The following is a 57,671-nucleotide window of genomic DNA, read 5'->3' as shown; positions in this document are numbered from 1 at the left end:
TGTTCTCGCACCTGTAAACACTTACCCTAAAGGTTTGGTTAAATTAACAAGGTTAGTAAAACGAGTAACGCGACAAGCGACGGCATTCCTTGAAGCCAAAAAATTTCTTTCTTGACGGTCAGACTACCGAAGAGGGCAACGACCACAATGAAGATTAGAAAAATTGCGGTTGTGAGGAGTTGTGAACGGCCACTGAGAACCCATTGGCTGATCAGCAAGCTCACACCGACCATGCCATTATAGATACCTTGATTGGCCAAGGCTTTTTGGGCAGGGACTTGGCGGACGAATTCGAGTGGCATGCCAAAGGCTTTAGACTGGGTCTCCGGGCGTCCCCACATCTCCAGCCCCATAATGGCCAGGTGTTCAAGCGCGACGACGTAGATTAGAAAAGTGAGTATGATATCCATAAGTGATTCCTTCTTTCCAAAGTAAGTTCATGTTAGAATAACAAGTTGTTAGGGGTCACCAATAAAACCAAAAAAGGTTGGGACTTTAAGCTAGTTTTTAGTTTGATGTGTAGAATAGTATTGTAAGCGTTAAGTTAACGGAGAAGAGCGGAAAGAGATCGGATTAATCTGCGGCATATCAGGCTTGATGACTAATTGAATGGAGGAATTATTTATGAGACTCCTAGATTTAAGTGGACAACAATTCGGCAGACTGACGGTTATTCGTCGTGACGGAACTGCGAAGAACGGCAATGCCACCTGGCTGTGTAAATGTAGCTGTGGGCGGTTAGTCACAGTGGATAGTTACCGCCTGCGCCATGGCATCACGGTCAGTTGCGGTTGCTACCGTCGCGACATCAGCAAGGCACGGTTGACTCAGGATCCTCGGACGCGAAAGCAAATTGGGAATGCCACCAACCTGCCACTGGTTAATGGCTCTAACGTTGCGGCCTTAACGAAGATTAGTTCCCGCAACATTTCGGGGGTTATCGGGGTTAGTTTCGACAAACGCTCCGGTAAATGGGCTGCACGCCTATTTTACCACGGTCGTTACGTCTTGAATCAAACTTTTAGTGACTTTGACGATGCAGTCGCTGCTCGGCGGCGGGCAGAACAACAATTAGCAAAGAATAATCAAGTTCAATTGGCAGAAACTGTCGAGGGTTAGTGGCAGTCCCAAGTTGAAACGAAAGTAAGTCATCTTCAACGAGATGGCTTTTTTTGTGCGTTCGATTGGGGGTCGCTTGACGTAGACGACGCGGGCCGATATGCTGGATCAAGAGATTAGATGAGAGAGGCGTGATGAGATGGCGTATCGAGAAGAAGCGGATACTATTGGCACGGTGAAGGTTCCTGCGACGGCATTGTGGGGGCCTCAGACGGAGCGTAGCCGCCATAACTTTATGACGGGGCCACTGATGCCCTTGCCAGTCATTCGGGCTCTCCTGCGGATTAAGCGGGCAGCAGCGGTGGCCAATCGTGACCTGGGCGAGATTCAAGAACAGAAAGCCCAGTTGATTATTCAGGCGGTTGATACCTTATCGGCTTTGGATGATGCCAAACTGCAACAGGACTTCCCGCTCCACGTTTATCAGACGGGGTCGGGCACGCAGACCAATATGAACGTCAATGAGGTTATCGCGCATCAAACGCAACGCCTCGATGTGACCAGCGGGGTCCTGGCGAATGATGATGTCAATCACAGTCAGAGTTCCAACGATACCTTTCCCACGGCGATGACGATTACAGCAGCGGTAGCGGTTCACAACCTGCTAGTGGTAGTGGATCGGTTGATTGCTGAATTTCAAAAGAAGGAAATGGCTTACCAACATGTGGTCAAAGTTGGTCGGACCCATCTCCAAGACGCGACACCGCTGACTTTTGGACAGGAAATTAGTGGGTGGGTTAGCATGTTGACTCATGACCGTGACTATCTGAAGACTTTGGCCCCGACATTACTGGAATTACCGATCGGGGGAACTGCCGTCGGAACGGGATTGAACACTGCTCCGGGCTTTGCGGCCGCGGTGGCGACCCAACTGGCTGCTGATTATGATCTGGCCTTTACCGCCAAAACCAATAAGTTCTTTGGTTTGGCTGCCCACTCTGGTTTGACCGTGGTGCATGGGGCGCTGACCACGCTAGCTAGTGATCTCATGAAGATTGCGAATGATATTCGTTTTCTGGCAAGTGGCCCGCGGGCTGGTTATGGTGAGCTGAATATTCCCGCTAACGAGCCGGGTTCTTCAATCATGCCAGGAAAAGTTAATCCCACGCAGGCAGAGGCTCTGACAATGGCGGCGACCCGGGTGATGGGAAACGACGTCACCATGACCGTCGCGGCGTCACAGGGGAATTTTGAGATGAACGTGTACAAGCCTATTTTGATTGCGACTTTCTTAGAGTCGACGGATGTTCTGGCGGGAACGGTGGCTGGATTTACCACGAAACTCGTTCAGGGACTGACCGTTAATGCCGAACGGATGGCCGAATTGGTGGACCAGTCACTGATGCTAGTTACGGCCTTATCACCGCACATCGGCTACCATGCCAGTGCGGCGATTGCTCAGGAGGCTGAACGATCCGGGAAAACACTACGTGAGGTTGCTTTGCAATCGGGAAAAGTGACGGCTGACCAGTTTACGGCTTGGGTTGACCCATTGAAAATGACCAATGTGGATCGGCAAGATTAATGTAATGAATTGCGGCCTTGAGTGATGGCACCTGTCACTTGGGGCTTTTTAGGTGTGTCGAGGACCAGGCGGTTACGGGGTTAGCATTGCGTATAATTTAGGAAATCGAGAAAACTTTCAATTAAAATGTGACTTTTGGGGGAGTTCGTTCGTTTACTACGCAGAGGGAGGGGAGACATGAGGTTGGACAAATTATGAAGCGTTTCTGGTGGAACTAGCCACGGAACTCCAACGATATCTGGTGATTCGGGGTGCGCTGTCTCTTGATTCTCCGTTGCGATCAAGGACTATCAATCAAGGAGATTTCGGCGCGACTCGGTCGCCGTCCGGAAACAGTGAAGATGCGATTGCGGCGAGTTCCCTCGGTTACAGCGATCCACGGGATCCGGTTCAGCTTAATCAATAAAAAACACTAAAAAACGACGTGAAGTTTTCGGACTTCACGTCGTTTAATGATCTCATTTATAACGACTCAACGGCCCACACGAGGGGTCCAACGCCGCCAGTCGGTGAGGGCATAGGTGGCGCCAGTCGCAACTAATCCGGCCAAGAGGACAATGCCAAGACGGTTCAACACGTGTGACCAGCTAGTTGTGGTGGTTCCGGTGGCTTGTTTAATCGCGGACCAACGTAGTGGAATCGTCGCTGCCCGTGTGATTGCCGTGTGAGAAACCGGAGCTAAACGGTAGGAGTCGGTGGCAATCATTGACCCAGGGGCCACTAACTTGGGCCGCTCAATTGGGAGATTATCATTGACTGGCAGTCGGTCGGCATGACCTATCACCGGTGAAGCCAGAATGAGTAACCCTAAGCAGCCAATTACAGCAACGATACCAGTGCGCCAGAATTTTTTCATAAAATCACCCTCCAGTCAAATCTGGGAACTCTTCTTTACTGGCAACGACCATAACTTACCACCTTTAGTGGGAAGGGGATCGATCGTGATCCTTATTAGTTAGGTGGATAGCCAGACTAGATTGGGGATCAAAAAAGGACGACTGAGCGTGTCAGTCGTCCCATAGGTTAAGAATTAGTTTAAGGTAATGTAGTAGCTAGGAGCCCAGTAGGTTTGGCTGAAGACGCCAATCCCGTCATTTTCGTTTTGGGCGGCGACGTATTGGCCGTTACCCAAGGAAATTCCATCATGGTAAGGCGCACTTTCGGAACCCCAGAACAAGATGGCACCGGCTGGCGCGTTCGCCACATCGTAATGGTGGGTGCCCAGGTTCGTTTGTTGGTAAGTGGTCCGGGCGCTCAGGCCAAAGGCGTATTGAACCAGACCTGAACAGTCGAAGCCAGATAGACTGCTACCACCGTAGACGTAAGGTACGCCACTGTTGGCAACTGATAAGGCTTTGGCCACAGCGCCAGAAGCGTTGCTGGTCGTTGCCGTATTCGTCGCAGTCCCTTGACTGTTCGTGTGGTTGTAGCTCGTGTTTGTAGCCGTTGCGGTCGTCGTTGCGGCCGTTTGGGTCGTTTGCGTGGCTTGAGTTTGTGGCGTTGAGGCCGTCATGTGGGCCGAAGCCGTTTGCGTGCCGGCAAGTAACATGGCCGCTGCCCCTAAAGTACCGATTAAAACTTTTACAGTTGTGGTATTGATAATGCTCACTCCGCTTTTTTTAGAATTTGTCATCGCAATTAACTAACGATAAGGTCAGTATACCCCGTGAATTTTGCGAGGGAGTTGCGTCGAGATGACAAATGAAGACAGTTCGATTACCAATATGACGGCAGCGACAAATTAGTAACGTCCTCACTTATTAGAATGAAAAAAACATGAGCCACCAAACGGCACTCATGCTTTAGGTTGTATTTGGATTATCGGTGAAACAAGTGAACTAGTCGGTGGATAGGTGACTGGAACGCTTTCCCGTGACATGGTCCAAGGACATTTCGTAAACGGCAAAATTGCCTTTTTCAGAGGCGATGTACTCGCGACCGCCCTTTAATAAGCCGGGGGCGTATTTCTCAGAAGTCATCTCCATCGCGTGTTGCATGATCTTGGGATTAGTAACCAAAGTTGCCGTTCCGAAGGCGATCACACTGGTGTAGTACATGGTGTAGGAGGTGGGTTGAACGGAGTGACTGCCAACCACAGATAAGGAAACCTTCTGGTGGTGAGTCAGCAGATCGTTCTTAAGGCCCGTTGTGGCCCCATGAAAGTAGATCTTCTCGCCGTCATAGACATAACTAATCGGGACAGAGTAGGGATAGTCTTCCCCCCATAAAGCCAGAGTCCCATAATCGGCATCCTTTAAAATTTGGGCCGTATCGGCAGCTGAAAGTTGTTGTTTAGCTAAACGCATGTCACGAAACATAGGCGATTCCTCCAAGATCATTAATTGCCAGCGAACGGTCGTACTGAATGGTCGTTGACAACTATTAGTATAACACTTTTGTTGTAATTGCAACATAGATCCTGGCTGATTTCGATGACAAGGCAAGCACCTGTTCGGTAGCCATTGTGGTTTCAGTCAAGGAAAATGGAGAGGTTGCCTAACCCACACTAGCAACAGTGGGGAGGTGAGTCCTTATGTTACAAACTTTTTTTGCGCCACTTGTTGTTGGCATCCTAATAGCTTTATTTACGGACTGGTTAGACCGTAGGCGTCACAGGTAGTTTTAGGTAACTGCTAACCCACCCGTTTATTGTTATACATAGACGACAAATTTACAATTGAAGTGCAACACTAATTGAATAAAAAGACCCATAGCGGGTACAATTACTTAACGACCAAGAAAAGTAAAGGAGTGCTCGCTATGGGCTATCACCATCTTACTATAAAAGAACGAGAAAGTATTCTGGAATTATTGGCAAGAGGTCTATCTATCCGAGGTGTAGCCTTACGGCTACATCGTTCACCAAGCACTATCTCCAGGGAAATTCGCCGAATACCACGGCATTATTCTCCTTCTGAGGCCCAAGAATCTTATCACTCCAGGAGACAGCACAGTCATAAACCAAGACTTCTAGAACAACTCCCAGAAGTATGTGCTCAAGTAATTGAAATGACTCGTGAACATCACTGGTCCCCGCAACAGATCTCTCAACGCCTGAAGTTAGAAAACAAAGTGACGGTTAGTTATAACACGATTTATCGACACATTGAAAACCATAATTTGAATTTACCGTTCTCTTCACATGGAGATACAGGGATTCGACGAGATCTCAGACACAAAGGTCGAAAGCGGCATCACCCCGGAGACCGTAAACATCGAGAACCTAAGGTGGACTATATTCCTATTCAAGAACGACCTAATTTTGTTAACAACCGTACTAGAATTGGTGATTGGGAGATAGACACCATTCTTGGTAACGTCGGCGAGTCTGTTTTAGTGACTGCAGTAGAGCGACTAACTCGATACACTTTGATTCAAAAAGCCAAACGAAAGAATGGTCAATCAGTGAATGAAGCCCTCACAACAATGTTTGATCAAATTCCTAAGGAATTTGTTCTTTCACTTACTCCGGACCATGGAACAGAGTTTTTGAACTTAGCGGAAATCCGTGAAAAACTTGGTGTTACTATCTACTGGCCAGATCCATATGCACCTCAGCAACGAGGCACAAACGAGAATACGAATGGTTTGATTCGAGAATACTTCCCTAAAAATAAAAGTCTGGAACCGCGAACGGACGAGGAAATTAAGAGTTGCCAATGGCAGCTAAACCACCGTCCGAGAAAGGTTCTAGACTATTGTACCCCTGAAGAAGTTTTATTTGATGAAGTGTTGCATTTGGTTTGACAATTCGTCACGTATAAAAAAGGCCCTGACTACTTGCGATAGTCGGGGCCTTTGGTGAGTCCGATGATACAAACTTCTTTTGTACCTTCAGTATAACAGAGAACGGCGCAAAGGGGTGAAGAACGGTCAAATAAAATTGCCGGTCATGCGGAAAGGCAGTTCATACCTGCTATCGGTCTTTTATTCAATCAGTGTTAAAATTCTTTTCTTCAACGTTGTTATTTCTTCGGCGTTTGAAAATCTTTGTTAAGGCCATTATCTTTTGCGTTTCCGTACATCGAATTAATTTGATCAAGATCTGCAAGCTTAAAAGCCACACTCAAAAAATGTTTCTTGCCAACAGTTATTCTTCGCATGTAAACGTAATGATAGGTGTGCTTTTTTACAGGTACCAGGGTAATATCAGTGGCTTTTAACCGATAAATGTTTCTTTTTCCTGTCTTTGAGTTTTTAACCTTCTTATAGGAAACAACTTTTGTGCCATAGGCATCTGATTGAAATCTAGAAGAAATAACATAATGTTTTGTTACTTGTGTATACATGTAGGATTGTCGATAAAATTTACCTTTATGATACTTGTATTCAATTTGATTTACCCAATTACCACGTAAAATTTTTGGAATGGTTACGGCTTTATCTTTAGCATACGCGGATGGCCCTATTAAGGCAGTGCTTGTTCCTGCAAGTAACAGGGCAATGGAGATGACTAATTTAGATTTCACTTTATGTATAATCTCCGTTCTAATTTGATTTTTAATTAAGAAAAAACTGCTAGCCCGAAGGTTAACAGTTCAATTCCAACCACCGCTATTTATTTGATAGCCCACACGGAACACCACTTTATGGGTTTGTGTGAAAGCTCAAAAAATAGAAGCGTTGATTCATTAGGCTCATGGGCGCCTATGGTTCTCTATGAAAAGCTTTATGGAGCCGGCGGGGATCGAACCCGCGTCCTAGCATATTGCCACCTCAACGTCTACACGCATAGGCAGACTATTTAAAATTTCGCTGAGCAACTTGCCGTCTGTCAGGGCCCTCATGCTCAGCTAACCTGATTTTTCTCTTCTAACGTACTTCAGGTGGGAGTCGTTAGCGTAAGCCCGTTAAATTTAGGACCCAGATCTAGACCGCGAGCAAGCCTAGGAGGATCTACGTTAAGCGCCTATTAAGCAGCTAAAGCGTAAGAATTGTTATTATTTTTTGCAGTTATAATAAACTGGACCTTTTAACGTAGATGCCGCTACGGCGCGCAGCTCAGGTTCAACCTATACCAGTCGAATCCAGAACGGCCCCATGACAATACTGTTCTAGTCTACCATAATGTCGGGGAGCTGCAAACAATTTAACTTGTTGGGGGCGAATTTAAGGAAAATTTCCATCTCGCGGTATAGTATAGTAGGTAGTTAAGGAACCACATGGCTAAGGGACTGCCGGTAAAAGTTACAGAATCTTCATTATTCTGTCATGACGCCTTCTGATTCTCCTGTTAATTTCAGGACACTATGGCGCACCAACCTTTTACCGGCCCCGAATTTAGTAGCCCTAACTTTGGAGGTCACAATGAAGTTATTAATGATTGAAGATAACCATTCGGTATCACAGATGATGTCGATGTTTTTTAAAAAGGAACAATGGGATGCGGAGTTTGCCTACGATGGCAATGAAGCCGTGAAGATGTTTGCCGCTTCACCCAACGACTGGGACATGGTCACGTTGGACTTGAACCTTCCCGGACTGGATGGGATGCAGGTCAGTGCGGAGATTCGCAAGTTATCACCAACCGTGCCAATTATCATGCTGACGGCGCGTGATTCGGAGAGCGATCAGGTCTTAGGTCTCGAGATGGGGGCGGATGACTATGTTACCAAGCCCTTCAGTCCGATTACCTTAATCGCGCGGATCAAGGCTTTGCATCGGCGGGCTGAGTTGGGGACTACGACTAAGACGACGGCAACTGAGTCCTTGGATGACACCGAATCCTTTGATGTGGTGACGGAGAACTTTAAGTTGAACACTAAGACCCGTGAAGCCTACCTCAATGGCAAGCAAATTCACGATCTGACACCCAAGGAATTCGACCTGTTGAAGACCTTGGCGCAGAAGCCCCGGCAAGTCTTTTCCCGTGAACAACTCTTACAGTTGGTTTGGGATTACGAGTACTACGGGGATGAACGGACTGTGGATGCCCACATTAAGAAGCTTCGGCAAAAGATTGAAAAGGTTGGCCCTCAAATTATCCAAACTGTTTGGGGGGTAGGTTATAAATTTGATGATAGTGGAGCCGATCAGCGATGAAGTTAATGTATCAACAAATGCTTGGGTTCTTTGCGGCCATCATGATTATTTTAATTATCATGGGAGTTTCATATTCGCAGATGACCCGGCATATGGTCTACAGCAATACCTGGAATTCTCTCGAGAAATATTCCAATAGTCTGATCGAGCAGTCTCTGCGGATTAACTCTGAAGACAGTCGCGACGTGGATTTCGATACCGAGTCCTTGGAAAGTAGCGAACAATTACTGCAAAACCAGGCTGTGAGCACCACCATTTACAGTGCCAGCAACAAGGTGGTTTTCCCGGCAAATGTCTACCAACAAGCCATCAACCAGTCGGATTGGAAGAAGCTCAAACAAAATAAAATCATTCACAAAGTCGTGGACAAACGGGTGCGAACCAAGAACGGGCGCATCAGTCCCGCGATGACCGAAGTCATGAAACCCTACTTCTATAATCATCGACTAGTGGCGGTTGTCGTGATGGGGGCCTTCGTGTCCGACATTAATACCAGTGTCAATCAGATTAACCGCAATCTGATTCGAGCCCTCCTGGTGTCAATCGTCGTGGCGATCGTGGCGAGTTATCTGTTGGCTCGTTACTATACATCACGGATTAATCAGCTTCGAAAGGCGACGAATCAGGTTGCCAAAGGAAACTACGATGTCGAAATGGCCAGTCGTAATCGTGATGAAATTGATGATTTGATTAACGACTTCAACGGCATGACGCAATCGTTAAAAGACTCACAAGAAGAGATTCGGCGACAGGAACAGCGGCGGCGAGAATTCATGGCCAACGCTTCGCATGAAATGCGGACACCGTTGACCACTATCAACGGACTTCTCGAAGGTCTGGCGTACAATGCCATCCCCGAGGAGAGTAAGGAAGAGAGTATTGACCTGATGCGGAGTGAAACCAGTCGGCTAATTCGGTTGGTTAACGAAAACCTGGATTACGAGAAGATTCGGTCCAATCAGATTTCACTCAATCTCCATGAGTTCAATGCTGTCGATGCTCTTCACAATATTGTGGAGCAGTTGAAGCAGAAGGCCGATGACAGCGGGGACCAATTGGAGTTACAGGCACCTCAGGAAATTCCGGTTTACGCCGACTACGATCGTTTTGTGCAGATTATGTTTAACATCACGCAGAATGCCATCCAATTTACCCAGCAGGGGACCATCACCATTTCCGCACAACGGGGCTATGAGGAAACGATTGTGAAGGTTGCCGATACGGGGATGGGGATGTCCGATGAACAGCTCCAGAACATTTGGGAGCGTTACTACAAGGCCGATCCTTCCCGGAAGAATACCAAATACGGGGAGTCTGGGCTGGGACTCTCTATCGTGCACCAGCTAGTTCAGCTGCATCATGGTAAGATTAGTGTGACGAGTAAGGAACACCATGGGACCACGTTTACCGTGATCTTCCCTGACCAACACCAGACAAACTCGCAAAGAGCTAAGACAAATTCGTAAATTGCCCGGTACTCGGGGTGTTCCCGTGATACAATGAGAAGAATCATTAAGGAGGAAACTTTTGAAGCAAGTACAAATTACAGGGAAGTCTGTCCGTAAGTTCGAGGACGGCTATCCAATCGTGTCCGTGACCGATTTAGAAAACAAGAATGATTTTGAAAACGGGGCCTGGGTCCAATTAGAGAACCATGGCCATTTCGTTGCCACCGCATATTTTGCCAAACAACCTCGAGGGATTGGGTACGTCCTGAGCCTACGGGAAAATGAAAGTATCGATGATCGTTTCTTTGCCACCAAGTTCAGAGCTGCTGCGGCTCGGCGTTCAGCAATTACTGGCAGTTCCGCTTACCGTTTATTTAACGGCACCGGTGATGGCCTGGGCGGCTTAGTCGTTGATGTGTATGACGGGACCTACGTCTTCCGCTGGCAGAACACGGCCTTGAAGCAGCAGGCCAAGTTGATTTACGCTGGCTTTGCCCGTGCTATCGGGAAGGACCAGACGATTGTGGCCACCACGCCAGACCAAGAACATGGGCAACTTATCCAGGGTGACCTGGGCAAGCAACCTCTGACGGTGATGGAAAATGGCGTGGCTTATCCTGTCGATCTGTTAGCAGGACGCCAACAACTTGCCTTGGAATTCCGTGACATTCGGGCCTGGGCTAAGGAAAACAGTCAACAACATCGGATCCTGAATCTCTTCAGTGCCGAGACGGGGATTGTGACTGCAGCCATGATCGGTGGCGCCGTTGAAGCCGTCACAGTTGATCCAACGAACCGGGCTACGACAGCCTTACAAGCGCAATTGGCTGCGAACAACCTGGATCAAGCGGCCGTTGAGATGCGGACGATGGATGTTGCCAACTACTTGGACTATGCCATCAAGCATGACCTGAGTTTTGATACCATCTTCATCAATCCACCAGCCTTTATCCGTGGTAAGAAGCGGACCTTCACCTTGGAACAAGATCTGCAAGACTTACTCGAACAGGCTCTCAAGGTGGCCCACACCGGGACGCAAGTCGTCTTGACCACGACCACGCCAATGTATGGCATGAAGCGTCTCAAGGAGACGGTTGGCGATGCCTTGCAAAATTATACCGGTCATGTAAGTGTTTCCAATAATTACCTCTCACCAGTAGATTTCCAAACGAATCAGGCTGACCGTCACAGCGAATCTTTAAAAGGCTTACTGTTGACCGTTAACTAATGAAAGCTCAATGAAAACGATGTAAAATTTCCCGATTGGTAGGATAGACCACTTGCCATTCGGGATTTTTTTAGAGAGTTTGAGTTTACAATTCGAATCGAAACTATTAAACTTACTAATGCTAATTGAGAAGGCTTACAATTATACAGGACTAAGTTGAAACGAGAGTTGAGGTTTACAAAATGAATATCTATATTTTAATGGCTTTAATCCCCGCGGTCTGCTGGGGAAGCATTGGATTAATCAGTGGTCGCCTAGGAGGAACGTCATACCAACAAACGTTAGGGATGACGGTCGGGGCGGTAATCTTTAGTCTTTTTGCCTTGTTCTACTTCCACAGTCACTTAACTGGTATGGCGTTGTTGGTCGGGATCGTTTCAGGTCTCTGCTGGGCTGTTGGTCAATTTGAACAATTTCAGTCCATGAAGTTCATCGGAATTTCACGGACAGTGCCCATCTCTACCGGGTTACAACTGGCCGGGACGGCGTTGGCTGGGGTTGTGCTGTTTGGTGAATGGAATACGACACGGATGATCACCTTAGGGACGATTGCCGTGATCATTCTGATTGCCGGTGCTGTCTTAACGTCATTGCGGGATCCAAATGCCAAGGTGGCGGTTGGTGACAAGCAGATCCAGGCAGGTAAGGGGACCGTCGCCCTCGTGATTTCAACGGTGGGTTACATTCTCTACACGGTTATCGTGAAGTTCTCTGGTCTTAAGGCACAAACGATTCTGTTCCCACAATCACTGGGGATGGTCTTGGGGGCCTTGATCTTCGTGATCTTCTCCCGTCAACAAGTGTGGCACAAGGCCACAGCCAAGAATATCTTGACTGGGATTGTCTGGGGAATCGGGAACTTCTTTATGTTCATGGCGATTCCACGGGTCGGCTTGGCCATCAGTTACTCTCTGGCACAATGTGGGATTGTTATCTCCACGTTCGGGAGTATCTGGTTACTGGGTGAAAAGAAGACGGGTCGCGAAATGGTTTATATCACGATCGGCTCGCTGCTCGTTGTTGCGGGTGGGGTTACCTTAGGAATTATGAAATAGCAATTTAGCGGGATTGACCGGGAACGGCCAGTCCCGTTTTAAATGTTAAATTGGACTAGGCCATTTACATTTTAACAGGATGCGTTATAATTAACTCGTCAATAACAATAAAAGTGAGGTTATCTAAATATGGCACATATCGCCTTTGATCGTTCCAAACTTGAACCATTTGTTCACGACAATGAACTCGGAGAAATGCAAGCGCTTGTGACGGCTGCAGATGCCGAATTACGTCAGGGTACCGGTGCCGGTAGCGACTTCCGCGACTGGTTAACGTTGCCTACGGACTTTGACCGGGATGAATTTGCTCGGATTCAAGCCGCTGCTAAGAAGGTTCAGTCTGACTCCGAAGTCCTCGTTGTCATTGGTATCGGGGGATCTTACCTCGGTGCGAAGATGGCCGTTGATTTCTTAAACGACACCTTCTTCAACTACTTGCCAGCCGACAAACGTCAGGCACCACAAGTCTTCTTTGCCGGGAATTCCATTAGCCCCGACTATGTGCACGACCTGATCAACTTGATCGGCGACCGTGACTTCTCTGTTAACGTTATTTCGAAGTCCGGGACCACGACGGAACCTTCCATCGCCTTCCGCCTCTTCAAGGAAATGTTAGTGAAGAAGTATGGTGAAGATGGTGCCAAGAGCCGGATTTACGCCACGACCGATAAAGCTCGTGGGGCCCTTAAGACCGAGGCCGATGCGGCTGGTTACGAAACTTTCGTCATTCCTGATGGCGTTGGTGGTCGTTACTCCGTCTTGACTGCCGTTGGGTTATTGCCAATTGCCGCTTCTGGCGCTGACATTGACCAGTTGATGAAGGGGGCCGCTGCCGCTCAGAAGGATTACACCAACCCCGATCTGAACGAAAACGAAGCCTACCAATATGCCGCATTGCGGAATATCCTTTACCGGAAGGGTTACACCACCGAATTGCTGGAAAACTATGAACCACGTCTGCAATACTTCGCAGAATGGTGGAAGCAATTAACTGGTGAATCCGAAGGGAAAGACCAGAAGGGGATTTACCCATCCTCAGCTAACTTCAGTACCGACTTACACTCCTTGGGTCAATACATCCAAGAAGGTCAACGTAAGCTGATGGAGACCGTTATTACGGTCGACAAGCCACAACATGACGTGGCCGTACCAACTGCTGAAGATGACCTCGATGGCTTGAAGTACTTGGAAGGCAAGCAAATGAGCTTTGTTAACCAAAAGGCCTACGAAGGGGTTGTGTTAGCCCACACCGATGGTGGCGTGCCTAACATGAGCGTCCACATCCCAGATCAGACCCCATTTACTTTGGGTTACCTGATTTACTTCTTCGAAGTTGCCATTGCTATTTCTGGTTACCTGAACGGGATTAACCCATTCAACCAACCAGGGGTTGAAGCCTACAAGACCAATATGTTTGCCTTGTTAGGTAAGCCCGGCTTCGAAAAACTCAGTAAAGAATTGAACGATCGCCTCTAAAAATAAGGTCGATTTGAGACTCCCAATCCGCTAATGACGGGTTGGGAGTTTTTTGTCGGGAAGAGCTATGGTAAAATTAAACGCGGACCTTGTGGTGCCAGTCTTCATAGATTGGCATTGTCTGGCGGAAATTGACCGTTGATCAGAACGGTCACGGCATTAACTAAAAAATAATTTAATGATTAATATATTTATGAGGCGGAGGAGTTAGTCATCATTTCCATGGGAGAGAACAAACCAGCATCACGAAAGAATTACTTGGTCTATACGGCTATCTTTATGATCCTCACGATTTGCCTGTACGGGATCTTTATCCTGACGGGAAAGTCCTTTATTTGGCAAGGCGACGGACTTGCACAACATTATCCGGTTCTAGAAAAGTTCTATACGTGGCTCCATCAGGGCAGCCTCACGGGCTGGTCATGGGATTTGGGGCTGGGAGCCGATAAACTCACAACCTTCTCGTATTACGTCCTCGGAGACCCGTTTAGCTACCTGATTGCCCTCTGTCCGAAGGGGCATCTGGAGATGGGCTACAACCTGTTAATTCTCCTACGACTCTACGTGAGTGGTCTGGCGTTCATGCTGTTCGCTCAGCACCGGTCGTTCAAACCGGGAAGCCAGCTGTTGGGAACCTTGGCCTACACGTTCACCGGTTACTCGCTATATGTTAGCATTCGTCATCCGTTCTTCCTGTTGCCGATGATTCTCTTTCCACTGTTGGCTTATGGGATCGACCGCATTTATCGGGAGAAATCCTGGGTGCCATTGGCCATCTTCACCGGCTTAGCCTTGATCAGCAACTTCTACTTTGCCTATATCTTAGCGATCGGTAGCCTCGTCTATGCGATCCTGCGCTACCTGTCGGTGAGAAATGATCGTCACCTGAATGGCTGGCGGACGCTGGGTAAGCTAGTGGAAGCCGGTATCGTGGGCTTCCTGTTGGCTGGCATCTTACTGGTACCATCGCTGATTGGGGTATTGCACTCCACGCGCGCTACGGCTCAGTTTGCCAATGGTTACTTTGTTTATCCGTTTAACTACTACTTAAAATTACCCAATGCGATTTTGACCACGGGCAATGCCATGTCCTTTTGGGCTAACGTGGGGATGGCTGGACTGACCTTTCTGGGTTTAATCTATGTCCTCCGCCACTTCCGCCGTTATCTCTGGTTGAATATTGGGATTCTGCTACTAGTTGTGGGGTCACTCCTGCCAGAGATTTCTGGGGTGATGAATGGGCTGACAACACCATCCGAACGCTGGCTCTTACTGGGCTGCCTGGTCTTTAGCCTGGCACTCATGAACTTTGCCGATCGGCTAGGTGAGTTAACCCGGGGCGATCTAACGACGCTGATGTTAGGCGTCGTGGGCTGGCTGGTTGTGATTTGGGCAGCTAATGGCTTTATCTTTAGCAATAGTCGCCATGATCTGGTCACCTATGGCTGGCTCTTGGTCACGCTGGGGGCCCTCTTAGTTGGCCAATTCTACCAGTGGTCGACCCGTCGTCAGTTGAGGGTGCTCCTAGCGATCCTGAGTCTAAATATTATTAATAACGGGTACGGCTACTTCAGTCCTAATTCCGGGAGTGCCAGCGCTGGCCTGACGCCGCGTGGCGTGGCCACTAAATATCAGAAAAACTTCTACGATGGGGCCGAATCATATGTGAAGTCCCGTCCTGGTTTTGGACGCACGGCTACCAGTAACTTTTACTACTTTAGTAATGAGGCGCAGACCAATCTGGGGATGAATCTGGGAACCCACGACATCATGTCGTATTTCTCTATTCAAAACAAAGCAGTAGGGGACTTCAGCCAGGAACTGAGTAACACCCAGTTCAAGATGAACAAACCCATCAACCAGGCAGATAGCCGGACTACTATGAACAACTTACTTGGGGTGCGCTACATTTTCGTGCGGAGTAACCAACGGGGGCAGCAGGCCTTTCCGTATCACTATCAAACGATTGAGACGGCGTCCGGCAAGTCGATGAAATTCAAAGACAAACCGGTCCACCATTTTGGAAATAATTACGATACGATTCTCCTGAAGTCTAAGAATGCTCTGCCATTGGCTTATTTGCAAACGCAACAATTGTCGGCCAAGCAATTTAAACAGCTGAATGGCAGCGACCGCGAACAGGCCTTGACCTATGGGGCGCTGGTGAACGGCTCGGATGTGACTGGGGTGCCAACCACAACGTATCGGAGTAATCAACGAACGCTCAGCTATCAAACGGTCCCGGACACCACTAACTCCCTGAACAGTTTGGCCAAGGTTGCCAGTTTCCGGCAAGCCGGTAATCAGACCGATCCGGCGGCGATTGCGGCCATGCAGGCGACCCTCAATCAAGGAAATCTAGACCGCTTTGTCAGCATTACGACGGATAAGAAACGTTTGACGACCCTGACCAAGCAGAACCATACGAGGATTCAACGCAATGCTAAGAAGAATCAACATCAGTTAACCAAGATGGTCAGTGACAACCAAGGAAATCCAGTTAGTTATGATTTGAAGTTTGACCGACCGGAGCAGACCCATGGGACGGAACTTTATCTCGAACTCGACGGGATAAAGGCGCAGCGATTCACGGTCAAGGACAAGTATCAAAATGCCCGTAATGACAACATCTATAAGAACCAAATGTTTACGGGAATCCAACGGTTGAATAATTTACGGCAGTCTCTCTGGAACATGAGCGATGGGGCATATGTCGTTACGGCCAATACGTTTAGGAATATGAATAGCTTCAGTCAGTTTGGCCAGTCAAACCTGTCAAACTACCAGAAGAAGGATCACGTGTTGCTGAACCTGGGTTATTCCGCCACGAAACGACAGCATGTGCTGTTGACCTTTAGTGGGGTTAAGAGTCTGTCGTTCAAGTCGGCGAAGATCGTTGCCGTGCCATTCGGTAAGTCCTATGACCAACGGATGCATCACTTACGGCAACACGGTCTGCATGGTCTGAAGGTTACAGATAATCGGGTAACAGGAACCGCGCAAGCCACGACGGCCAGTGTCTTAACCACCTCGATTCCTTACACGAAGGGGTGGCACCTGACTGTGGATGGGAAGACGCAACCCACGACACGGGTTAACGTCGGCTTTGTGGGGGCTAAACTCCCAGCCGGTAAGCATCGCGTGACGTTGACTTATCAGACGCCCGGCTTAAAGGTAGGACTCTTGGCCACACTAGTTGGCCTACTGGTCCTGCTAGTTACCGGGGGCTATCGGTTGTGGCGTTGGCGACATTAATCGAGCTAAATAAGTAATCAAAAAGTGTTGTAAAACCAAGACGGTTTTACAGCACTTTTTTGTCGTTATGGGGGCTTTAGAACGGCGAATACGGTGCAAAGTGCACGCTAATTTTATCGGCGATTTTGGGACAAATGAAAAGACCACAAACGTTGATATATCAACGTTTGTGGGCTATAATATCACCCGCACGGGGCTCGAACCCGTAACTCCGCCTTGAGAGGGCGACGTCTTAAACCAGTTTGACCAGCGGGCAATGTCATTTACTAGCAATGTCTAATTTACGCTATTCGCCAAAAAATGTCAATCTTTCTCTGCATAAAATTGCATTGAGCTGGGAATTCATACAGTTTAGCGAACTTTTTCGTGGAAATTTGTTGACACTAATAGCCAAACAAGTTACTATTAAATAGTTGTTTCGACAATGGAAACAGGCTTATTGGGTATTAGCCAAATTGGTAAGGCGGCGGACTCTGAATCCGTAATTTACTGGTTCGAGTCCAGTATACCCAATCATTAACAACTCGGCAGTCGTTAGTGTGACGTGAAAACGTTGCACTGACGGCTTTTTTGTATTTTTAACTAACGGTTTTTTTAATTTGATATCTATTGGCAATCCTGCTACTATTCGGCCAAGATTATTTATGCGCAGACGCAAAGGTATTGATAAAAATCATAAAGGGCGATGACGACCTTGGTTTACAAGATTAGTGCCTTATATAAGAAGTCGTTCTACGTGTCCATTGTCATTTACTTGTTTGAATTTGGGCTCTCACTAGCTTCCTATCCACGGTTAAAGAGTAGGGTCCCCTTGCAACTAAATGTGAGTGGTGTGGTTGCTTTGACCACTGCTAAATATGTTGTTTTGCTTGTGCCGTTAGCATGCCTGTTTGTTGACTTTTTATCGCGACCAGAATTTATCGATACGAGATATGGTGAGGAAAGTCCAGTTGGTAACGAGGTGAAAATAGCATTTTTGCTCGTACAACTGTTATTGACTGTTAATTCTCTGACTTACTTATACCTTGTGCTTACGACTTATCTGAAATAAAGCTACTAGAAATAGTAGTTTTTTTAATGCCAATCAGTTGATTTGCCAGTGGTGGTGCCCCACACAACGGCTAAGTTTTTGAAACGACAGGATTTCAAATAAATGATAGGTCACCTTGTTTAGTCCTCCGTTTGTTCAATATAAGGTTATTCAAATTCGCCAAATAGATCAAAAAATCCATCCACAAGGGATGGATTTGTTTCGTTAAAGTTTAAAGAGGTGTGGTTTACCATAGAACCAGCCTTGCCGGAGGTCAACCCCAATGCGGTTGGCCATATCGTGTTCGGCTTGGTTCTCGACGCCTTCTAAGATCAGGCGTAGCTTATACTGTGACGCGATCTTCTGCCAGAAGGCGAGGGCATTCGGAATTTCAGCCTCTCGTTTTTCCTGGCGAAAGTTTTGCATCGCGAACTTGATTTCGCTGGCGTAGGACAGGATGGGTTCGAGATGGTCATAAGTATTCAGCCCCGTGCCAATGTCATCCAGACTCAGCTGGATACCATGCTCGTCGAAATAGTGAACCTGATCGATGATTTGTTGATGGGAGACCTGCTCATCCGTGACTTCTTCCGTGACCTCTAGGACCAGATTAATGGGATAAATCTGATGCTGGGCATTGATAATTGCCGCGGCAATGGTTGGATCGACGAACTGGCTTTGATTGACATTAAATGAAACAGAGCCAATCTTAAGCATGAGCTTCTTAGCTGTTCGTTGGATCAGATCCGCCTGAACATCAATCGGGATTGAGGCAAAGTCATGGGGGAGGACCCATTTGTCATCAACCTGTTGGCGGATCAGTAATTCATAGCCAATCAATGAGTTATTAGAAACATCTAATTGTGGCTGCAGAAAATAACGATACATGTTTACAATCCTCCTTACAGGCTGTCTGTTACTATCATACTTTATTTTTGATGGTTTAAGTAGGGAAAATAGGTAAAACTTTTCGGGGACTAGCAGTTAACTAGTTACTGAGTAGGTCGTTTATCTTATATAAAGATTTATGGATTTATTAATCATCATGATTTATGATAGAAGAGTGCTGGAATTTTTCAGCCAAATCCAGTGATAGTTGTGGCTATCACTAATTAAGGAGCGCGTTGAGTATGGCTTGGTCACTTTGGCTAGTTCCCCCAATTATTACCAGTATCTTCTTCGTTTTGGGTGTCATTACCCTGTACTGGGCTATTTTCAACTGGACAACGTCGCGGGTGAAAGAATCAAACAAACCGATCGATGTCAAAAAGGTACAAATTGCCGTAGGGACGTTTTGTGCGGTGGTGTCAGTCTTTGCCCTACAACTCCTGGTTCGTAACAGTCACTTGTCATGGACCTTTACGACCTTTCAATTATTACTCTTAATTTTTGTTGCTTACTTCCTGCAACTACGGATTCCATACTGGGTGATTTTCATTGCGTCTGTCGGCTTCATGTTCTTAAACGGCAATGTAAATCAGCCACTCTCATGGGCCTATACGATTCTGTTTGTTCTTTTCTATGTGGTCTCGTACCAACAGAGTATCCATCTGTGGCGTCGACCTTTTTTGCGTTACCTGGGCATCGCTGTGATCTTTGCCGCGGCGCTTTGGGGCATTGTCTGTCTCCGTTTCCACTTGGACTGGCAGACGTATGCCGAGGAGCTGGGAAACTATACGATTCTAGTCGTCCTGATGTATGGCTACTTCCAGATTCAGGATCGCGATCGGCGAATCAAGGAACGGCTTTTCCAATCGGCCAACTGGGATGCGCTGACTCACGTGCAGAACTTCGCCGCCTATGACCGGGCAGTGGGGCATTACTTCCGGCATAGTGCCAAGCACCAGACGAGTCTGGCCATGATTATGTTTGATATTGACCACTTTAAACAAGTGAATGATACCCACGGCCATTTAGCTGGCGATGAGGTTCTAAAACAAGTTGCTGCAAAAGTTACGACGGTGTTAAAGCAGGATGACCCGAAGGCAGTGCTCTACCGGACGGGTGGGGAAGAATTCAACATTCTTCTACCAGACTACGATCTGGCAATGAGCAGCGCTGTGGCTCAACGGGTGTTCGATGCCGTAAAGCACTTGGACATTGCTTATAACGAGGTTAATATCCAGGTGACCGTCTCAGTCGGTGTTTCTGAGCTTCGGGAAGCGGATCATAACCCTTTGGATTTCTACAAACGAGTCGATACCAACCTGTATCGCTCCAAAAAAAAATGGTCGGGAACAGATTACGGTTGAGTAATTAAAATTTTTATCAAACGCGGAGGCTCTCCCGTGAAACTTGTGGGAGAATAGTGTAAACTGGCTCCTAGTTATAATGAATGGAGCGATGATGGTGATTCTTTTATTATTAGGACTTCTTCTATTGTTCCCAATCCTACGTCTGGTTTTTGGCCTGGCGGGGTGGGTCTTAGGATTGGTTGGCACCCTGGTGATTGGACTCGTCATTCTCGTGGCCTTCGCCGCCCTGTTTCGGTTTTTCTTAGTGGCGGTACTGGTCGTTGGTGGTGGCGTTTGGGCCGGACGAGCCTTATTTAATTGAGATAATCAAAAAGCTTCGGCAATGCCGAGGCTTTTTTTCAGGTTACTATTCAAATGAGAGTTCCACGAGGTAGGTCTTTTCCGCAGTAACATAGCCGGTGGTAATCCAGACCTCTTGGTAATCTAATTTGGAACTGGTGGTCCGTTCGAAGAAATCAGCGAGGAGATCGCCGTTCTTGGCTAGGAAGTCGTCGTCCATTCGGCTAACCAATAAGTGGTTGGCTGGAAAGTAGATTTCGGGGTCCGAGACCGTTACGGAATCGGGGACACCAATGGCGACAACGTTACTGTTGACCTGTGGAATAAAGGTCACCTTTTGTGGGTTTCGATGAATATAGGTTAAGACATTATAGATTGAATCTGAATTACTCGCCACGGTTCGATTACTCCCTTCGGTGTCTTCATTGTAACAAATATTTGGGGCTTTACCAGTGTCTAGTTTGTTTCGAAATCCTGTATTGCAAACGGATTTCAGGCGAGTATAATTATCGCATATGTAGTTTACAGAGTTACTCGATTGTCAATTAAAGAAAGAAGGCCAAGATTCAATGATACGACTTGCCCGAAAACATTTGGACTGGTGGGCGGTATTCCTGGCAGTGGCATTCATGGTGGTTCAAGTTATCTGTGATTTGTCATTACCCACGCTGACCTCCGATATTATCGATAAGGGGATTGCCCAAAATGATATCGGTTATATCTGGTCAACCGGTGGACGGATGTTACTGTTAAGCTTCATCGGTGTACTGGGCTCCGCAGGGAACGTTTACTTTGCGGCAACACAGTCGCAGAAGATGGGGCAACGCATCAGATCGTCGATCTTTAAGAAGGTGACGTTCTCCTCAACTGAAGAGTTTGAAACGGTTGGGAATGCGTCCCTGATTACCCGGACCACCAATGACGTGGTTCAGATTCAAAACGTCATGGTGCAAATGCTCCGGATGATGTTAATGGCGCCAATTATGTTGATTGGTGCTGGGGTGCTGGCTTACGTCAAGAGTCCTCGACTCACCATGGTCTTCCTGGTGGCATTGCCTGTATTGGCGGTATTTACCGGCACGATCATGTATTTTGCTGTGCCATTATTCAAGAGTTTACAAAAGAAGATTGATCGAATTAACTTAACCTTTAGAGAAGGGTTAACGGGGGTTCTGGTTATCCGGGCCTTCAACCAAGACCAATTTGAACAGGACCGTTTTGAAGAGGCTAACCAAGACTACACGAAGACTGGGATTAAGGTCTTCATGATTGTTTCACTGATGTTCCCCGTGATTACGCTCATTATTAGTGGGACTAATATTGGGATCGTTTGGTTTGGGGGACAATTGATTGCCAACCAATCCATGGCAGTGGGGAACTTAGTGGCGTTCATGACCTATGCCACGCAGATCCTGATTAGCTTCATGATGGTTTCCATGATCTTCGTCTTCGTGCCCCGGGCGCAGGCCTCTGCTGCACGGATTAACGAGGTCATGGACCTGAAGTCGAAGATTAACGATGCCGATCAACCTGTTAGCCTGAAGGATAGCAAGTCAAGCCTTGAGTTTGACCACGTGAACTTCCGTTATACGGGTGCCGAGGAGCTCGCCTTAAAGGACGTGAACTTCAGTGCTACGGCTGGACAGACGGTTGCCATTATTGGGGGAACGGGATCGGGTAAATCAACACTGGTTAACCTGATTCCCCGGTTGTTTGACCCCGAGAGTGGGCAAATTCGGGTCAATGGGACCGCGTTAACGGCAATTAGCCAACACGATCTGCATGACGTGATTTCTATCACGCAACAGAAGGCGGTGCTGTTCTCTGGTGATATTCGGGAGAATATGACCTACGGGATGGCCGATGCCACGGATGACCAAATTTGGCATGCCTTAGACGTTGCCCAAGCCAGTGACTTCGTCAAGGAAGAAGGGGGCCTCGAGGCCGTCGTCGAACAAGATGGGGCGAACTTCTCTGGTGGTCAACGGCAACGACTCGTCATTGCCCGGACAATCTTGAAGCGTGCCAGTGTCTACATCTTTGATGACTCCTTCTCTGCGTTGGACTTTAAGACGGACTCCCTGTTACGGCAGGAATTACGTAAGGACCAACAGGTTCAAGATGGGGTGACCGTCATTGTGGCCCAACGGGTCTCAACGGTTGCCGATGCCGACCTGATTTTGGTCGTCGACGAAGGTGAAATCGTGGGTCAAGGGACACATGATGAACTGAAAGCAAACAACAAGACTTATCAAGAAATTCTCGAATCACAACTGCGGAAGGGGGATGTTGTCGATGCGTAATGGACGTGGATCGGCCATGAAACAACGGCCACAAAGCTTTTGGAAGACGACGTTCCGCTTATTCCGCTACATGAAACGTTGGCTGGTTGGGATCTTCATTGTCCTGGCCTTTGCCGCGGTAGCGGTTATTCTGCAGATTAAGACCCCTAAGATTTTAGGGAAGGCCACGACTGAGTTATTTAAGGGTGTTCTGAAGGGCCAAGCTGAACTGAAGGCGGGGCTACCAATTCATGGGTTCCCTGTCGACTTTGGTAAGATTGGTCAAATCTTACTGGTTGTTGGGGTTATGTATGGGGTTGCCGCGATCTTCAACGTGATTCAGTCCATTATCATGAACTGGATCGCTCAAAAGGTAGTTTACCAATTGCGGAGTGACTTGAAGCATAAGATGCAACGGTTGCCAATCAGTTACTACGATACCCATAGCAATGGGGATCTGATGTCCCGGATGGCCAACGATATGGATAATATCGGGGGAACTTTGCAACAAACGCTGTCGCAAATGGTGACAAGTATTCTGACCTTCTTCGGGGTCTTATACATGATGCTGACGATTAGTGGCTGGCTGACCTTAGTGGCTTTACTTTCCGTGCCACTGAGTCTGGTTGTTGTCATGATTGTGGCGCCTAAGTCACAACGTTTCTTCGCTGGTCAACAAAAGAACTTAGGGCTACTGAACAATACGGTTGAAGAAACTTACGCTGGCCACACGGTGGTTAAGACGTTCAACCGGGAAAAAGCTACTCAGGAACAATTCGAAGAACACAATAAGAAGTATTATCAATCAGCCTGGAAGGCCCAATTCGTCTCCAGTCTGATCTTCCCATTGATGAACTTCGTCAAGAACCTGGATTACCTGGCTGTCGCCGTGATCGGTGGGATTCAGGTCGCTCATGGTCAAGTGAGTTTAGGGAACGTGCAGGCTTTCCTGCAATACACCAACCAATTCTCACAACCTATCACACAGATGGCCAACCTGACCAACACGATTCAAGCCACGATTGCTTCCGCAGAACGGGTCTTTGCTGTGTTGGATGAGGAAGAAATGACCGAACCGGAAACGACGCCTTTACCAACGGCAACTGCTGCTGGTGACAGTGTGATCGAATTCGATGACGTGGCCTTCCAATACAACGAAGAGAATCCACTGATTGCGGACTTCAATCTGAAGGTCAAGCCGGGTGAGATGGTGGCCATTGTTGGACCGACTGGGGCTGGGAAGACCACGATCATCAACTTGTTGGAACGCTTCTACGATGTCAACTCCGGGCAAATCAAGTACCGGGGTCAGAATACGATGACCGCGCAACGGTCGGACCTCCGTCGTAACTTTGCCATGGTGCTCCAAGATACTTGGCTCTTTACAGGATCGATCTTCGACAACATCAAGTATGGTCGTGAGAATGCCACGGAAGACGACGTTTACGCCGCTGCCAAGGCTGCTCACGCCGATACCTTTATCCGCCAATTACCGGAAGGGTACGACACCATCCTGAATGAGTCTGCAACGAATATCTCACAAGGGCAACGTCAATTGTTGACGATTGCGCGGGCCTTCGTGGCGAACCCAGATGTCTTAATCTTGGATGAAGCGACGAGTTCCGTAGATACGCGGACCGAAATGCTGATTCAACACGCGATGGAACGGCTGTTAGCTGGCCGGACCAGCTTCGTGGTGGCTCACCGACTCTCGACAATTCAAAATGCCGAGAACATTGTGGTCATGAATCATGGACACATCGTTGAAACGGGTAACCATGACAGTCTGCTGGCCGCCAATGGCTTCTACGCCGACCTGTATAACAGTCAATTTACTGGAAATAACTTAGCTTAATTCGTTTAACTAGAATGAGGACCCGTAGCGCTTAGCGTTCGGGTCCTTTTTGGTAAGCATTTGGTAAAATTCTGTCTTCCAGTCGGGGACGCCATTGCATTCGGTGGTGGTCGATGGGTAGAATGGGAGAAAGAAACAGGAGGTGGCAAGATGGGTTATCCACAAACGAAGGCGGCCCTCCAGCGGATCGTCACGGAACACGTGGTGCCGGGGGTCAGTTATGCTTTGATCGATGGCGATCGAGTCGAGACCGGTCAGATGGGAGTGGCCGCGCTGATTCCCCAACGTGAAGCGTTGCGGCCGGGGATGCAATACGACGTGGCTTCCCTAACGAAGGTCGTGGGAACCCTGTCGGTGACCTTGCAACTCCTGGCACAGGGTCGACTTAGCTTAGAGGATCCGATTACCCGTTGGCTACCGGAATGGGGAGATGCGCGGGTCACGGTGCGTCACCTGTTGACGCATACCTCCGGAATTACGGGGTATATCCCCAACCGAAACAAACTACCGGCTGAGGCGTTGAAGACGGGGTTGCTGGGGCTCCACGTGGGGCCCACCTTTAATCGGCAAATGGTTTACGCTGATGTGAATTACATCTTCATGGGATGGATTATCGAACAAATTCTAGGGATGTCCATCCAAGCGGCCGTTACCCAACGGGTGTTGGAACCCTTGGGTATGCGGCACAGTACGTTTACGCCCAATGATCCGTTGCAATGTATTCCCACGGCGGTGGAACCCGGTCGGGGATTGGTCAGAGGAATCGTTCACGATCCCAAGGGCTGGGTCTTGGCCCGTCACTGTGGGTCGGCCGGTCTGTTCAGCACCGTTGATGACCTGGTGCTCTTCTGCCAAGCTTACCTGCATCCCGAGACGGCGGCCAGCGTGTTGCCACCGGTGTTGATTCACGACTTGCTTCGAGACTGGACACCAACTGGTCGGGCTGGCCGATCCCTTGGCTGGGCACTGACCACGGCCGCTTGGCCTCAGCCACATCGGGTGCTGTGGCACTCCGGGTTCACGGGGACTTATCTGGTCTTGGATCCTGTGGCCGATCAGGCGATGGTCTTTCTTTCCAACCGGGTTCATCCCGTTGCTCCGAATGAACCGTACCTCGATCAGCGAAATGCGGTGATTGGAACCTACTTGGCTGAGAAGACGCGTTCATAAAAATGAACATAAAAAATGCCGCTACGAGAAATATTCTCGAGGCGGCATTTTGAATTTAAATTTAGAAGGTTGCGGGAATGGGTAAGGCTTCCTGTTGGCTGAAGTCAGCTGTAGGGAACTTCCGTTTCAAGGCAGCAACCAAGAGGTGCTTAGCGATGTCCCCGTTCCGGGTCAAGATCGGACCGTGGAAGTAGGAGCAGTAAACGTTCTTGTAGATGGCGCCTTCAGTCCCGTCCTCGCCGTTATTACCCTTACCGGAGACCACGTTACCCAAGGGGCGTTCGTTGGTTCCCAGAAAAGTCCGGCCTTGATGGTTTTCGAAACCGTGGTAAGTCTCGCCGGTTTCCTGGTTCTTGATGACGATGTTGCCAATGAACCGGTTGTTGTCCTGGGCCAACGTATAGTGGTCAAGGGCGCCAATGCCAGGTAGCTTTTCACCGTTAGCCCCAATATAGTAGTGGCCTAAGAGTTGAAAGCCCCCACAGATAGCGAGCAACGGACCGTCGGATTCAATGAACTTGGTCAGTTCGGCTTTCTTGGTTTGAATATCTTGGGAAACAATGGTTTGCTCAAAGTCCTGGCCCCCACCAAAGAAGGCGAGGTCATAGTCAGCGGCATGAAACTCTTCTTCCAGGCTGACAACCTTAACGTTTAAGTGGACGTCCATTTGTTTAGCGTAGTAGTTTAACGCCAAAATGTTCCCGACGTCTCCGTAGGTGTTCATTAAGTCTCCGTATAGGTGAGCCACGTTTAATTCGTAGGTCATACGCCCAATCCCTCCTTAATGTAGCCCTTAGCGGCTAAAATCTTACGCATTTGTAGCATGGCCGTGTAGGTGGCCAGCACGTAAACACGTTCGGTTGGCACCTGTTTAATTTGTTCGACGACCTTTTCTAGATCGGGTTCCACGATGTGACGGCTATCCGGAATCCCGGCCACCTTGAAGCGGAAGGTGATGTCTTTGTAGCGTTCGCCACCGGTGATGACGGTTGGAATGTCCAGATTAGCAAGTTGTTCGAAGTCGCCATCCCAGATCCAACTCGTATCGATCCCATCGGCATAGTTGGCGTTGAGCAGGCCGACCAGTGAAAATTGGTGGGTGTCTGTGCCAATCATATGCAGGACTTGGTCCAAGCCCACGGGATTCTTGACCAGAATGATTGTGACCTGTTTGCCATCAACGTCAATGACTTCTTGACGGCCAAAGACCCGTTCGTTCGCGGTAAAGGCCTGCGAAATTTGGTCAGGTGAAACCTCGAGAAACCGGCCCACGGCATAGGCGGCCAGGGCATTGTAGATGTTATAGGTTCCCCCGACACCGATCGTGTAGGAATGGCCGTCCAAGTCAAAGGTTGATGACGTTGGGGTCTGTTCGCCCAATTTAGTCAACCGGTAAGTCAACTCTGGACGATGGAAGCCACAATTGGGGCAAAAGTACTTACCCTGGTTACTGTAGGTTAAGGAATGATAGTGCAGAATGTGTTCGCAGACGGGACATAGGACGCCGTCGGTATTGGGCTTCGCCTTGAAGTCACCATCTGGTTGGTCGTCAAATCCATAGTATTGAATGGGGTTTGGCAGTTCCTTAGAGTTAAAGATTGGGGAATCGCCGTTGGCAATAATGGTGGCCTCAGGGGCTAAAGCCACCCCATCCAAGATTTTTTGATAGGTTGTGTAGATTTCCCCGTAGCGGTCCATCTGATCGCGGAAGATGTTTGTGAAGACGAAGGCCTTAGGCTGAATGTACTTGGTGACCTTGATCACGTTAGCCTCGTCGACTTCTAAGACGGCAATGGGCCGACCGGTCTTGGGACGTTTAGCATTCAGAAAGGTGGTGACAATCCCTTGTTCCATGTTGGAACCGGTCGGGTTCGTCAGGATAGACGGGTACTTCTGACCCAACACGGAGACGGTGAGGGCCGTGGTCAACGTTTTCCCGTTGGTTCCGGTGATGACGATGACGTCGTAGTTGGCCCCCAACGCCTTCAGAATATTAGGGTCGAGCTTTAAGGTAATTTTTCCAGGCAGGGAACTGCCCCCGTGAAGAAAGGTGTGGAGAAACCAGTAAGAGGATCTCCCCGCAAAGGTGGCAAAGCCGCTTCTCAATGACATGAATTGTCGCTCCTTAATTGCACTAATTTTTTAAAATTGCCGTTTCATTAATATTCAAACATTCATTTTAGCATTTTTTCCGGAAATAGGGGAGCAGCGGGCCTGAACTTTGTTAAATCGCAAGGAAAGTTTGCACGGTCTGAGGTCGAATTTTCAGGTGTAATCAGCTATAATAGATAGAAACTGTCAAAAAGGTGGGAGTAACGTGGCACAGCTATTTTTTCGGTACGGTGCAATGAATAGTGGGAAAACGATCGAGATTCTAAAGGTCGCGCATAACTACGAGGAACAACACAAGCGGGTCATCATCATGACCAGTGGCCTGGACACCAGAGATCAGGTCGGTTACATTGCCAGTCGAATTGGGCTGAAGCGAGAAGCCCATCCAATTTTTGAAGAGACCAACTTGTATGACGAGGTCAAGCGCATCGACGAGCACGCCAACTGTGTGTTAATTGATGAGGCGCAGTTCCTCACCAAGGATCACGTGTTGCAATTGGCTCGTGTGGTGGATGAGTTAAAGGTTCCCGTCATGACGTTTGGCTTGAAGAATGACTTTAGAAATGAACTGTTTGAAGGGTCTAAATATCTGTTGTTGTATGCAGATAAGATTGAAGAGATGAAGACCATTTGCTGGTTCTGTGCCAAGAAGGCCATTATGAATCTGCGATTCCACGACAACCAACCGGTTTACGAGGGCGAACAAGTCCAAATCGGGGGGAATGAAGCATACTACCCCGTTTGTCGGCGGCATTATTTCAATCCACCATTAGATCAGATCGGTAAATAACGAAACGAGGTTAAGTAGAGAATGGACGAGATGTTTGAAAAACTGCAAGCCGTAGCCGACCGCTATGACGAGCTGAACGAATTAATTAGTGACCCCGCAATTATTGCGGACACCCAGCGTTTCATGAAGCTTTCGAAAGAAGAAGGCGAATTGCGGGAAACGGTGGACAAGTATCACCAATTTGAAGATGTCACCCAGCAAATCAAGGATGACGAGGACATGTTGTATGAAAAATTAGACGACGACATGGCCACGATGGTTAAGGAAGAATTGAAGGATCTGGAAGCCCAAAAGGAGCAGTTAGAAGAAGACATCAAGCTGTTGCTTTTGCCTAAGGACCCTAACGATGATAAGAATATCATCATGGAAATTCACGGGGCTGCCGGTGGGGATGAAGCCAGCTTATTTGCGGCCGACTTGTTTAGCATGTACTCCAAGTACGCCGAACGCCAAGGTTGGAAGATTGAAGTTGTTGACGAGAACGCCACCGAAGTCGGTGGGTTCAAGGAAATTGTTCTCATGATTACCGGGGACAAGGTTTACTCGAAGCTCAAGTTCGAAAACGGGGCTCACCGGGTTCAACGGGTGCCCGCAACCGAATCAGCCGGTCGGGTGCATACCAGTACCGCAACGGTTGGGGTCATGCCTGAGGAAGAAGAAGTCGACATTGACATCGATCCTAAGGATATTCGGACCGACGTTTACCGGTCTTCTGGTGCCGGTGGTCAACATATTAACAAGACTTCATCTGCCGTGCGGATGACCCACTTACCAACGGGGATCGTCGTGGCCATGCAAGATGAACGGTCACAACAACAAAACCGGGCGAAGGCCATGCAGATTCTGCGGGCCCGAGTCTATGATTACTACAAGCAACAGGAACGTAGCGCCTATGATGCCGAACGAAAGTCCGCAGTGGGAACGGGGGACCGGTCCGAACGGATCAGAACCTACAACTACCCTCAAAACCGGGTGACTGATCACCGCATCGGCTTGACGTTGAATAAGCTGGACCGGATTATGAATGGGGAACTCGATGACATCATTGATGCCTTGATTCTTTCCGATCAAGCCGCTAAATTAGAAGATTTAAAGAACAATGACTAACGCCCACACTTACCTGACGGCATTGCGGTGGGGTGAGGACCAGTTACAGGAAACGACGGCCGATCCGGCTGCCGCACAATACCTGTTGCTGGAGAGTCATGGGTGGTCATTTACCCAGCTGGTTCAGCATTATCGTGAGCCAATGCCGAATGCCGAGTGGGTGACCTATCAGCAGCGAATTTCTCGGATTGTAGCCGGCGAACCTGCCCAATATATCTTGGGTCAGGCGCCGTTCTACGGGCAAGGCTTTCGCGTCACACCAGCCACACTGATTCCCCGTCAAGAAACGGAGGAATTAGTCGCCTGGATCTTAAACGATGTCGTCGCTGTCAGCCAACACGTGTTAGACGTGGGCACTGGAAGCGGCGCCATTGCCGTGACCCTCAAGGCGCAACGCCCCGAGTGGGTAGTGACGGCCACGGATATTTCGGCTGAGGCGGTAGCAGTTGCTCGTGAGAATGCCGCGGCCCAACACGCCGAGGTGATCTTTGCGGTCGGAGATCTATTTACCCCGGTAGCTCGTCAACGTTTTGACGTGATCGTGTCCAATCCGCCCTACATCGATCGGTCGGAGACGGCCGTGATGGATGATAGCGTGAAACGCTTCGAGCCTGACCAGGCTTTATTTGCGGCGGATCACGGTCTGGCGTTTTATCGCCGTTTTGCCACGGAATTAGCCCAACGACTGACGCCGACGGGGCAATTCTTTGCGGAAATTGGCTATCAGCAGGGCGCCGCGGTTCGGGCGATCTTTGAAACGGCACTGCCTACGGCAACTGTGACGATTCGCCAGGATATCAACGGGCAAGACCGAATGGTTCGAGTTCAACTCTAAGTTTAGGGAATGGGAGAGAAGAGACGGAATGGAAACGAAAATTTTTAAACCCAATCAGATTAGCGAAGCGGCTGCTGCCATCAAGGCAGGCCAACTCGTGGCCTTTCCCACCGAGACCGTGTATGGTCTAGGCGCGGATGCCACCAATGAGGCCGCCGTGAAACAGGTGTATTTGGCCAAGGGACGTCCGAGTGACAATCCACTGATTGTCCACGTGACGGGTCAAGCTACTGTAGAACAGTATGCCCAACCCTTGTCAGATAAGGCCCAAGCACTCATCAAGGCTTTTTGGCCAGGTTCACTGACGTTGATCTTCAAGTTACAGCCAGGGGCCTTATCGCCGGCTGTGACTGGTGGATTGCAGACGGCTGCTTTCCGGAATCCGGACAATCAGGTGACGCTAGACCTCATCAAAGAGGCTGGAGTACCCCTGGTAGGGCCATCCGCTAACACTTCTGGTAAACCTAGTCCGACCTTAGCCAAGCACGTTTACCATGATTTAAATGGGAAAATCGCGGGCATCTTGGACGATGGCCCTACTGAAGTGGGAGTCGAATCGACGGTCTTGGATATGTCGACCGACGTGCCAACGATCCTACGGCCAGGCGCCGTGACCGAGGAAGAACTGGAGGCCGTGATTGGCACCGTGCGATCAACCCATCATAAGGTTGGGGCGACCGAGGTTCCTAAGGCGCCGGGGATGAAGTACAAACACTACGCACCTAACGCTCAGGTCTACATTGTCGATCACGTGACGGATTGGGCGGCAGCGCTCAAGTGGGCCGGTCAACAGGATGATGCAATTGGGATCATGGCGCTTGACCACACGTTGAGTGGGTTGACCTTACCTCAGAATGCCGAATTCTTTTCACTGGGCCGCGACTTACCAAGTGCCAGCCACCGGTTGTTTGCCGGATTACGACACTTTGACCTGGAGTCCCCCGTCAAGGGCATTTTAGCGCAGGGCTTCTCCGATGAGGGCTTGGGTGCGGCTTACATGAACCGCCTCAATAAGTCTGCTGGCCAGGTTCATTTTACAAAAGATCAATTATTATAAGTTTGATGAGCAAGGCGGTCCCGCCAGAGCTGAAAGTTTGGTAGAATGAAACCAACTACAGTTCAGGAGGGACCGCCATTGAATTTTAAAGAACAAGATCCAGCTTTATGGGGCGCCATTGCGCATGAGGAACAGCGGCAAGAGGATACCATTGAGTTGATTGCCTCTGAAAATATCGTCAGTCACGCCGTCCGCACGGCACAGGGCTCCGTTCTAACCAACAAATATGCTGAGGGCTATCCTGGCAAACGGTATTACGGGGGAACCCAGTACATTGACGTTGTGGAACAACTGGCGATTGACCGGGCTAAGAAGCTCTTCAACGCCGAATATGCCAACGTGCAACCCCATTCCGGTTCACAGGCCAATCAGGCGGTCTATGCGGCTTTCTTGAAGCCTGGGGACACCATCTTGGGGATGGGCCTGGATGCCGGCGGTCACTTGACCCATGGGGCCAAGGTGAACTTCTCTGGTAAGCTCTACCAAGCCTACAGCTATGGGTTGAATCCGGAGACCGAACTTTTAGACTATGACATGATTCGCGACCTCGCCTTGAAAGTGAAGCCACAATTGATTGTGGCCGGGGCTTCAGCTTATTCACGCACGATTGATTTCCAAGCCTTCAGAGATATCGCCGATGAGGTTGGCGCCTACCTGATGGTGGATATGGCGCATATTGCCGGTTTAGTGGCGGCAGGTCTGCACCCATCGCCAGTGGGAATTGCCGACGTGGTCACCACGACGACGCACAAGACTCTTCGTGGGCCACGAGGGGGCCTTATCCTCTCGCAAGCGGAGAATGCCAAGCGACTGAATTCAGCCGTCTTCCCTGGCACGCAAGGCGGTCCTCTGGAACACGTGATTGCCGGTAAAGCGGCGGCGTTCTTTGAAGACCTCCAGCCAGCGTTTACCGACTATGCGCAGGCAATCATTGACAATGCCCAGGCCATGGCCGATGAATTTAACAAGTTACCAACAGTTCGCGTCGTTTCCGGCGGGACGGACAACCACTTGATGACCTTAGACCTTTCTGCCACTGATTTAAATGGGAAGCAGGCGCAGGAACTGCTGGATAGCGTCATGATTACGACGAATAAAGAAGCTATTCCGAATGAAACACTGAGTCCTTTCAAGACTTCAGGTATTCGGTTAGGGACACCCGCGATTACAACGCGCGGATTTAATCCGGACGAGTGTCGTGAGGTAGCTCAGCTCATCGTGAAGACCATCTTAAACCCTAATGACGAGACGGTGTTAGCTGAGGTCCGGGACCAGGTTAGAACGTTGACGGCGGCTCATCCACTGAGTGCGTTAAATTAATTAACGAAAAAACGTTTTCATTTTAAATTAGTCCGTTGCAATGGCTTAGATAATGGTACAATTGTAAGAAATCACAAAGGAGCGTTTATTCATGGGGAAGTTTCAAGTACTTGACCACCCGTTGATTCAACACAAGTTAACAATTATTCGGAACAAAAACTGCGGCACTCGTAGTTTTCGCGAGGTTGTTAACGAAATCTCGACGCTGATGGCATACGACGTTTCACGCGACATGCCATTACAAGACAAGCAGATCGAGACACCAATGGGCCAGATGACGGCAAAGGAGTTATCTGGTAAGAAAGTTGCCATTGTGCCGATCCTGCGTGCTGGTATCGGAATGGTCGATGGTATCCTAGAATTGATTCCAGCCGCTAAGGTGGGTCACATCGGGATGTACCGTGACGAAAAGACCTTACAACCCCACGAATACTTTGTTAAGTTGCCGTCTGACATTGACCAACGACAGATCTTTATTGTCGACCCAATGTTGGCAACCGGTGGTTCTGCTATCATGGCAATCGATGCCTTGAAGAAGCGGGGCGCTAGCAACATGAAGTTTGTGTGCTTAGTTGCCGCACCAGAAGGTGTTAAAGCCTTACAAGAAGCCCATCCAGACGTTGATATTTACACGGCTGCTTTGGATGATCATATAAATGAAGATGGCTACATTGTTCCGGGATTAGGCGATGCGGGTGACCGCTTGTTTGGGACAAAGTAAACATAATTTTCAAGTCTGACCGAGTCCCCGGTCAGGCTTGTTCTTTTTATGAAAATATGATGAGTAAGCGACCTGATCGGCGGCCTGATGGGCTCCACCTGGAAGCGTTCTCATTGTTTTCACAGCGCTTTTTGCAAAGCTATGAAAGAAAATGATTTTCTTGGTAAAAAGTGGGAAATATGCTTTGTCTTTTACCTATTTTGGTGGTATCATTTTTATTGTGTTTGAGCACGCTTTCTTGCGTTCAAAAATTCGCAACAATGGTCTTAAATGATTACAGGTTGAAAGGACCAGGCGAAAATGTCTTTGAAAAGAGGTGATATTAGGTGGGAAGTGGTACAGTTTCAACCTTTCGAATTTGGAAGTTAACATTTAGTACTGCTAATGTGGTGTCAGGTTTGGTGGTGTTCATCCTGGCATTCGCAGTTATCTTCTTTACGTCTCGACATGTTTCGATGCGGCCTTCAAAAGGCCAGAACTTTCTCGAATGGTTAATTGACTTCACCAATGGTATCTTAAAAGGGTCAATTCCAGCCAAGGAAGTTAGTGGATTTGGACTTTGGGGATTCACGTTATTCCTGTTTCTCTTTCTTTCAAACCAACTTGGTTTATTCTTCAACGTTGCAATCAATGGTTCTGCAATTGTTCGAAGTCCAACATCTGATCCAATTGTAACGTTGACGATGTCAATGATGACAGTTGTTTTGGCTAATTATGCTGGCCTCAAAAAATGGGGAACCAAGGGCTACTTGGCAAGCTTTGTTAAGCCATCGCCAATGTTCTTAGCATCGAACTTGTTTGAACAAGTCTCAAGTTTTCTGACTCTCGGTCTTCGTATTTTCGGGATTATCTTCTCTGGTGAAGTCTTACTGGAAATGGTTTGGTCTCTGGCTGAACTAAAAGGTATTCCGACGTTGATCGCGGCTGTACCAATTGAAATGGCTTGGCAAGGACTCTCAGTCTTCTTGGGCTCCATTCAAGCATATGTTTTCTTAACACTATCTTCAGTATACATTGGTCGACAATTAGAAGGTGAATAGGCAGTAAGCCTGTTCCAAATTCAAGGAGGAAATATTAATTATGGGTGCATTAGCAGCAAGTTTTACTATGATGGCAGCAGCATTAGCAGGGGCATTCGGTGACGCGATCGTTATCGTTAAAACCCTTGAAAGTATGGTTCGTCAACCTGAAATGGCCGGTCAATTCCGTACCACGATGTTCATCGGTGTTGGGTTAGTTGAAGCTATGCCAATCCTGGGCTTCGTTGTCTCACTGTTGTTGATGAACAAGTAATGTTCCAGGTTACTTTGGATTCAGCAAAAGTTGACAATGAAGGAGGTGTCAATAGATGCTCTCACATTTAGTGATTGATGCAACTCTCTACAACGGTGATTCGATCTTTTACGTTGTAACCTTCCTTCTGTTAATGTGGCTCGTCAAAATTTTCGCTTGGGGTCCCATTACGAAGATGATGCAACAACGGTCGGATAAAATTTCCGATGATATTGACCATGCCGAGAAGTCACGGGCCGAAGCTGCTGATTTAGCAGACCAACGTCAGGAAGCCTTAAAAGGTTCCCGCGTTGAAGCCCAACAAATCGTCAGCACGGCGAAGAGTGACGGACAGGAACAACGGGGTCAGATCATTAATAAAGCCGAAGCCGATGCACAGGCCTTGAAGGCCAAAGCCAAGGACGACATTGCCCAAGAACGGGAAGCCGCTTTGGTTGGTGCACGGAACGATGTGGCGGATTTATCTATTGAGATTGCTTCCAAGCTAATTCAGCGTGAATTGAATGCTAGTGATCAAAAAGAATTGATCGATTCTTATATCGAAGGGTTGGGGAAGCCACATGAGTCTTAATCGAACAACTGCAGCGAAGCGTTACGCCAAAGCATTGTTTGAACTCCTGGCCGAAAAGGACCAGTTAGACTCCGGTTACAGTGATCTTCAACAGCTTCGGCGAATCTTCGAAGACAATCCTAGTTTGAGTACGGTACTTTCGAATGCTAGTTTAGAATTGGACAAACGAGAAGCCATGGTTGCTGATTTAAAGCGCGATGCTTCACCTTATATCCAAAATTTAATTCAAATGGTCTTTGACTATGATCGTATGGATATCATGGTCGCCATTATCGAGCAATTTCAAGTTTTATATGATGAAAAGCAACAAATTGTCTATGCAGATGTCACGACTGCGGTTGCGTTGGTTGGAAACCAGGCCGACGTCCTTAGCCAGACATTTGCCAAGCGCGTTGGCGCCAAGAAAGCAATTTTGCGGTGTCAAGTCGACGCTTCTATTCTGGGCGGAGCCATTGTTAAGTCTGCTGGGATTGTCTACGATGGTAGTCTCCAGACCCGCATGAACCAGTTGCGGCAACGACTTTTAGCTTAGATTCTATGGAGAAAGAGGTGAAACTTTCATGAGCATTAAAGCTGAGGAAATCAGTGCTCTAATTAAACAACAATTAGAAAACTATACAGATGAACTCTCAGTTGAAGAGACTGGTACAGTAACTTACGTTGGTGACGGGATTGCCCGTGCCCACGGTTTAGACAACGCCCTTCAGGGTGAATTGTTACTGTTTGATAACGGGGTTTATGGGATGGTCCAAAACCTCGAAGCCAGTGACGTTGGTATCGTTATCTTGGGTGATTTCACTGGAATCACTGAAGGCGACACCGTTAAACGGACTGGCCGAATCATGGAAGTTCCCGTTGGTGATCAATTGATTGGCCGAGTTGTTAACTCATTGGGTCAAGCAATCGACGGTAAAGGGGACATCAAGACCGATAAAACGCGACCAATCGAACATAAAGCACCAGGTGTTATGGAACGGCAAGGGGTTAGTGAACCCCTACAAACCGGGATCAAAGCCATTGATGCCTTGGTTCCAATTGGCCGAGGTCAACGTGAGTTGATTATCGGTGACCGTAAGACTGGTAAGAGTTCCATTGCGATCGATACCATCATTAATCAAAAGGGTCAGAACATGATCTGTATTTATGTGGCAATTGGTCAAAAGGACTCCACTGTGCGGTCACAAGTTTCCACTTTGGAAAAGTTTGGCGCCATGGATTACACCATTGTCGTCAGTGCCGGACCATCTGAACCAGCACCATTACTGTACATCGCACCATATGCCGGTGCAGCCATGGGTGAAGAATTCATGATGAACGGCAAGCATGTGTTAATCGTCTATGATGATTTAACCAAGCAAGCCGATGCTTATCGTGAACTTTCCTTGATTTTACGTCGGCCACCAGGCCGTGAAGCGTACCCTGGGGATATTTTCTATACCCACTCTCGTTTACTCGAACGTGCAGCCAAGTTGAATGATGAATTAGGTGCCGGATCTATGACCGCGTTACCAGTTATCGAAACCAAGGCTGGAGACGTTTCTGCCTACATTCCAACCAACGTTATTTCCATCACCGACGGGCAAATCTTCTTGAATAGTGATTCCTTCTATTCAGGGATTCGGCCAGCCATTGATGCCGGGACTTCAGTTTCTCGGGTTGGTGGGGATGCTCAAATCAAAGCCATGAAGAAAGTTGCCGGGACCTTGCGTTTGGACTTATCCGCATACCGGGAACTGGAATCATTCGCACAATTCGGTTCCGACTTGGATGCCGCTACCAAGGCCCGTTTGGACCGTGGTGCTCGGACCGTGGAAGTCTTAAAGCAAGGCTTGCATGAATCCGTACCCGTTGCCAAGGAAGTTATCATTCTCTACGCCTTGACCCACCGGCACCTTGATAAGCTCGAAGTGAGTGACGTTTTACGTTACCAAAACGAATTGTTTGCGTTTATGGACACGTCTTACAAGGCAATCGAAGATGAAATCACCAAGACTGGTAATTTACCAGAAGGCGATGCATTGGATGACGCACTTGCTGAGTTTGATAAGACTTTCCAACCGACCAAGCATAATGCTGAAGCGGACGACGATGATTCAGCAGAAAACTAGAATTGCTTGAAGGAAGGATGGTGAGAAAAAATGGCTGAATCTATCCATGACGTCCAACATCGGATTTCGTCAACCAAGGCAACCCGACAGATTACTGCCGCGATGCACATGGTGTCGACTGCGAAGTTGAACAAGATTCAGAAGCATACGGCTGGCTATCAAGAGTACGTCTCAAAGATCAAGTCAGTGGTCATGCGCTTATCTCAGTCTCAACTGTTTGATAATTCCTCAAACAAGTTACAGGCAGACCGTCCAGTTAAGAAAACGGCTTATTTAGTCATAACTTCTGACCGCGGTATGGTGGGGAGTTATAACAGTAGTGTCTTGCGCGAAGCCAATGAATTCATTGACAAGCAGACACCCAACCCAGATGACTATATGATTCTGGCTGTTGGGGGTACCGGAGCAGACTTCTACAAGAACCGAGGCATTAACGTGGCTTATGAATATCGTGGTGTTAGTGATGTTCCTGAGTTTAACGAAGTCCGGGAGATTGTAAAGACTGTGACGACCATGTTTGATAACGAAATCTTTGACGAACTTTACGTTTGTTATAACCATTTCGTTAACCGTATTACGTCGTCATTCCGGGGTGAAAAGACATTGCCAGTGGACCGTGAAACACTTGCGGGTGAAGCTGTTAGTGAGACGCCTACGTCCAATCTTGCAAACGATTATGAAACAGAACCTTCAGCGCAGGAGGTCTTGGATTCTATCCTGCCACAATACGCTGAGAGTCTGGTTTATGGTGCTATTTTGGATGCCAAAACTGCTGAACATGCATCAAGTTCTAATGCGATGCAGTCAGCCACTGACAACGCTGACGACCTGATCTCGGATCTGCAATTACATTACAACCGGGCTCGGCAAGCAGCGATTACGACTGAAATCACCGAAATTACTGGTGGTCAAGAAGCCTTAAAGAATTAATGACGGGAGGAATTAACGAATAATGAGTACTGGTAAAGTTGTTCAAGTTATCGGACCAGTTGTCGACGTTGAATTCCCATTAACTGATAAATTACCCGACATCAACACTGCCTTAAACATCAAACGTGATGATGGCACTGTCCTTGTAACCGAAGTTGCCCTTGAACTGGGTGACGGGGTTATGCGGACGATTGCCATGGATGGTACTGATGGTCTTCGCCGGGGCATGGAAGTTGAAAACACTGAGGCTTCCATTTCTGTTCCCGTTGGTGATGACACCTTAGGTCGAGTATTTAACGTTTTGGGTGATCCAATCGATGGTGGTGCCGAATTTGGGCCTGATGCCCAACGGATGCCAATTCACCGTGACGCACCGAAGTATAGCGAATTAAACCCTACGACCGAAATCCTAGAAACTGGGATCAAGGTTATTGACTTACTCGAACCTTACGTTCGTGGTGGGAAGATTGGGTTGTTCGGTGGTGCCGGTGTTGGTAAGACCGTTTTAATTCAAGAATTAATCCATAACATTGCGCAAGGCCATAACGGGATTTCCGTCTTCACCGGTGTTGGTGAACGGACCCGTGAAGGTAACGATATGTATTGGGAAATGAAAGGCTCCGGAGTTCTGAAGCAAACGGCCATGGTTTATGGTCAAATGAACGAACCTCCTGGTGCCCGGATGCGGGTTGCCTTGACTGGTTTAACGATTGCGGAATACTTCCGTGATGTTAAGGGCCAAGACGTTCTGTTGTTTATCGATAATATTTTCCGGTTTACGCAGGCCGGCTCTGAAGTTTCTGCCCTGTTAGGACGGATTCCTTCAGCCGTTGGTTACCAACCAACGTTGGCTACTGAAATGGGTCAGTTGCAAGAACGGATCACGTCAACGAACAATGGGTCGATCACCTCGATCCAAGCCGTTTACGTGCCTGCCGATGATTACACCGACCCTGCTCCTGCCACGACTTTCGCCCATTTGGATGCTACGACTAACTTGGAACGTTCTTTGACGCAACAAGGGATTTACCCAGCCGTGGACCCATTGGCTTCAACGTCAACTGCCTTGGCCCCTGAAATTATCGGTCAAGAACACTATGACGTTGCGACCGAAGTTCAACATGTTTTGCAACGTTACCATGAATTGCAAGATATCATCTCGATCTTAGGGATGGATGAACTTTCTGAAGAAGAAAAAACGATTGTTAACCGTGCACGGCGGATTCAATTCTTCCTGTCACAACCATTTACTGTGGCTTCCCAATTCTCTGGTTTACCAGGGAAGTACGTGAAGTTGGAAGATACCATTGATGGATTCAAGCAGATTCTGGAAGGTAAGTACGACAAGTTGCCAGAAGATGCCTTCCGTAACTGTGGTGGTGTCGAAGACGTCGTGGCTAAGGCCAAGGAAATGAATGACGCCGTCGCCAACAACTAGGGAGGAATTCTAATTGGCTGATAAACCAGTTTTATCCGTTAGCATTGTGACTCCCGATGGTCGGGTCTATGAACAGAAGGGTGACTTTCTGATTGTGACCACGTCCTATGCGCCGATGGGGATCTTGCCAAATCACGTTCCCGTCCTTGCGACGTTGAAAGTTGATGAGGTTCGTTTCAAGCATGACGGCGAACAAGACCGGATTGCCGTTAACGGTGGGTTCATTGAATTCTCCAATAACGTGGCAACGATTGTTGCCGACAGTGCCGAACGCCAGGGTGACATTGATGTCAGCCGGGCGCAGAGCGCTCAGGAACGGGCTAAAAAGGCGATTGAAAAGGCAAAGGCCGAGAAGGATCCCGATAACTTAGCACGGGCTGAAGTGGCATTACGCCGGGCTATTAACCGGATTAACGTTGCCAATCACTAAGCACGATGCAAGACAATAGTCCTGAATAGGACCCAGAAGCAGCTTTCCTTTAGGGGAGAGTTGCTTTTTTGTTGTCGTGAATCTCATGTTTTGGCGTTTTACGCCGCTTAAAGTGACGTTACACATTGGCTGAAATGGGGCAAAACGACGACTTAAAGCCAAGAAAAATTGAATTAATTTCCGAACAATGGTCTGGCTTTCAATGTGAAAACAAGTCGTTCGATTTAGGAAGAGTAATCACCAATTTGGAAATAATTTCACCACGTAAAACCTTTTAGGTCGCCGTTTGGTCGGTCACCGGTCATAAACGGATGAAATGTAATATTACAAACGCCGATTTTACAGGAATTTCGCGGACAACCATGAAAAATTATGATATAGTGGGTGAGAATGTTTAGAAAGGATTGGGCGAATGAAACTCATTGGGTTACAGGGAATATTAACGATTGTTAGCCATTTAATCTTTATTGCCCTTGCATTTTGGGCAATATCTGCGTTACACATTGAACGGTTAATGACGTTTTACCCGCGTCAGTCACGAGTGCTTATCGTGATGCTGGCGGTGGCCATCGGCTTTGGCTGCAGCTCATTCTTCCTAGACTTCATTAACAACGTTCGTAACCTGGGCTATTTACTTTAAAGCAGCAAACGGCTCATAAAATTCTTTGGAGGTATCCCATGGAAAAAATTATCGTTCATGGTGGGAACCGCTTAACTGGTGTGGTTCAAATTGAAGGCGCTAAGAATGCCGTTCTTCCAATTTTGGCGGCGTCAATTCTTGGCCAAGATGGCCTCACCCACTTAGCAAATGTTCCGGTTTTATCTGATGTTTATACGATGAATAAAGTCTTACGCTTCCTGAATCTCCGCGTTTATTTCAACGAAGAAAAACGGGAAGTCACGATTGATGCGACACGCCAAGTTTCTAGTGAAGCGCCTTTTGAATACGTTTCCAAGATGCGTGCCTCAATCGTTGTGATGGGTCCGCTCTTAGCGCGGTTGGGTCATGCTCGGGTTGCCTTACCTGGTGGTTGCGCCATTGGGACGCGGCCAATTGACTTACACTTGAAGGGCTTAGAGGCCCTCGGTGCCCGGATCGAACAACACGATGGCTACATTGAAGCCTTCGCTGATCGGTTAGTCGGGAACCACATTTACTTAGATTTCCCTAGTGTTGGGGCCACTCAGAACATTATGATGGCCGCTTGTTTAGCTCAAGGAACGACTGTGATTGACAACGTCGCTCGCGAACCAGAAATCGTGGATTTGGCCAACGTCTTGAACAAGATGGGGGCTCACGTCCGCGGGGCCGGTACGGAAACGCTCCGGATCGACGGGGTAGAAAAGATGCATGGGACTGAACACAACGTGGTTCAGGACCGGATCGAAGCCGGCACCTTTATGGTCGGCGCTGCCTTGACTCACGGGAATGTCTTGATTAAAGACGGGATCGTTGAACACAACAAGCCACTGATCTCCAAGTTACAAGAGATGGGTGCCACGGTTACGGAAGAACCAGAAGGAATTCGGGTTATCGGTCCAGAAAAGTTACAACCAACGGACGTGAAGACCTTACCGTATCCTGGTTTTCCAACTGACATGCAGCCACAAATGACCATCTTACAGTTGGCCGCTGCCGGAACCAGTACCATGACCGAAACGGTCTTCGAGAACCGCTTCATGCATCTGGAAGAACTTCGGCGCATGAATGCTCAGTACCAAGTGAACGGTCGGACCGTTGTGATGCATGGGCCAACCGACTTTAATGGGGCCGAAGTGGCCGCTACCGACCTGCGGGCCGCTGCGGCACTGGTCTTAGCCGGCTTGGTTGCGGATGGGTACACTCAGGTAACGAATCTGAAATACTTAGATCGCGGTTACTATGACTTCCACAAGAAGTTAACGGCATTGGGCGCACAAGTTGAACGCGTGACGGTTGCCGATAACGACACTGTGGTGTTAAAAAACTCACACGTAAATAACTAGACAACAAGGGGTGGCGTAGGGCCACCTTTTTGTTTGATCGAGAAATCATTTAGAGTTTAATGAGAGTATGTTATAATGATATGTTGAAAATTGGCATTTAAAATCAGGAGGGCACATAAGTATGGCGAAAGATATTGGGATTGATCTGGGGACTGCGAACGTTTTAATTTACGTGGTCGGCAAGGGTATCGTATTAAATGAACCATCCGTCGTCGCAATTGACACGAAGACGGATAAGGTCCTGGCAGTGGGTTCAGAGGCTTACCGCATGGTGGGTCGGACTCCAGGGAATATTCGGGCAATTCGTCCTTTGAAGGACGGGGTCATTTCCGATTTTGACATCACTGAAGCCATGCTCTCCTACTTCATCAATAAGCTTAGCGTTAAGGGGTTCTTGTCCAAACCAAACATTATGATTTGTGCACCAACCAACATCACCGAGATCGAACGGAAGGCCATCATTCAGGCTGCCGAAAAATCCGGTGGCGCCAAGGTTTACTTGGAAGCCGAACCTAAGGTCGCCGCATTAGGTGCTGGGATGGATATCTTCAAGCCTAGTGGTAACATGGTTATCGACATGGGTGGGGGAACCAGTGATATTGCTATCCTGTCCTTAGGAGACATCGTGGCGAGCCGCTCTATTCGGGTCGCTGGTGACCGGATGAATACTGAAATTGTGAACTACATGAAGCATGAACACAACTTGATTATTGGGGAACGGACAGCGGAAACCATTAAGATTAAGATTGGGACTGCCTATCCAGAACCTGACAATGAACAGAAGACCATGGCTGTTCGTGGCCGTGATTCAGTCAGTGGAATGCCAACCGAAACGACGATTACCGCCGCTGAGGTCGAGATTGCGATTCACGATTCCGTGGACCAAATTGTGGCTGCCGCAATGTCAGTTCTGGAAACCATTCCACCTGAGTTGGCGGCGGACATCATTGACCGTGGGATCATGTTGACTGGTGGGGGAGCCTTGTTAGATGGTATCGACAAGCTCTTCTCAGAACGTTTGACGGTTCCCGTTATCATTTCCGAAGACCCCTTGGACAACGTGGCTAAGGGTGCCGGTGTCCTACTGGAACACATGGATACCAAGACGGCAAAACAAAACAACGACTAGCATCCAGGAGGTGGCGTGATGCGTTGGCTATTGACGATGTTCGTACGTGGGTACCAGCGATTCATTTCGCCACTATTCCCACCGACCTGTCGGTATTATCCGACTTGTTCGAATTACATGTTGCAGGCGTTAGCAAAGCATGGGGCGCTTAAGGGCGGCCTCATGGGAGTGGCCCGGATCTTACGGTGCCATCCATTCGTACGGGGTGGGATTGATCCCGTGCCGGACCACTTTAGTCTCCGCCGCAACACGAAAGCGGAAGCAGCATACCGAGCGGCGATGCATCTGGATCAGCTGCCGCCCACTAAATAAAGGAGAGTTGGCATGAGTAAACGAGAAAAAGCAGTGCAAGTGACCATCGATGAACAACAATTACCAGACGGCCAAACGATGTCCGTTCTGAAGATTGGCTCAGAAACGATCGGAACCGTCACACCTGACGACGACCGCTTCTCAGCTCAGTTGAATGATGGGGACGTTTACCGGGTAAAGACAGTCGACGAAGGTGTCGAGTTGTTATTACGCGATTACCATTTACACCGGGGATAATAAATTTTCGTAAAGTTGGCCGGAGTGCGACGTGTTCGTCCACTCCGGCCTTTATAATGAAGACAAATCTTAGTTTGAATTAAGGAGCAATCATAGTGGCAAAGAATGCGACAGAACAGCGGACCGAGACCGAGTCGCGTATCGACTGGGGGATTATCTTCTGTATCCTCATGTTGGCGTTGATCGGACTCGCCTCCATCTATGTAGCGGCGACCCACGATAGCGGGTCGACTAGCATTACTTCTGCGGTGGTTTCCCAATTGGTGTGGTATGTCATTGGGACCGTGGCAATTATTATTATCATGCAGTTTGACTCCGAACAGCTATGGAAGGTGGCGCCTGTGCTCTATGGGTTAGGGATCTTCCTGCTGTTGGCAGTATTGGTCTTTTACAGTCGGACGTACTTCAACAATACTGGTGCCAAGAGTTGGTTTGCGATTGGACCTTTGACCTTCCAACCTTCCGAAGTGATGAAGCCAGCCTTTATTTTAATGCTGGCACGGGTGGTGACGGAGCATAACAATGCCAATCCGGTCCACACGATGCGGACTGACTGGCAACTGATTGGTAAGCTAATCCTTTGGACCTTACCGGTTGCGGCGCTCTTGAAATTACAAAATGACTTTGGGACGATGCTGGTGTTCTTCGCGATCGTTGGTGGGGTGTTGCTGGTTTCTGGGATTACCTGGAAGATTATTGCCCCAGCTTTCTCCATCATTGCGGTGGTTGGGGGCAGTGTCTTGGCACTGGTCACGACAGATGGTGGGCGTAAACTCCTCGAAAAAGTAGGCTTCCAGGCCTACCAATTCTCCCGGGTTGACACTTGGCTCCATCCGTCAGCGGATACCTCTAACCAGGGTTATCAACTCTGGCAGAGTATGAAGGCGATCGGGTCCGGTGGGATCTTTGGGACAGGATTTAACGTCTCTCACGTCTATGTGCCAGTTCGAGAATCCGATATGATTTTCTCCGTTGTTGGGGAAAACTTTGGTTTCATCGGGGGCTGTGTCCTGATTTTCCTGTACTTCCTATTGATCTACCAAATGATTCGGGTGACGTTCGACACCAAGAACGTGTTCTATGCCTACATCTCAACGGGGGTCATCATGATGATTCTCTTCCACGTGTTTGAAAACGTAGGGATGAGCATTGGTCTGTTGCCACTGACTGGGATTCCGTTGCCATTCGTGAGTCAAGGGGGGTCCGCGTTGATCGGGAACCTCATTGGGATTGGTTTAATCATGTCAATGCGGTATCATTATAAGAGTTACATGTTTAGTCGAAACGAGTCTTTCGAATAAAAAGGAGCGGTTAGTATGGCTGAAATGGTGCAGTATTTTTGGACGAAAAAGGTGGCTGATGGTACTCGAATCGGTTTGACCAGTGAGGGCCAATCCGAATTGGGCACGATCAGTTTTGCCAAGTTGCCGGCTGTTGGCGATCACGTCGCTAATGGCGAAAACCTCTTGAGTGTCGAGGCAGATAAAGCCGTTTCCGACATTGCGAGTCCTGTTACCGGGACCGTGACGGCCGTCAACCCCGCCTTGGATGCGGACTTCGACGTCCTGAACGGCACTGACGCGGATGCAGCCTGGTTCGTCGATGTGCAAGAAGCTTAAACTAATTATTAAAGTGACCGACTCTTTGCTGGCAAAGGGCCGGTTTTTTAGTGGTTTCCTAGCCAGTCGGGTATAATAAGGATAGTTGACGTTTAGGGGGGGGCGGTGCGTACCGTCACGCTAGACTGAACAAATGGGGAATGGAGTGAGTCCAAATGAAAGAAAAGAATGTCGTTCACATGAACGGGTATCTCGGACTGCTATTGGTTTTGGCATTGATTATATTTGCCGGCTGGTTGATTGTGATGGCGGGGATGATTGTGACAGGGACGGTCCTGCTGATTGTGGCGATTCTGGCTGCTAGCAGTCTGACTATCATCAGTCCTAACCAATCTAAGGTGCTGACGTTCTTCGGCCAGTATATCGGAACGATCCGCGAGTCGGGGTTGTTCCTGACAATTCCACTGACCAATAAGGCCACGGTATCCCTGCGAGTTCGTAACTTTAACAGTGCGATTCTCAAGGTTAATGACCTGCAAGGGAACCCCGTGGAGATTGCCGCGGTCATTGTCTTCAAGGTTGTGGATACCAGTAAGGCCCTGTTCTCCGTCGAGGACTACGAACAATTCGTGGAAATTCAAACGGAGTCGGCCGTCCGTCACGTGGCCTCCGAGTACGCTTACGATAACTTTGGTGACGGTGAGGCATTGACCTTGCGGAGCAATCCCACCGAGGTCTCGAATCGGTTGACGCAGGAACTTCAGGAACGGCTCGACGTTGCTGGGGTCGAAATTATTGAAACGCGGTTGACGCACCTGGCTTACGCCACAGAAATTGCCTCGGCCATGCTACAACGGCAACAATCTCAAGCCATTCTATCGGCGCGAAAGATTATTGTTGAAGGGGCTGTGTCGATTACGGAGGGTGCCATTAGCAAGCTCGCCGATGAGACGGATTTGAAATTAACGGACAACCAAAAGATTCAATTAATTAATAACATGATGGTTTCAATTATTAACGAACGGGGCTCACAACCGGTGCTCAATACCGGGAAGATTGAGTCTTAGTCGGATGCTCAGGAGGCTTATTTGATGGATGAACAGATTGGGACGCTTCAACAACAGTTGGCGGACCTCAATGCAGAATTGAAGGCGGGACAGGTGTATCAGTCCCTGGGACATCGAATTGGGGAGGTTATGGACGGCATTCACCGACGACGGCGAACGACCGTCGAGCTACCGGACGATTCAGATGGTATTCAGGAACTCCTGGACCAACTCAATGAGCAGCTTGCTCATCAGGAAAAATTAGCTCTGACGCCGGCCAACCTGCTGTTTCTTTTGCGTCACTTGGCTTCACTGGATCCTAAGATTCGCTACAATGGGGTGAATTTCACCTTGTATGACGCCCTCCAACAGGACGCTATCGGCGAACAGGGGATGCGGCGGTTGATCTCGACGCTCAGCAGTGACCAAGTTCTCTTTAATCACGTCCTGGAACCCGCGAACGTCGCTGTCTTTGGACGGGCCAGTTCGGCTTCGCTGCTGGCGGTTGTCTTGCACTTTGTGAATGAACAGTCGACACCGTTAGACTTGGACTGGCATCGGCTTGTGATTCAGGTGGCAACCTATATTAGCGTCGAGACGGACACGCGTGGCTTCGTGAACCAACAGGGCTGGGCCCACGCCTATGCGGCCATGGTGGACCTGTTAGCCGTGTTAGCGGCCAGCGACCAACTGACCCGTGCGGACAAGCTCTTTCTGTTGGTGACTTACATGGAGCGCCTCAAGCGGGTGACAACACCGCTCATCTATGGAGAGAACGACCGGATGGCCGCGTACCTGGTGGAACTTACGAATCGGCACAGTCTGTACGAGACGGCCTTTCTGGACGCACTGAAACAGTGGCGTCAGGAAGTGGCCAAGCGTCGGCGACCCGATAACCTTGCAGGGTGGAATCAATTCTTTAACCGCAAACGCCTGTTGGATGCTTTACGATTGAAGGCGGGGCTCTCGCCGGCTATAAAAAAATATTTAAATTCAACTATCGATTTTTTAGGTTAAAAAATATACGCATTTTTTTAGAGAAATGGTATACTGAAGGCTAACCGAAATCTATACGATAGGATGAGTGACAAACAAGATGGAGAAGAAAACAAAGTTACACGTAGGTCTACTATTCGGTGGAAATTCTTCGGAGCATGACGTTTCCAAGCGTTCGGCCCACAACATTTACGATGCGATGGACAAATCTCATTACGACGTTAGCCTATTCCTGCTGACGCGTAGCGGTTTTGTTCTGAGTGACGCTGCTTCACGGCGCGTATTTGACGGCGAGGACGAGGCAACGGTCGCCGCAGAAGAGCTCACCAAAGTAGATTCTTCCAACCCCTTGGCACCCATTTGGAATTTATCTCAGGCAAAGGACATTGATGTTTTCTTCCCAATTATTCATGGTAACTTGGGTGAAGACGGTACGATCCAAGGGCTTTTCCGTCTCTTGAAAAAGCCTTTCGTGGGGAGTGGCGTCTTAGCATCAGCGACGTCCTTTGATAAGGACTTAACGAAGCAAGTGTTGACCACACACGGTATCCAGAACACCAAGTACGTGGTGATTACGCCGGAAAACCGTAACGAGAACGACTACGAAACGATCAAGGCTAAGTTGGGCGCCAATGTCTTCATCAAGCCCGCTAACCAAGGATCATCCGTGGGGATTCATAAGGCAACGAATGCAACGGAATATGACGAAGGCCTTGCCGACGCCTTCCGTTATGACTTTAAGGTGTTGGTTGAAGAAACCATCGCCGGTCCAGAAGAAGTTGAGATTTCCATTTTGGGTAACGAGAAGCCACAAGCTTCCCGCCTGGGTGCCATTCGGGTCCCAGAATCCGATGTCTTCTATGATTACAACAACAAGTTTGTGGATGCTAGCGGCGTGACCTTTGAAGTGCCAGTCGACTTACCAGCCGACCTGACGACTGAAATCACGACGATGGGTCTGCGGACGTACGCGGCTCTTGGTTTAAAGGGGATGGCGCGGATCGACTACCTGGTTTCTAAGGATGGCGTGCCATACGTTGGTGAAGTCAACACCTTACCAGGATTTACCAACATCAGTCTTTATCCACAATTGTGGCAGGCTTCCGGGATCAGCTATGCTGACCTGATCGACCGACTGATTCAGTTGGCGCTTGATGAATTCGACTATCAAGGCGAATTGGCTTACGACTTTATTCCGTTGGACAACGCTTCAGCGGCATCGACCTACAAGCCTAAATCAAAGTAAGTTTAAACGTCGGTGGGCCACGGTAACGTGACTCACCGATTTTTTTATGGGGAGGATTTTCTGTGCAACGGTATCGACACCAACTAAATCGTGTTTGGCGACTGAGTCTCACGCAACCTCGACTTCTGATGGGGTGGGGTGGCTTAATTAGCCTGTTACTGGGCGTGCGCTGGTTGAGCCAGCGTTCTGGCTGGTCGGTCTCACTAGTCCTGACTATCGCGGGTCTTTGCGTGGTTACGGCAGCGCAACTCACTCAGGTGGCGGTAGCGGTCGCTGGTAAACCGACGACTGGGTCAGAAATCTGGCACCGTGTCTGGCAGCGTAAATGGGCGTGGACACTGGTCCTTTTGATAGCGGTCATTCTGGCCTTGCCATTTGGGTTGTGGGGCCTGGGCAGCCGTTTCTGGGCCCGTCTGGTGCTACCGGCATCCCTGATTAATTTTGTGACGCTGCATCGCCGGCCGGTTCTGATGGTCGTGGGAGGACTCTATTTGCTCCTGGCTGGGATTTTCTGGTTATGGGGGCCACGTTGGTGGTTTCGTCGTGAATCCTTAACTGGTGGGTCGGTACGACAAATTGGTGGTGCCCTCGGGATTTGGGCTGGCCTCACCGTGGCTTGGCTTGCCGGCAGTGAAGGCTTAGTTGCGGTCCTTCACGTGGCGACTGACCGGTTGCTGTTGCTGGTTGCCGTATTTATCGTCCTGTTGGGATTCTGCCTGGTCACCATTCTAGGATTAACGACAGTTGTTTGGGCCTGGTGTGGGCAGCCACGGCAATTATTAGTTAGACTGGAGACCCGTGGTCTGCCTGGGACGTTGGCTTTATCGCTAGTCAGCCTGGTGATGATGGGAATGGTAACATCGCAAACGGTCTTCGCCCAACCGGCCTGGGGGCCAACCACCCTGATCAGTCATCGTGGAGTTGACCACGGCCGTGGCATTCAAAACACGGTCGGGGCCTTACGCCAAGTGACGACCCACCATCCGGACTACGTGGAAATGGATTTGCACGAGACCCACGATCGGCAGTGGGTCGTGTTGCATGACGAGAACCTTAAAACGTTAGCTGGTCGGAATGTGACGCCTCACGATCTGACCCTCCAGCAGTTACAACGACTGACGCTCCATGAAAATGGGCAGCAGGCCCGACTCAGTAGTTGGCCAGCTTACCTGCGGGTGGCGGAAGCCCGACATCAACGGCTGATGGTGGAGATTAAAACCACACCGCACGACTCACCGGGCGCCATTCGACGGTTTGCCGCGACCTATGGTGACCGGTTACAGCGTGATGGGAGTGTGGTTCATTCGCTGGATTACCGGGTCGTGCGGCAGTTACGTCGGTTACAGCCACACTTAAAGGTCGGGGTAATCCTTCCGTTTAATTGGGTTAATCCCCGATCACTTCCTGCGGACTTCTATTCCTTTCAACGGTTGTCCGCGAGTCAGCAGTTCATCGCGGCGGCTCATCAACAGGGGGCACCGGCGTACCTCTGGACACCCGACACGCCAGCAACTATGACACGGATGTGGGCGCTAGGTGCCGACGGCCAGATTACCAATGAGTTATCGCGATTACGTGAGGTGACTCGGCAATCAGCGGCAGCGACGCGGTGGGCAGTCTTGCAAAACTTTGTTTTAAGCTATGCATAGGTTGCTGGATTAGCAGATTAATCGATTATTTACGTACAATAGAAACTAAGGCGGACAAGACGTCCGCCTTTTTGAAATTTTATTATTATAGTTTTTATATAAAAATGAGTGAATGGACTAGACAGATTAGATTTTCTTAATGATATCGCATATTGCTTGTAATTCTCTATAAATCGCCTATTATTGTAACTAACGATAAACAGGCCGAGTCTGGCCAGTCATTACCAGGGGCTGAATATTAACGGCTGCAACAACTTAAGTGTCGGGGAATGGTCGTTAGTCACGTTTTGAGTAATGTTCGGTTTTATCAAGTTGACGGTACCTAACGTTACGACTCGTGAGGGAGAGATGAGATGCGTTTATTAGGGAGTAAAGTTAAACAATATCGGAAGCAGAAGAACTTGTCACAACAGGAATTGGCCGAAGGGATTTGTACCCAAGCGACGGTCAGTTTGATGGAAAAAAAGAATAAAGTACCGAGCATCAAGATTATTTTACAGATTTGCCGGCGGCTCAATATTTCGTTAAATGATGTTTTATCCGGTCTCGGGAGTGGGATGGATGAACAATTCGACGATATTGCCGGGGCGATCCGTCGTGAAGACTATGCGCTCGCGGATGATCTGCTGGGTAAAGTTAATATGACGAATGTTCAGAATGCCTTTGACCGCGAACGTTACCATTACTACCGCGGTTTTGTGGAGCTTGGCGCTCGTAATCGGCCGGACGAAGCAATCTTTCACTTTAACTTGTTGCTTCACCGGGCCTACCGGATGCCGTGGGATTTGTATGCGATTGTCGGTAATGTCGGCATGGCCACAGCTTACCTCAATCGGCAAGAACTCGATAAGGCGCGTTTCTATTTGAACGCGGCGGTCGGGTACCTTGATGATTTCGAATGGCATGATGAGGATAATTTCAAGCGACTCATCTGGGCCCGTTACCAGATTGCTCAGATGTACCTGAAGTTGGAACAGCCACAACTGGTGATTGATAACGTAGAAGCCGCTTTGCGGGCCGTTAAGCACCAGGGGTCACTGTATCTGATCGATGTCTTGTATGAGATGAAGGGGGAGGCTGAGAAGGCCTTGCTGGCGACGACGGCTTCCAAACGAAGCTTGACGATTGCCCGGACTCTCGCCTTGGTAACGCACAACGTTGCCTTGCAGGAACGGTTAACACCTCAGGTTGGCAGCACAATTATTGCCGATTAAATGACTGTATCAAAAAAAGTCGTTGTCCCATAAGGGGCAACGACTTTTACTGATTAATGAGGCTTAGTTTTCTGGATGAGTCTTCTTGGCGGGCTTGTTGTCCAAATCAGTCCGGACAACGATAACGTCGCAGACAGCCGTCCGAGTAACATATTCGGTAACAGAACCAATCAAGAGACGTTCAACGGCATTTAACCCCGTTGCCCCAATCATGATTAAGTCCGTATCGTTATCTCGCGGAACATCACGGGCAATGATTGTCTTTGGCGCACCATACTCAATCGCGTAATCGATGTTGTCTAGGCCAGCAGCCTTAGCATCGGCAACGTACTTATCAAGCGTCTTCTTCGCCGTTTCCGTGACTTGTTCAACCATGCTGGTATCGAAGCTGGAAATGTTTTGGAAAGCCCGCGTATCAACAACGTGAACGAGATGTAAATCAGCATCGTTACGCTTAGCCACAGCGACCGCTTTCTTGAAAGCTAATTCTGCTTCGTAGGAACCGTCGACTGGTACTAAAATGTGCTTATATTGTTGTAACATATTGTTCACCTCTCATTACTTTATACTCTTATCATACGTTATTTATGGGCAAATAAAAAGCAAAATGGCAGAAATTTTCAGAGAAAATGAAACCGGTTACGCCTTGGGCAACCAGCGAACCATTAAAATTTGGAGAGCCAAAATCACGATAATACCCGCTAAGAGGGCGATGATAATGAGGATCGTGTTGTTTAGAGCGGTCGCGACTGCTGATAAAATGCCAACAAGTAAAAGCAAAATACCGCCGACCTTTAGGATGTTACTGAGGGCCGCATTTTCTTCGGGATGAAAGACCAGAAATGGTCGGTTACGGTGGCTATAAGCCCCCCAACCGATGCCGAGGGCTAGCACGGTGTAGCAGATCATTAGAATAGTTATGAGCACGAGGTGTTCCTCCTTTAATTTGACAAGAAAAGGACCATTCAATGGAATGGTCCTCAAAGCTGAGCTTTGGTTGATCTAAGTGGTGCCGTTAATTGTCCAGTCATGTTGACCCGCGATGACAATGCAGGGGGGAATGTCTGTTGGAGTGTCTGACTTCCAAGTGAAAAGGCCTGCCATCTTCTCCACCATAGAACATTCCCATATATAAATTACTTGTTCGGCAACTTGTAGTGAGACAACGCGTACACCTTAGAACCAACTTGATATTAGCATATTATAGGGTAAAGTTCAATTTATCACTTTCGATTGGCCTGACGAAGACGCTGGTATTGTTCGGCCAACTGACTTTCGAAACGGCCATTGGTTTTGGGATGGTAGTATTGGGCCGACTTGAGGCTATCCGGTAGGTATTGTTGCTTGACCCAGTCGTTGGGAAAGTCGTGAGGGAACTGGTAGCCATTTCCGTGACCCAGCTTCTTGGCGCCACTGTAATGTGCATCCTTGAGGTGTTCGGGGACGGCACCATTGTGGCCGCCCATGACGTCTGCCAGAGCGTCGTCGATGGCGGCAATCCCCGAGTTGGACTTAGGAGACAAGCACAGCTCGATGACGGCGTCTGCGAGGGGAATTCGTCCCTCGGGCAGGCCAAGCTGTTGCGCGGCTTGTACGGCCTGTACGGTACGTCCTGCGGCGGGGAGGTTGGCGAGGCCAATATCCTCGTAGGCAATGACCATCAGTCGCCGACAGATCGACGGGAGGTCACCGGCCGCAACCAACTGTGCCAGATAATGTAGGGCGGCGTCGGTGTCGCTCCCACGAATCGACTTCTGAAAGGCGGAGATGACGTCGTAATGGGCATCCCCGTTCTTATCACCCACCAGGGCCTTACGTTGCAAACAGGTTTCCGCAACCTCACGGGTCACGTGAATCTTGCCATCTTCAGCCGGTGGGGTGGACTGTGCGGCCAGCTCCAGGCCATTTAAGGCGCTGCGGAGATCCCCATTGGTGGCCCCGGCAATGAAGTCCAGGGCATCGGCGTCAACCTGCAGGGGTAACTCACCGAGTCCGCGTTCCTTGTCGGTAATGGCTCGGTTCAAAGCCACCTTGATGTCATCTAAGGAGAGGGGATGCACCTCGAAAATTTGCGTTCGACTCCGAATGGCCGGGTTGATGTTGATGTAGGGATTCTCGGTGGTGGCCCCGATGAGAATGATGCGACCGCTCTCCAGGTGGGGCAGTAAGAAGTCCTGCTTGGTCTTGTCCAGTCGGTGAATTTCATCGAGTAACAGGATGACGGTCCCGCTCATCTTGGCCTCGGCCGCGACAACCTGAAGATCTTTCTTGGAGTCTGTCGCAGCATTTAATTTGCGAAAGGCGTATTTTGTCGATCCGGCGATCGCACTGGCAATGCTGGTCTTCCCGGTTCCCGGTGGACCGTAGAGAATCATGGACGACAGGAGCTTGGCCGCCACCATGCGGGCGATGATCTTGCCGGGGCCCACCAAGTCTTGTTGGCCCACGATGTCTTCGAGACGTTGGGGCCGCATACGATAGGCTAATGGATGTTGTGCCAAAGTGAAGTTCCTTTCTTTAGTGGTGGCCGAAGAGGCGAGCTAACCAGCCAGGCTGTTTAGCCGGTGGTGTAGCCTGAGTTTTGGCCGAAGTTGTGGGGTATTTAGCAGTTAGGCTGATGGGATTCTGGTCGATCGCGTGGTCACTAGCGACGACGAGGCCTAGGTCCGTGGCTTGATGACCGTAGAAGTCATCTTGGCGAATCGTAAATTTTAAGTTGTGTTGACCGGTGGCCTTGAGGTAAGGGGCCAGGTCACTCTGGTCGATGTGACCGTTAAAGATCACCTGCAGGTCCGGATGGGCGCTGATTTCACGCGTGAAAGCCCGGACATTCTGAGCGTTGGTAACCTCGGCAATTGTCATGGCGAGGGAGACACGTTCACGAAACGTCCCCAGGTAATGGCGTTGTTCATCGGGGTGAACCATCGGTGTGCCATACACCGAATTCTGTAGATGCTGTTCCATTTGACTCTTCTCAGCCATGCGGATCCCTCTTTCCAAGTTAGTTCTATTAGTATAACATGGAATCAATTGAACGTTTAGAAGGGGGATTAGCGATGTACGAGGACCAAGATTTCCGAGTCTTTGAGGACCAAACGTTGCCTGGACGATTAGGCAAGATTAGGGAACAAATTGATCCCAAATTTATGATAACGGTGGCAGCTCTCCAGCCGGTCTTTGCCACACTAGCGGTACCAATCTATGATCACGTTTCCAAACATTTGCGCCGGACCAAGAATCCGCCAACCGATACCTGGGTAGCTTTCAGTACGTCCAAGCGGGGCTATAAGATGTTACCGCATCTGGAGATTGGCTTCTGGGACGACCGCTTCTTCATCTGGCTGGCTGTGTTACAGGAGGCCAAGAATCGTCAAGCTTTGTTGAGTAGCCTAAAGGAAGATCTCGTCATGACCCTGCCCAGTGATTTCGAGTGTGGTAGTGACCATACGGATAAGAATTCCGGGGTGCCACTCACTCGTGAGGCTTACCAGGCCTTAATGGCGACCCAGACCGATCGGCATGCCGAATGGCAGGTTGGCCGGCAATTCCATCGTGGGGATGCCTTCTTTACGTTGACACCGGAGGATCAGGCGGCCACAATTAGAGAGATTGTGACGGCGTTGTTGCCGGTGTATGATCAATTGATTCGAATTTAAAAGCGATACATTTGAGGGGGAGTTCTTGTGATTGCATTTCTCAAACGGATCTGGCAAAATCCGTTGACGATGACCTATGTCGCCTTAGTCTTACTAATCTTTATTGCCTGGCAGGTTCGGTCGTTTCTGTCATTGGCCTTGTTTACGGTGATTTTTATTTACCTGGGAAACGCCGCCATTGTGGGGATTGAACGACACTTGCATTTGCATCACTTGTGGGCGACGTTGTTGGTTTACATCCTGTTCCTGGGAATTCTCGTGGCGGCATTTTCACAGATTATTCCACCACTGGTATCAGAGGCTTCGAACCTACCGAATACGATTGATAAATTAATCGATACTTACCCACAACTGCAGAGTCAAGTGACTAAGATGGTTAAGAACCTCTCGCAGAATGCGTCGGTGATTAGCAATGGGAAGAATCTACTGACCAGTGGCATTGGCCAGCTTTCCCGATTGAGTTCTGGGGTTGAAACAATTTTGTTGGCTTTCTTCTTCAGTTTTGTTTTCAACCTGACCAAGGTTCAGCTCCAGACGTTTGTCCACGCCTTCACGCGGAGTCGGTTTGCCAGCTTGTTCGTCCCAATGGGCCAACTGATTATGAAGTTTGTTCACATCTTTGGGACAGTCATCGAAACACAGTTACTGATCTGTACGATTAATACGATTCTGATGGTCTTGGGTCTGTGGGCAATTGGCATGCCAAGCCTACTCATCTTGGGGATTATGGTCTTCTTCCTGGGACTAATTCCCGTGGCCGGGGTGTTGATTTCACTGATTCCGTTAACGATTGTGGCCTTCGTGACGGGTGGCATTATTCGGGTGATCGCCGTGCTGGTGCTGATCGTGGTAATTCATATGTTTGAATCTTACTTCCTGCATCCACGACTGATGGCCAACGCCACTAACTTGCCCATCTTCGTGACATTCATCACCTTAATTGTCAGTGAACAGATCTTTGGCATGTGGGGGCTGCTGGTTGGGATGCCATTGATGGCGTTCTTCCTGGATGTCTTCGACGTTCAGTTGAAGCCTCACCGTGTGACGTCAGAAGACGCAGACGTCAAGTCATAAATTGAAACCATTTTTGAAAGGAAGCGGCGTGATGAAAGAAAAGAAAACAGGCTGGTTTACCAAACAGTCGAAGTGGCTGTGGGGTGGTCTCATTGTCTTGGCCTTAGTGGGCACCTTCACGCCATTTGTCCCGAGTAATGCGGTTCGTCTGAACATTCTCCAGCAGGGCCATCCCGTGGCGGCGTTGTTGTCGGGGCCTTGGAAGATGCCGCAGTCGACGGTTAAAAATTATGCTGGAAACCGCAAGGCGCAATACTACCAAGTCAGTGCACGCTTCTCCAATGATAGCTCGGATGTCCACGTGCTGGCGGTTGATAAGGTTTCGGGATTTCATATCCTTAATCGGTATGTGGCGAAGCCTGCTGTGCCGAAGAAGTAGTTGGGAAACACGATAATCGAAGAGATTGAAAAAGCAGTCGCAAACCACTTGGAGTGGGGGTGCGACTGCTTTTTTGATTTACTTGATATTCAGCATGATGCTTAATACAGTCCCTGAATGTAATCAGTAGCTGCTTGGGCATCCTCAGGAGAAACAGCATCTGCACCGGTCGTGCCCAGAATCGAACCGACATATTTCCATCCTAGATCGTTAAGATAAACGAAGAATTCTTGTTTACCATTGGTGACAGTAATATTGTATCCATCACTGTCAGCATCCTCGAACAATGCTTGAAAAACGCGGCCCATTTTAAAAGTTACGCGATAGAGATAAGTTTTACCAGATTTAACTTTTTTGGTGACAACGCCCTTCACTGGTTTTGCTAAGTAATAGGTTATGCTGGGAGTGTCAAATTTTTTGTGTAAATGGAAGTCCTCTCCCATTAGCTAGCTTCTAA

The 57,671-nt window shown here is 48.8% G+C and carries 59 protein-coding genes, 2 tRNA genes and 2 other RNA genes; 46 read left to right on the top strand and 17 right to left on the bottom strand.

Annotated features, from left to right (window positions below; genetic code table 11):
• Positions 1–38: 38 nt before the first annotated feature.
• Positions 39–410 carry a DUF1304 domain-containing protein gene (locus IV54_RS06975; protein ID WP_057878663.1) on the bottom strand — a complete coding sequence of 124 codons (372 nt, stop codon included), beginning with the start codon at positions 408–410 and terminating at the stop codon, positions 39–41.
• Between the two features lie 214 nt (positions 411–624).
• Here IV54_RS06975 and IV54_RS06970 point away from each other — a divergent pair, with 214 nt between their 5' ends.
• From IV54_RS06970 to IV54_RS12285, 3 genes are all read left to right on the top strand, one after another.
• A complete protein-coding gene (locus IV54_RS06970) occupies positions 625–1,119 on the top strand; it encodes an alcohol dehydrogenase (protein ID WP_057878662.1) in 495 nt (164 codons plus the stop codon).
• 139 nt (positions 1,120–1,258) lie between these two features.
• Positions 1,259–2,644 carry a class II fumarate hydratase gene (locus IV54_RS06965; protein ID WP_057878661.1) on the top strand — a complete coding sequence of 462 codons (1,386 nt, stop codon included), beginning with the start codon at positions 1,259–1,261 and terminating at the stop codon, positions 2,642–2,644.
• Positions 2,645–2,895: 251 nt separating this feature from the next.
• Positions 2,896–3,060 carry a sigma factor-like helix-turn-helix DNA-binding protein gene (locus IV54_RS12285; RefSeq protein ID WP_083488546.1) on the top strand — a complete coding sequence of 55 codons (165 nt, stop codon included), beginning with the start codon at positions 2,896–2,898 and terminating at the stop codon, positions 3,058–3,060.
• A gap of 56 nt (positions 3,061–3,116) precedes the next feature.
• Here IV54_RS12285 and IV54_RS06960 read toward each other — a convergent pair whose 3' ends face one another.
• From IV54_RS06960 to IV54_RS06950, 3 genes are all read right to left on the bottom strand, one after another.
• Positions 3,117–3,500 carry a hypothetical protein gene (locus IV54_RS06960; RefSeq protein WP_057878660.1) on the bottom strand — a complete coding sequence of 128 codons (384 nt, stop codon included), beginning with the start codon at positions 3,498–3,500 and terminating at the stop codon, positions 3,117–3,119.
• A gap of 174 nt (positions 3,501–3,674) precedes the next feature.
• A complete protein-coding gene (locus IV54_RS12185) occupies positions 3,675–4,253 on the bottom strand; it encodes a C40 family peptidase (protein WP_157054377.1) in 579 nt (192 codons plus the stop codon).
• 229 nt (positions 4,254–4,482) lie between these two features.
• Positions 4,483–4,962 (bottom strand): pyridoxamine 5'-phosphate oxidase family protein, encoded by a 480-nt coding sequence (locus tag IV54_RS06950; protein ID WP_057878658.1) that lies wholly within the window; start codon positions 4,960–4,962, stop codon positions 4,483–4,485.
• A gap of 215 nt (positions 4,963–5,177) precedes the next feature.
• Between IV54_RS06950 and IV54_RS11745 the strand changes: the two genes are divergently transcribed.
• Together IV54_RS11745 and IV54_RS06945 are read left to right on the top strand one after the other, a co-directional pair.
• A complete protein-coding gene (locus IV54_RS11745) occupies positions 5,178–5,264 on the top strand; it encodes a type I toxin-antitoxin system Fst family toxin (RefSeq protein ID WP_157054380.1) in 87 nt (28 codons plus the stop codon).
• A 140-nt stretch (positions 5,265–5,404) separates the two neighbouring features.
• Positions 5,405–6,391 (top strand): IS30 family transposase, encoded by a 987-nt coding sequence (locus tag IV54_RS06945; protein WP_057878657.1) that lies wholly within the window; start codon positions 5,405–5,407, stop codon positions 6,389–6,391.
• A 218-nt stretch (positions 6,392–6,609) separates the two neighbouring features.
• On the opposite strand, the gene IV54_RS06940 is transcribed toward IV54_RS06945, so the two are convergent.
• Positions 6,610–7,113 (bottom strand): hypothetical protein, encoded by a 504-nt coding sequence (locus tag IV54_RS06940; RefSeq protein WP_057878656.1) that lies wholly within the window; start codon positions 7,111–7,113, stop codon positions 6,610–6,612.
• A gap of 200 nt (positions 7,114–7,313) precedes the next feature.
• Positions 7,314–7,684: a transfer-messenger RNA gene (gene ssrA / locus IV54_RS11535) on the bottom strand.
• 267 nt (positions 7,685–7,951) lie between these two features.
• Between ssrA and IV54_RS06935 the strand changes: the two genes are divergently transcribed.
• From IV54_RS06935 to IV54_RS06910, 6 genes are all read left to right on the top strand, one after another.
• A complete protein-coding gene (locus tag IV54_RS06935) occupies positions 7,952–8,686 on the top strand; it encodes a response regulator transcription factor (protein WP_057878655.1) in 735 nt (244 codons plus the stop codon).
• Positions 8,683–10,152, top strand: a complete 1,470-nt coding sequence (locus tag IV54_RS06930) for a sensor histidine kinase (RefSeq protein WP_057878654.1) — start codon at positions 8,683–8,685, stop codon at positions 10,150–10,152. Before IV54_RS06935 ends, IV54_RS06930 begins: the two co-directional genes overlap by 4 nt.
• Before the next feature lie 61 nt (positions 10,153–10,213).
• On the top strand, positions 10,214–11,362 hold the full coding sequence (locus tag IV54_RS06925; RefSeq protein WP_057878653.1) for a class I SAM-dependent methyltransferase: 1,149 nt from the start codon (positions 10,214–10,216) through the stop codon (positions 11,360–11,362).
• A 188-nt stretch (positions 11,363–11,550) separates the two neighbouring features.
• Positions 11,551–12,417, top strand: coding sequence for a GRP family sugar transporter (locus IV54_RS06920; protein WP_057878688.1), 867 nt, complete (start codon positions 11,551–11,553; stop codon positions 12,415–12,417).
• 129 nt (positions 12,418–12,546) lie between these two features.
• A complete protein-coding gene (locus IV54_RS06915; RefSeq protein ID WP_057878652.1) occupies positions 12,547–13,893 on the top strand; it encodes a glucose-6-phosphate isomerase in 1,347 nt (448 codons plus the stop codon).
• A 222-nt stretch (positions 13,894–14,115) separates the two neighbouring features.
• The gene (locus IV54_RS06910) at positions 14,116–17,148 is read left to right on the top strand and encodes a YfhO family protein (protein ID WP_057878651.1); all 3,033 of its coding nucleotides are present in this window, start codon (positions 14,116–14,118) and stop codon (positions 17,146–17,148) included.
• A 182-nt stretch (positions 17,149–17,330) separates the two neighbouring features.
• Here IV54_RS06910 and IV54_RS06905 read toward each other — a convergent pair.
• A tRNA-Glu gene (locus IV54_RS06905) sits at positions 17,331–17,404 on the bottom strand.
• Between the two features lie 184 nt (positions 17,405–17,588).
• Here IV54_RS06905 and IV54_RS06900 point away from each other — a divergent pair.
• Positions 17,589–17,661 (top strand) — tRNA-Gln (locus IV54_RS06900).
• A gap of 742 nt (positions 17,662–18,403) precedes the next feature.
• Here IV54_RS06900 and IV54_RS06890 read toward each other — a convergent pair.
• A complete protein-coding gene (locus tag IV54_RS06890) occupies positions 18,404–19,066 on the bottom strand; it encodes an EAL domain-containing protein (protein ID WP_057878649.1) in 663 nt (220 codons plus the stop codon).
• A gap of 242 nt (positions 19,067–19,308) precedes the next feature.
• Between IV54_RS06890 and IV54_RS06885 the strand changes: the two genes are divergently transcribed.
• Together IV54_RS06885 and IV54_RS06880 are read left to right on the top strand one after the other, a co-directional pair.
• Positions 19,309–20,430 carry a diguanylate cyclase domain-containing protein gene (locus IV54_RS06885; RefSeq protein ID WP_237756689.1) on the top strand — a complete coding sequence of 374 codons (1,122 nt, stop codon included), beginning with the start codon at positions 19,309–19,311 and terminating at the stop codon, positions 20,428–20,430.
• A 79-nt stretch (positions 20,431–20,509) separates the two neighbouring features.
• Positions 20,510–20,734, top strand: coding sequence for a hypothetical protein (locus tag IV54_RS06880; protein WP_237756688.1), 225 nt, complete (start codon positions 20,510–20,512; stop codon positions 20,732–20,734).
• 45 nt (positions 20,735–20,779) lie between these two features.
• Here the strand turns inward: IV54_RS06880 and IV54_RS06875 are convergent, their stop codons facing one another.
• Complete coding sequence (locus IV54_RS06875; protein ID WP_057878648.1) at positions 20,780–21,109, bottom strand: hypothetical protein; 330 nt, start codon at positions 21,107–21,109, stop codon at positions 20,780–20,782.
• Between the two features lie 172 nt (positions 21,110–21,281).
• Between IV54_RS06875 and IV54_RS06870 the strand changes: the two genes are divergently transcribed.
• The 3 genes from IV54_RS06870 (at position 21,282) to IV54_RS06860 (ending at position 26,019) form a co-directional block, all read left to right on the top strand.
• Positions 21,282–23,015: an ABC transporter ATP-binding protein gene (locus IV54_RS06870; protein WP_057878647.1), complete on the top strand. Its 1,734-nt coding sequence runs from the start codon at positions 21,282–21,284 to the stop codon at positions 23,013–23,015.
• Positions 23,008–24,849, top strand: a complete 1,842-nt coding sequence (locus tag IV54_RS06865; protein WP_057878646.1) for an ABC transporter ATP-binding protein — start codon at positions 23,008–23,010, stop codon at positions 24,847–24,849. Before IV54_RS06870 ends, IV54_RS06865 begins: the two co-directional genes overlap by 8 nt.
• Before the next feature lie 150 nt (positions 24,850–24,999).
• Complete coding sequence (locus IV54_RS06860; RefSeq protein WP_057878645.1) at positions 25,000–26,019, top strand: serine hydrolase domain-containing protein; 1,020 nt, start codon at positions 25,000–25,002, stop codon at positions 26,017–26,019.
• A 61-nt stretch (positions 26,020–26,080) separates the two neighbouring features.
• Here the strand turns inward: IV54_RS06860 and IV54_RS06855 are convergent, their stop codons facing one another.
• Positions 26,081–26,785 carry a type 1 glutamine amidotransferase gene (locus tag IV54_RS06855; protein WP_057878644.1) on the bottom strand — a complete coding sequence of 235 codons (705 nt, stop codon included), beginning with the start codon at positions 26,783–26,785 and terminating at the stop codon, positions 26,081–26,083.
• Positions 26,782–28,131: a Mur ligase family protein gene (locus IV54_RS06850; protein WP_057878643.1), complete on the bottom strand. Its 1,350-nt coding sequence runs from the start codon at positions 28,129–28,131 to the stop codon at positions 26,782–26,784. The genes IV54_RS06855 and IV54_RS06850 overlap by 4 nt, the downstream gene beginning before the upstream one ends.
• A gap of 205 nt (positions 28,132–28,336) precedes the next feature.
• On the opposite strand from IV54_RS06850, the gene IV54_RS06845 reads away from it, so the two are divergent.
• The 26 genes from IV54_RS06845 (at position 28,337) to IV54_RS06720 (ending at position 52,105) form a co-directional block, all read left to right on the top strand.
• A complete protein-coding gene (locus tag IV54_RS06845) occupies positions 28,337–28,921 on the top strand; it encodes a thymidine kinase (RefSeq protein WP_057878642.1) in 585 nt (194 codons plus the stop codon).
• A gap of 21 nt (positions 28,922–28,942) precedes the next feature.
• Positions 28,943–30,028, top strand: coding sequence for a peptide chain release factor 1 (prfA, locus tag IV54_RS06840; RefSeq protein ID WP_057878641.1), 1,086 nt, complete (start codon positions 28,943–28,945; stop codon positions 30,026–30,028).
• A complete protein-coding gene (prmC, locus tag IV54_RS06835; RefSeq protein ID WP_057878640.1) occupies positions 30,021–30,863 on the top strand; it encodes a peptide chain release factor N(5)-glutamine methyltransferase in 843 nt (280 codons plus the stop codon). The genes prfA and prmC overlap by 8 nt, the downstream gene beginning before the upstream one ends.
• Before the next feature lie 28 nt (positions 30,864–30,891).
• Positions 30,892–31,920: an L-threonylcarbamoyladenylate synthase gene (locus IV54_RS06830; RefSeq protein WP_057878639.1), complete on the top strand. Its 1,029-nt coding sequence runs from the start codon at positions 30,892–30,894 to the stop codon at positions 31,918–31,920.
• A gap of 78 nt (positions 31,921–31,998) precedes the next feature.
• Positions 31,999–33,240 carry a serine hydroxymethyltransferase gene (gene glyA, locus IV54_RS06825; RefSeq protein WP_057878638.1) on the top strand — a complete coding sequence of 414 codons (1,242 nt, stop codon included), beginning with the start codon at positions 31,999–32,001 and terminating at the stop codon, positions 33,238–33,240.
• A 91-nt stretch (positions 33,241–33,331) separates the two neighbouring features.
• On the top strand, positions 33,332–33,961 hold the full coding sequence (gene upp / locus IV54_RS06820) for a uracil phosphoribosyltransferase (RefSeq protein ID WP_057878637.1): 630 nt from the start codon (positions 33,332–33,334) through the stop codon (positions 33,959–33,961).
• Positions 33,962–34,287: 326 nt separating this feature from the next.
• Entirely contained in the window at positions 34,288–35,001 is a 714-nt protein-coding gene (gene atpB, locus IV54_RS06815; RefSeq protein ID WP_057878636.1) for a F0F1 ATP synthase subunit A, read from the top strand.
• A gap of 40 nt (positions 35,002–35,041) precedes the next feature.
• Complete coding sequence (gene atpE, locus IV54_RS06810) at positions 35,042–35,254, top strand: F0F1 ATP synthase subunit C (protein WP_057878635.1); 213 nt, start codon at positions 35,042–35,044, stop codon at positions 35,252–35,254.
• 55 nt (positions 35,255–35,309) lie between these two features.
• Positions 35,310–35,825: a F0F1 ATP synthase subunit B gene (gene atpF, locus IV54_RS06805; RefSeq protein WP_057878634.1), complete on the top strand. Its 516-nt coding sequence runs from the start codon at positions 35,310–35,312 to the stop codon at positions 35,823–35,825.
• Positions 35,815–36,357 carry an ATP synthase F1 subunit delta gene (atpH, locus tag IV54_RS06800; protein ID WP_057878633.1) on the top strand — a complete coding sequence of 181 codons (543 nt, stop codon included), beginning with the start codon at positions 35,815–35,817 and terminating at the stop codon, positions 36,355–36,357. Before atpF ends, atpH begins: the two co-directional genes overlap by 11 nt.
• A 28-nt stretch (positions 36,358–36,385) precedes the next feature.
• The gene (atpA, locus tag IV54_RS06795) at positions 36,386–37,933 is read left to right on the top strand and encodes a F0F1 ATP synthase subunit alpha (RefSeq protein ID WP_057878632.1); all 1,548 of its coding nucleotides are present in this window, start codon (positions 36,386–36,388) and stop codon (positions 37,931–37,933) included.
• Positions 37,934–37,963: 30 nt separating this feature from the next.
• Positions 37,964–38,863: a F0F1 ATP synthase subunit gamma gene (locus IV54_RS06790; protein ID WP_057878631.1), complete on the top strand. Its 900-nt coding sequence runs from the start codon at positions 37,964–37,966 to the stop codon at positions 38,861–38,863.
• Between the two features lie 22 nt (positions 38,864–38,885).
• On the top strand, positions 38,886–40,301 hold the full coding sequence (atpD, locus tag IV54_RS06785; RefSeq protein ID WP_057878630.1) for a F0F1 ATP synthase subunit beta: 1,416 nt from the start codon (positions 38,886–38,888) through the stop codon (positions 40,299–40,301).
• A 13-nt stretch (positions 40,302–40,314) separates the two neighbouring features.
• Positions 40,315–40,731: a F0F1 ATP synthase subunit epsilon gene (locus IV54_RS06780; protein WP_057878629.1), complete on the top strand. Its 417-nt coding sequence runs from the start codon at positions 40,315–40,317 to the stop codon at positions 40,729–40,731.
• A 412-nt stretch (positions 40,732–41,143) separates the two neighbouring features.
• A complete protein-coding gene (locus tag IV54_RS06775) occupies positions 41,144–41,371 on the top strand; it encodes a DUF1146 family protein (protein ID WP_057878628.1) in 228 nt (75 codons plus the stop codon).
• Between the two features lie 38 nt (positions 41,372–41,409).
• The gene (murA, locus tag IV54_RS06770; RefSeq protein ID WP_057878627.1) at positions 41,410–42,717 is read left to right on the top strand and encodes a UDP-N-acetylglucosamine 1-carboxyvinyltransferase; all 1,308 of its coding nucleotides are present in this window, start codon (positions 41,410–41,412) and stop codon (positions 42,715–42,717) included.
• A 121-nt stretch (positions 42,718–42,838) separates the two neighbouring features.
• Positions 42,839–43,846 (top strand): rod shape-determining protein, encoded by a 1,008-nt coding sequence (gene mreB, locus IV54_RS06765; RefSeq protein ID WP_057878626.1) that lies wholly within the window; start codon positions 42,839–42,841, stop codon positions 43,844–43,846.
• Between the two features lie 18 nt (positions 43,847–43,864).
• Positions 43,865–44,158, top strand: a complete 294-nt coding sequence (gene yidD / locus IV54_RS06760; RefSeq protein ID WP_057878625.1) for a membrane protein insertion efficiency factor YidD — start codon at positions 43,865–43,867, stop codon at positions 44,156–44,158.
• A gap of 12 nt (positions 44,159–44,170) precedes the next feature.
• Positions 44,171–44,395, top strand: coding sequence for a DUF2969 domain-containing protein (locus tag IV54_RS06755; protein WP_057878624.1), 225 nt, complete (start codon positions 44,171–44,173; stop codon positions 44,393–44,395).
• Between the two features lie 95 nt (positions 44,396–44,490).
• On the top strand, positions 44,491–45,696 hold the full coding sequence (locus IV54_RS06750; protein WP_057878623.1) for an FtsW/RodA/SpoVE family cell cycle protein: 1,206 nt from the start codon (positions 44,491–44,493) through the stop codon (positions 45,694–45,696).
• A gap of 15 nt (positions 45,697–45,711) precedes the next feature.
• Complete coding sequence (locus IV54_RS06745) at positions 45,712–46,014, top strand: glycine cleavage system H family protein (protein ID WP_057878622.1); 303 nt, start codon at positions 45,712–45,714, stop codon at positions 46,012–46,014.
• A 155-nt stretch (positions 46,015–46,169) separates the two neighbouring features.
• Positions 46,170–47,021: an SPFH domain-containing protein gene (locus tag IV54_RS06740; RefSeq protein ID WP_057878621.1), complete on the top strand. Its 852-nt coding sequence runs from the start codon at positions 46,170–46,172 to the stop codon at positions 47,019–47,021.
• A 24-nt stretch (positions 47,022–47,045) separates the two neighbouring features.
• Positions 47,046–48,017: a DUF2785 domain-containing protein gene (locus IV54_RS06735; RefSeq protein WP_057878620.1), complete on the top strand. Its 972-nt coding sequence runs from the start codon at positions 47,046–47,048 to the stop codon at positions 48,015–48,017.
• Positions 48,018–48,096: 79 nt separating this feature from the next.
• Positions 48,097–49,242, top strand: coding sequence for a D-alanine--D-alanine ligase family protein (locus IV54_RS06730; RefSeq protein WP_057878619.1), 1,146 nt, complete (start codon positions 48,097–48,099; stop codon positions 49,240–49,242).
• Positions 49,243–49,304: 62 nt separating this feature from the next.
• Complete coding sequence (locus IV54_RS06725; protein ID WP_057878618.1) at positions 49,305–50,891, top strand: glycerophosphodiester phosphodiesterase; 1,587 nt, start codon at positions 49,305–49,307, stop codon at positions 50,889–50,891.
• 353 nt (positions 50,892–51,244) lie between these two features.
• Positions 51,245–52,105 (top strand): helix-turn-helix domain-containing protein, encoded by an 861-nt coding sequence (locus IV54_RS06720; RefSeq protein WP_057878617.1) that lies wholly within the window; start codon positions 51,245–51,247, stop codon positions 52,103–52,105.
• Positions 52,106–52,168: 63 nt separating this feature from the next.
• On the opposite strand, the gene IV54_RS06715 is transcribed toward IV54_RS06720, so the two are convergent.
• The 5 genes from IV54_RS06715 to IV54_RS06700 form a co-directional block, all read right to left on the bottom strand.
• Positions 52,169–52,648 (bottom strand): universal stress protein, encoded by a 480-nt coding sequence (locus tag IV54_RS06715; protein ID WP_057878616.1) that lies wholly within the window; start codon positions 52,646–52,648, stop codon positions 52,169–52,171.
• Positions 52,649–52,744: 96 nt separating this feature from the next.
• Complete coding sequence (locus IV54_RS06710; protein ID WP_057878615.1) at positions 52,745–53,032, bottom strand: hypothetical protein; 288 nt, start codon at positions 53,030–53,032, stop codon at positions 52,745–52,747.
• A gap of 68 nt (positions 53,033–53,100) precedes the next feature.
• Positions 53,101–53,291: non-coding RNA, 6S RNA (gene ssrS, locus IV54_RS11530), on the bottom strand.
• 37 nt (positions 53,292–53,328) lie between these two features.
• Positions 53,329–54,579 carry a replication-associated recombination protein A gene (locus IV54_RS06705; protein WP_057878686.1) on the bottom strand — a complete coding sequence of 417 codons (1,251 nt, stop codon included), beginning with the start codon at positions 54,577–54,579 and terminating at the stop codon, positions 53,329–53,331.
• A 43-nt stretch (positions 54,580–54,622) separates the two neighbouring features.
• Positions 54,623–55,087: a YueI family protein gene (locus IV54_RS06700; protein WP_057878614.1), complete on the bottom strand. Its 465-nt coding sequence runs from the start codon at positions 55,085–55,087 to the stop codon at positions 54,623–54,625.
• A 38-nt stretch (positions 55,088–55,125) separates the two neighbouring features.
• Between IV54_RS06700 and IV54_RS06695 the strand changes: the two genes are divergently transcribed.
• From IV54_RS06695 to IV54_RS06685, 3 genes are read left to right on the top strand one after another with little or no spacing between them, the layout of a single operon-like run.
• The gene (locus IV54_RS06695; protein ID WP_237756687.1) at positions 55,126–55,761 is read left to right on the top strand and encodes a DUF1054 family protein; all 636 of its coding nucleotides are present in this window, start codon (positions 55,126–55,128) and stop codon (positions 55,759–55,761) included.
• A gap of 27 nt (positions 55,762–55,788) precedes the next feature.
• Positions 55,789–56,835 carry an AI-2E family transporter gene (locus tag IV54_RS06690; RefSeq protein ID WP_057878612.1) on the top strand — a complete coding sequence of 349 codons (1,047 nt, stop codon included), beginning with the start codon at positions 55,789–55,791 and terminating at the stop codon, positions 56,833–56,835.
• A gap of 31 nt (positions 56,836–56,866) precedes the next feature.
• The gene (locus tag IV54_RS06685) at positions 56,867–57,214 is read left to right on the top strand and encodes a hypothetical protein (protein WP_057878611.1); all 348 of its coding nucleotides are present in this window, start codon (positions 56,867–56,869) and stop codon (positions 57,212–57,214) included.
• 101 nt (positions 57,215–57,315) lie between these two features.
• On the opposite strand, the gene IV54_RS06680 is transcribed toward IV54_RS06685, so the two are convergent.
• Positions 57,316–57,657, bottom strand: coding sequence for a hypothetical protein (locus tag IV54_RS06680; protein ID WP_057878610.1), 342 nt, complete (start codon positions 57,655–57,657; stop codon positions 57,316–57,318).
• Positions 57,658–57,671 lie beyond the last annotated feature (14 nt).

Source organism: Levilactobacillus paucivorans, assembly GCF_001437125.1.
Taxonomy (GTDB): domain Bacteria; phylum Bacillota; class Bacilli; order Lactobacillales; family Lactobacillaceae; genus Levilactobacillus; species Levilactobacillus paucivorans.
Note: the sequence above shows the minus strand (reverse complement) of the source record. Positions and strands in the feature narration are given on the sequence as shown.

Coding starts and splice junctions, on each gene's coding strand:
- IV54_RS06735 (WP_057878620.1), top strand. CDS start 47,046: ATGGATGAACAGATTGGGACGCTTCAACAACAGTTGGCGGACCTCAAT.
- atpH (WP_057878633.1), top strand. CDS start 35,815: ATGAGTCTTAATCGAACAACTGCAGCGAAGCGTTACGCCAAAGCATTG.
- IV54_RS06705 (WP_057878686.1), bottom strand. CDS start 54,579: ATGCGGCCCCAACGTCTCGAAGACATCGTGGGCCAACAAGACTTGGTG.
- IV54_RS06890 (WP_057878649.1), bottom strand. CDS start 19,066: ATGTATCGTTATTTTCTGCAGCCACAATTAGATGTTTCTAATAACTCA.
- IV54_RS06715 (WP_057878616.1), bottom strand. CDS start 52,648: ATGTTACAACAATATAAGCACATTTTAGTACCAGTCGACGGTTCCTAC.
- IV54_RS06700 (WP_057878614.1), bottom strand. CDS start 55,087: ATGGCTGAGAAGAGTCAAATGGAACAGCATCTACAGAATTCGGTGTAT.
- IV54_RS06950 (WP_057878658.1), bottom strand. CDS start 4,962: ATGTTTCGTGACATGCGTTTAGCTAAACAACAACTTTCAGCTGCCGAT.
- IV54_RS06745 (WP_057878622.1), top strand. CDS start 45,712: ATGGCTGAAATGGTGCAGTATTTTTGGACGAAAAAGGTGGCTGATGGT.
- atpA (WP_057878632.1), top strand. CDS start 36,386: ATGAGCATTAAAGCTGAGGAAATCAGTGCTCTAATTAAACAACAATTA.
- IV54_RS06975 (WP_057878663.1), bottom strand. CDS start 410: ATGGATATCATACTCACTTTTCTAATCTACGTCGTCGCGCTTGAACAC.
- IV54_RS06685 (WP_057878611.1), top strand. CDS start 56,867: ATGAAAGAAAAGAAAACAGGCTGGTTTACCAAACAGTCGAAGTGGCTG.
- IV54_RS06935 (WP_057878655.1), top strand. CDS start 7,952: ATGAAGTTATTAATGATTGAAGATAACCATTCGGTATCACAGATGATG.
- atpE (WP_057878635.1), top strand. CDS start 35,042: ATGGGTGCATTAGCAGCAAGTTTTACTATGATGGCAGCAGCATTAGCA.
- IV54_RS06755 (WP_057878624.1), top strand. CDS start 44,171: ATGAGTAAACGAGAAAAAGCAGTGCAAGTGACCATCGATGAACAACAA.
- IV54_RS06860 (WP_057878645.1), top strand. CDS start 25,000: ATGGGTTATCCACAAACGAAGGCGGCCCTCCAGCGGATCGTCACGGAA.
- IV54_RS06910 (WP_057878651.1), top strand. CDS start 14,116: ATGGGAGAGAACAAACCAGCATCACGAAAGAATTACTTGGTCTATACG.
- IV54_RS06880 (WP_237756688.1), top strand. CDS start 20,510: ATGAATGGAGCGATGATGGTGATTCTTTTATTATTAGGACTTCTTCTA.
- IV54_RS06930 (WP_057878654.1), top strand. CDS start 8,683: ATGAAGTTAATGTATCAACAAATGCTTGGGTTCTTTGCGGCCATCATG.
- IV54_RS06965 (WP_057878661.1), top strand. CDS start 1,259: ATGGCGTATCGAGAAGAAGCGGATACTATTGGCACGGTGAAGGTTCCT.
- IV54_RS06850 (WP_057878643.1), bottom strand. CDS start 28,131: ATGTCATTGAGAAGCGGCTTTGCCACCTTTGCGGGGAGATCCTCTTAC.
- IV54_RS06730 (WP_057878619.1), top strand. CDS start 48,097: ATGGAGAAGAAAACAAAGTTACACGTAGGTCTACTATTCGGTGGAAAT.
- IV54_RS06885 (WP_237756689.1), top strand. CDS start 19,309: ATGGCTTGGTCACTTTGGCTAGTTCCCCCAATTATTACCAGTATCTTC.
- IV54_RS06720 (WP_057878617.1), top strand. CDS start 51,245: ATGCGTTTATTAGGGAGTAAAGTTAAACAATATCGGAAGCAGAAGAAC.
- mreB (WP_057878626.1), top strand. CDS start 42,839: ATGGCGAAAGATATTGGGATTGATCTGGGGACTGCGAACGTTTTAATT.
- yidD (WP_057878625.1), top strand. CDS start 43,865: ATGCGTTGGCTATTGACGATGTTCGTACGTGGGTACCAGCGATTCATT.
- upp (WP_057878637.1), top strand. CDS start 33,332: ATGGGGAAGTTTCAAGTACTTGACCACCCGTTGATTCAACACAAGTTA.
- atpF (WP_057878634.1), top strand. CDS start 35,310: ATGCTCTCACATTTAGTGATTGATGCAACTCTCTACAACGGTGATTCG.
- prmC (WP_057878640.1), top strand. CDS start 30,021: ATGACTAACGCCCACACTTACCTGACGGCATTGCGGTGGGGTGAGGAC.
- murA (WP_057878627.1), top strand. CDS start 41,410: ATGGAAAAAATTATCGTTCATGGTGGGAACCGCTTAACTGGTGTGGTT.
- IV54_RS06740 (WP_057878621.1), top strand. CDS start 46,170: ATGAAAGAAAAGAATGTCGTTCACATGAACGGGTATCTCGGACTGCTA.
- atpD (WP_057878630.1), top strand. CDS start 38,886: ATGAGTACTGGTAAAGTTGTTCAAGTTATCGGACCAGTTGTCGACGTT.
- IV54_RS06790 (WP_057878631.1), top strand. CDS start 37,964: ATGGCTGAATCTATCCATGACGTCCAACATCGGATTTCGTCAACCAAG.
- IV54_RS06855 (WP_057878644.1), bottom strand. CDS start 26,785: ATGACCTACGAATTAAACGTGGCTCACCTATACGGAGACTTAATGAAC.
- IV54_RS11745 (WP_157054380.1), top strand. CDS start 5,178: ATGTTACAAACTTTTTTTGCGCCACTTGTTGTTGGCATCCTAATAGCT.
- IV54_RS06830 (WP_057878639.1), top strand. CDS start 30,892: ATGGAAACGAAAATTTTTAAACCCAATCAGATTAGCGAAGCGGCTGCT.
- IV54_RS06680 (WP_057878610.1), bottom strand. CDS start 57,657: ATGGGAGAGGACTTCCATTTACACAAAAAATTTGACACTCCCAGCATA.
- IV54_RS06865 (WP_057878646.1), top strand. CDS start 23,008: ATGCGTAATGGACGTGGATCGGCCATGAAACAACGGCCACAAAGCTTT.
- IV54_RS06960 (WP_057878660.1), bottom strand. CDS start 3,500: ATGAAAAAATTCTGGCGCACTGGTATCGTTGCTGTAATTGGCTGCTTA.
- IV54_RS06915 (WP_057878652.1), top strand. CDS start 12,547: ATGGCACATATCGCCTTTGATCGTTCCAAACTTGAACCATTTGTTCAC.
- IV54_RS06945 (WP_057878657.1), top strand. CDS start 5,405: ATGGGCTATCACCATCTTACTATAAAAGAACGAGAAAGTATTCTGGAA.
- IV54_RS06695 (WP_237756687.1), top strand. CDS start 55,126: ATGGAATCAATTGAACGTTTAGAAGGGGGATTAGCGATGTACGAGGAC.
- IV54_RS06970 (WP_057878662.1), top strand. CDS start 625: ATGAGACTCCTAGATTTAAGTGGACAACAATTCGGCAGACTGACGGTT.
- IV54_RS06870 (WP_057878647.1), top strand. CDS start 21,282: ATGATACGACTTGCCCGAAAACATTTGGACTGGTGGGCGGTATTCCTG.
- prfA (WP_057878641.1), top strand. CDS start 28,943: ATGGACGAGATGTTTGAAAAACTGCAAGCCGTAGCCGACCGCTATGAC.
- IV54_RS06775 (WP_057878628.1), top strand. CDS start 41,144: ATGAAACTCATTGGGTTACAGGGAATATTAACGATTGTTAGCCATTTA.